Source organism: Bacillus sp. SIMBA_074, assembly GCF_046534555.1.
GTDB lineage: Bacteria > Bacillota > Bacilli > Bacillales > Bacillaceae_G > Bacillus_A > Bacillus_A mycoides.
This window is the reverse complement of record NZ_JAWRYM010000029.1, coordinates 1-57,671: the sequence shown is the minus strand read 5'-3', so window position 1 is coordinate 57,671 and position 57,671 is coordinate 1. Positions and strand designations below refer to the sequence as shown.

The 57,671-nt window shown below is 36.1% G+C and carries 59 protein-coding genes and 1 riboswitch (1 of these 60 running past the window's edge); of the genes, 39 read left to right on the top strand and 20 right to left on the bottom strand.

From position 1 onward, the window contains the following. On the top strand, positions 1–1,923 hold the 3' portion of the coding sequence (gene glgP, locus SB773_RS23705) for a glycogen phosphorylase (protein ID WP_410592542.1). It extends 486 nt beyond the left edge of the window; only the last 1,923 of its 2,409 coding nucleotides appear in the window; the start codon falls outside the window, past its left edge; its stop codon occupies positions 1,921–1,923. Between the two features lie 155 nt (positions 1,924–2,078). Here the strand turns inward: glgP and SB773_RS23700 are convergent, their stop codons facing one another. Together SB773_RS23700 and SB773_RS23695 are read right to left on the bottom strand one after the other, a co-directional pair. After that, on the bottom strand, positions 2,079–2,213 hold the full coding sequence (locus SB773_RS23700) for a hypothetical protein (protein ID WP_088064687.1): 135 nt from the start codon (positions 2,211–2,213) through the stop codon (positions 2,079–2,081). 77 nt (positions 2,214–2,290) lie between these two features. Further along, a complete protein-coding gene (locus SB773_RS23695; protein ID WP_410592539.1) occupies positions 2,291–3,013 on the bottom strand; it encodes a lipase family protein in 723 nt (240 codons plus the stop codon). 140 nt (positions 3,014–3,153) lie between these two features. On the opposite strand from SB773_RS23695, the gene SB773_RS23690 reads away from it, so the two are divergent. Beyond that, a complete protein-coding gene (locus SB773_RS23690) occupies positions 3,154–3,942 on the top strand; it encodes a MerR family transcriptional regulator (protein WP_410592537.1) in 789 nt (262 codons plus the stop codon). Between the two features lie 24 nt (positions 3,943–3,966). Here SB773_RS23690 and SB773_RS23685 read toward each other — a convergent pair whose 3' ends face one another. Beyond that, complete coding sequence (locus SB773_RS23685) at positions 3,967–4,749, bottom strand: TIGR00266 family protein (RefSeq protein ID WP_002145148.1); 783 nt, start codon at positions 4,747–4,749, stop codon at positions 3,967–3,969. A 325-nt stretch (positions 4,750–5,074) separates the two neighbouring features. On the opposite strand from SB773_RS23685, the gene cspD reads away from it, so the two are divergent. Beyond that, a complete protein-coding gene (gene cspD / locus SB773_RS23680) occupies positions 5,075–5,275 on the top strand; it encodes a cold-shock protein CspD (protein ID WP_001193051.1) in 201 nt (66 codons plus the stop codon). 43 nt (positions 5,276–5,318) lie between these two features. Here the strand turns inward: cspD and SB773_RS23675 are convergent, their stop codons facing one another. Together SB773_RS23675 and SB773_RS23670 are read right to left on the bottom strand one after the other, a co-directional pair. Continuing rightward, positions 5,319–6,050: a yteA family sporulation protein gene (locus SB773_RS23675; protein ID WP_410592534.1), complete on the bottom strand. Its 732-nt coding sequence runs from the start codon at positions 6,048–6,050 to the stop codon at positions 5,319–5,321. A 124-nt stretch (positions 6,051–6,174) separates the two neighbouring features. Further along, complete coding sequence (locus SB773_RS23670) at positions 6,175–7,128, bottom strand: 1,4-dihydroxy-2-naphthoate polyprenyltransferase (protein WP_113734304.1); 954 nt, start codon at positions 7,126–7,128, stop codon at positions 6,175–6,177. A 193-nt stretch (positions 7,129–7,321) separates the two neighbouring features. On the opposite strand from SB773_RS23670, the gene SB773_RS23665 reads away from it, so the two are divergent. The 10 genes from SB773_RS23665 to SB773_RS23620 all read left to right on the top strand — a co-directional run bounded on the left by SB773_RS23665 (position 7,322) and on the right by SB773_RS23620 (position 18,131). Beyond that, positions 7,322–8,716 carry an isochorismate synthase gene (locus SB773_RS23665; protein ID WP_410592532.1) on the top strand — a complete coding sequence of 465 codons (1,395 nt, stop codon included), beginning with the start codon at positions 7,322–7,324 and terminating at the stop codon, positions 8,714–8,716. Continuing rightward, entirely contained in the window at positions 8,713–10,467 is a 1,755-nt protein-coding gene (gene menD / locus SB773_RS23660; protein ID WP_410592530.1) for a 2-succinyl-5-enolpyruvyl-6-hydroxy-3-cyclohexene-1-carboxylic-acid synthase, read from the top strand. Before SB773_RS23665 ends, menD begins: the two co-directional genes overlap by 4 nt. Beyond that, entirely contained in the window at positions 10,464–11,276 is an 813-nt protein-coding gene (gene menH / locus SB773_RS23655) for a 2-succinyl-6-hydroxy-2,4-cyclohexadiene-1-carboxylate synthase (RefSeq protein WP_410592528.1), read from the top strand. The genes menD and menH overlap by 4 nt, the downstream gene beginning before the upstream one ends. Before the next feature lie 68 nt (positions 11,277–11,344). Next, positions 11,345–12,163 (top strand): 1,4-dihydroxy-2-naphthoyl-CoA synthase, encoded by an 819-nt coding sequence (gene menB / locus SB773_RS23650; protein WP_305926800.1) that lies wholly within the window; start codon positions 11,345–11,347, stop codon positions 12,161–12,163. 116 nt (positions 12,164–12,279) lie between these two features. After that, the gene (locus tag SB773_RS23645; RefSeq protein ID WP_410592525.1) at positions 12,280–12,429 is read left to right on the top strand and encodes a hypothetical protein; all 150 of its coding nucleotides are present in this window, start codon (positions 12,280–12,282) and stop codon (positions 12,427–12,429) included. Between the two features lie 220 nt (positions 12,430–12,649). After that, positions 12,650–14,095, top strand: coding sequence for an o-succinylbenzoate--CoA ligase (locus tag SB773_RS23640; RefSeq protein ID WP_113734301.1), 1,446 nt, complete (start codon positions 12,650–12,652; stop codon positions 14,093–14,095). Then, positions 14,096–15,202 (top strand): o-succinylbenzoate synthase, encoded by a 1,107-nt coding sequence (menC, locus tag SB773_RS23635; protein WP_410592523.1) that lies wholly within the window; start codon positions 14,096–14,098, stop codon positions 15,200–15,202. A gap of 188 nt (positions 15,203–15,390) precedes the next feature. Beyond that, positions 15,391–16,089 (top strand): response regulator transcription factor, encoded by a 699-nt coding sequence (locus SB773_RS23630; RefSeq protein ID WP_002015820.1) that lies wholly within the window; start codon positions 15,391–15,393, stop codon positions 16,087–16,089. Further along, positions 16,082–17,188: a HAMP domain-containing sensor histidine kinase gene (locus SB773_RS23625; RefSeq protein WP_410592520.1), complete on the top strand. Its 1,107-nt coding sequence runs from the start codon at positions 16,082–16,084 to the stop codon at positions 17,186–17,188. The genes SB773_RS23630 and SB773_RS23625 overlap by 8 nt, the downstream gene beginning before the upstream one ends. An 82-nt stretch (positions 17,189–17,270) precedes the next feature. Next, entirely contained in the window at positions 17,271–18,131 is an 861-nt protein-coding gene (locus SB773_RS23620) for a M15 family metallopeptidase (protein ID WP_410592518.1), read from the top strand. Between the two features lie 159 nt (positions 18,132–18,290). Here SB773_RS23620 and SB773_RS23615 read toward each other — a convergent pair whose 3' ends face one another. After that, entirely contained in the window at positions 18,291–19,511 is a 1,221-nt protein-coding gene (locus SB773_RS23615; protein WP_410592516.1) for a translocation protein TolB, read from the bottom strand. A gap of 333 nt (positions 19,512–19,844) precedes the next feature. Here SB773_RS23615 and SB773_RS23610 point away from each other — a divergent pair, with 333 nt between their 5' ends. The 7 genes from SB773_RS23610 (at position 19,845) to SB773_RS23580 (ending at position 26,273) form a co-directional block, all read left to right on the top strand. Beyond that, the gene (locus tag SB773_RS23610; protein WP_410592514.1) at positions 19,845–20,945 is read left to right on the top strand and encodes an amidohydrolase/deacetylase family metallohydrolase; all 1,101 of its coding nucleotides are present in this window, start codon (positions 19,845–19,847) and stop codon (positions 20,943–20,945) included. After that, positions 20,923–22,026: a DgaE family pyridoxal phosphate-dependent ammonia lyase gene (locus SB773_RS23605; protein ID WP_087962806.1), complete on the top strand. Its 1,104-nt coding sequence runs from the start codon at positions 20,923–20,925 to the stop codon at positions 22,024–22,026. Before SB773_RS23610 ends, SB773_RS23605 begins: the two co-directional genes overlap by 23 nt. A 1-nt stretch (position 22,027) precedes the next feature. Further along, the gene (gene dagF / locus SB773_RS23600) at positions 22,028–22,783 is read left to right on the top strand and encodes a 2-dehydro-3-deoxy-phosphogluconate aldolase (protein ID WP_000181938.1); all 756 of its coding nucleotides are present in this window, start codon (positions 22,028–22,030) and stop codon (positions 22,781–22,783) included. After that, a complete protein-coding gene (locus SB773_RS23595; protein ID WP_002191029.1) occupies positions 22,776–23,792 on the top strand; it encodes a sugar kinase in 1,017 nt (338 codons plus the stop codon). Before dagF ends, SB773_RS23595 begins: the two co-directional genes overlap by 8 nt. Then, positions 23,792–24,517 carry a GntR family transcriptional regulator gene (locus SB773_RS23590; protein ID WP_002015828.1) on the top strand — a complete coding sequence of 242 codons (726 nt, stop codon included), beginning with the start codon at positions 23,792–23,794 and terminating at the stop codon, positions 24,515–24,517. Before SB773_RS23595 ends, SB773_RS23590 begins: the two co-directional genes overlap by 1 nt. Positions 24,518–24,582: 65 nt before the next feature. Next, positions 24,583–25,908 carry a gluconate permease GntP gene (gene gntP / locus SB773_RS23585; protein ID WP_197219513.1) on the top strand — a complete coding sequence of 442 codons (1,326 nt, stop codon included), beginning with the start codon at positions 24,583–24,585 and terminating at the stop codon, positions 25,906–25,908. Positions 25,909–26,087: 179 nt separating this feature from the next. Further along, entirely contained in the window at positions 26,088–26,273 is a 186-nt protein-coding gene (locus SB773_RS23580) for a YjcZ family sporulation protein (protein ID WP_410592510.1), read from the top strand. A 54-nt stretch (positions 26,274–26,327) separates the two neighbouring features. Here SB773_RS23580 and SB773_RS23575 read toward each other — a convergent pair whose 3' ends face one another. The 6 genes from SB773_RS23575 to SB773_RS23550 all read right to left on the bottom strand — a co-directional run bounded on the left by SB773_RS23575 (position 26,328) and on the right by SB773_RS23550 (position 34,897). After that, complete coding sequence (locus tag SB773_RS23575; RefSeq protein ID WP_410592508.1) at positions 26,328–28,307, bottom strand: FtsX-like permease family protein; 1,980 nt, start codon at positions 28,305–28,307, stop codon at positions 26,328–26,330. Beyond that, positions 28,304–29,056 carry an ABC transporter ATP-binding protein gene (locus SB773_RS23570; RefSeq protein ID WP_000393251.1) on the bottom strand — a complete coding sequence of 251 codons (753 nt, stop codon included), beginning with the start codon at positions 29,054–29,056 and terminating at the stop codon, positions 28,304–28,306. Before SB773_RS23570 ends, SB773_RS23575 begins: the two co-directional genes overlap by 4 nt. Positions 29,057–29,075: 19 nt before the next feature. Continuing rightward, positions 29,076–31,034, bottom strand: coding sequence for an FtsX-like permease family protein (locus SB773_RS23565; RefSeq protein ID WP_410592505.1), 1,959 nt, complete (start codon positions 31,032–31,034; stop codon positions 29,076–29,078). Positions 31,035–31,102: 68 nt separating this feature from the next. Next, positions 31,103–33,082 (bottom strand): FtsX-like permease family protein, encoded by a 1,980-nt coding sequence (locus SB773_RS23560; RefSeq protein WP_002184767.1) that lies wholly within the window; start codon positions 33,080–33,082, stop codon positions 31,103–31,105. Positions 33,083–33,176: 94 nt separating this feature from the next. Further along, positions 33,177–34,199 (bottom strand): sensor histidine kinase, encoded by a 1,023-nt coding sequence (locus SB773_RS23555; protein WP_410592502.1) that lies wholly within the window; start codon positions 34,197–34,199, stop codon positions 33,177–33,179. A 2-nt stretch (positions 34,200–34,201) separates the two neighbouring features. Then, entirely contained in the window at positions 34,202–34,897 is a 696-nt protein-coding gene (locus tag SB773_RS23550) for a response regulator transcription factor (protein ID WP_000276730.1), read from the bottom strand. Between the two features lie 414 nt (positions 34,898–35,311). Between SB773_RS23550 and SB773_RS23545 the strand changes: the two genes are divergently transcribed. The 4 genes from SB773_RS23545 to SB773_RS23530 all read left to right on the top strand — a co-directional run bounded on the left by SB773_RS23545 (position 35,312) and on the right by SB773_RS23530 (position 38,656). Further along, the gene (locus tag SB773_RS23545; protein ID WP_002089211.1) at positions 35,312–35,584 is read left to right on the top strand and encodes an autorepressor SdpR family transcription factor; all 273 of its coding nucleotides are present in this window, start codon (positions 35,312–35,314) and stop codon (positions 35,582–35,584) included. Next, positions 35,581–36,216 carry an SdpI family protein gene (locus SB773_RS23540; protein ID WP_410592499.1) on the top strand — a complete coding sequence of 212 codons (636 nt, stop codon included), beginning with the start codon at positions 35,581–35,583 and terminating at the stop codon, positions 36,214–36,216. Before SB773_RS23545 ends, SB773_RS23540 begins: the two co-directional genes overlap by 4 nt. 159 nt (positions 36,217–36,375) lie before the next feature. After that, complete coding sequence (locus tag SB773_RS23535) at positions 36,376–37,092, top strand: ABC transporter ATP-binding protein (RefSeq protein WP_002089208.1); 717 nt, start codon at positions 36,376–36,378, stop codon at positions 37,090–37,092. Further along, complete coding sequence (locus SB773_RS23530) at positions 37,082–38,656, top strand: putative ABC transporter permease subunit (protein ID WP_410592496.1); 1,575 nt, start codon at positions 37,082–37,084, stop codon at positions 38,654–38,656. Before SB773_RS23535 ends, SB773_RS23530 begins: the two co-directional genes overlap by 11 nt. Positions 38,657–38,721: 65 nt before the next feature. On the opposite strand, the gene SB773_RS23525 is transcribed toward SB773_RS23530, so the two are convergent. Continuing rightward, positions 38,722–39,594 (bottom strand): AraC family transcriptional regulator, encoded by an 873-nt coding sequence (locus tag SB773_RS23525; protein WP_131246927.1) that lies wholly within the window; start codon positions 39,592–39,594, stop codon positions 38,722–38,724. Between the two features lie 305 nt (positions 39,595–39,899). Here SB773_RS23525 and SB773_RS23520 point away from each other — a divergent pair, with 305 nt between their 5' ends. Both SB773_RS23520 and SB773_RS23515 read left to right on the top strand, forming a co-directional pair. Next, the gene (locus SB773_RS23520) at positions 39,900–40,670 is read left to right on the top strand and encodes an ABC transporter ATP-binding protein (protein ID WP_410592494.1); all 771 of its coding nucleotides are present in this window, start codon (positions 39,900–39,902) and stop codon (positions 40,668–40,670) included. Then, complete coding sequence (locus SB773_RS23515) at positions 40,657–42,606, top strand: ABC transporter permease (protein ID WP_410592491.1); 1,950 nt, start codon at positions 40,657–40,659, stop codon at positions 42,604–42,606. Before SB773_RS23520 ends, SB773_RS23515 begins: the two co-directional genes overlap by 14 nt. A 152-nt stretch (positions 42,607–42,758) precedes the next feature. Here SB773_RS23515 and SB773_RS23510 read toward each other — a convergent pair whose 3' ends face one another. Genes SB773_RS23510 through SB773_RS23500 form a run of 3 tightly spaced genes read right to left on the bottom strand, consistent with a single transcriptional unit; the run spans position 42,759 to position 44,173 of the window. Continuing rightward, complete coding sequence (locus SB773_RS23510) at positions 42,759–43,142, bottom strand: hypothetical protein (RefSeq protein WP_131246925.1); 384 nt, start codon at positions 43,140–43,142, stop codon at positions 42,759–42,761. A gap of 49 nt (positions 43,143–43,191) precedes the next feature. Then, positions 43,192–43,662 carry a hypothetical protein gene (locus SB773_RS23505; RefSeq protein WP_410592490.1) on the bottom strand — a complete coding sequence of 157 codons (471 nt, stop codon included), beginning with the start codon at positions 43,660–43,662 and terminating at the stop codon, positions 43,192–43,194. A gap of 52 nt (positions 43,663–43,714) precedes the next feature. Continuing rightward, positions 43,715–44,173 carry a helix-turn-helix transcriptional regulator gene (locus SB773_RS23500; protein WP_060750113.1) on the bottom strand — a complete coding sequence of 153 codons (459 nt, stop codon included), beginning with the start codon at positions 44,171–44,173 and terminating at the stop codon, positions 43,715–43,717. A gap of 295 nt (positions 44,174–44,468) precedes the next feature. Between SB773_RS23500 and SB773_RS23495 the strand changes: the two genes are divergently transcribed. Both SB773_RS23495 and SB773_RS23490 read left to right on the top strand, forming a co-directional pair. Continuing rightward, positions 44,469–44,723: a hypothetical protein gene (locus SB773_RS23495; protein WP_060750120.1), complete on the top strand. Its 255-nt coding sequence runs from the start codon at positions 44,469–44,471 to the stop codon at positions 44,721–44,723. Positions 44,724–44,813: 90 nt separating this feature from the next. Then, a complete protein-coding gene (locus tag SB773_RS23490; RefSeq protein WP_131246923.1) occupies positions 44,814–45,578 on the top strand; it encodes a hypothetical protein in 765 nt (254 codons plus the stop codon). Positions 45,579–45,617: 39 nt separating this feature from the next. Here SB773_RS23490 and SB773_RS23485 read toward each other — a convergent pair whose 3' ends face one another. Then, positions 45,618–46,601 carry an Rpn family recombination-promoting nuclease/putative transposase gene (locus tag SB773_RS23485; protein ID WP_410592487.1) on the bottom strand — a complete coding sequence of 328 codons (984 nt, stop codon included), beginning with the start codon at positions 46,599–46,601 and terminating at the stop codon, positions 45,618–45,620. A 123-nt stretch (positions 46,602–46,724) separates the two neighbouring features. On the opposite strand from SB773_RS23485, the gene SB773_RS23480 reads away from it, so the two are divergent. Both SB773_RS23480 and SB773_RS23475 read left to right on the top strand, forming a co-directional pair. After that, positions 46,725–46,862, top strand: coding sequence for a DUF7003 family protein (locus SB773_RS23480; protein WP_002167499.1), 138 nt, complete (start codon positions 46,725–46,727; stop codon positions 46,860–46,862). Positions 46,863–46,891: 29 nt separating this feature from the next. After that, complete coding sequence (locus tag SB773_RS23475; RefSeq protein WP_410592484.1) at positions 46,892–47,401, top strand: DUF2199 domain-containing protein; 510 nt, start codon at positions 46,892–46,894, stop codon at positions 47,399–47,401. A gap of 40 nt (positions 47,402–47,441) precedes the next feature. On the opposite strand, the gene SB773_RS23470 is transcribed toward SB773_RS23475, so the two are convergent. Then, a complete protein-coding gene (locus SB773_RS23470; protein WP_410592481.1) occupies positions 47,442–48,344 on the bottom strand; it encodes a diacylglycerol/lipid kinase family protein in 903 nt (300 codons plus the stop codon). 153 nt (positions 48,345–48,497) lie between these two features. Next, positions 48,498–49,025 carry a hypoxanthine phosphoribosyltransferase gene (gene hpt / locus SB773_RS23465; protein ID WP_060750109.1) on the bottom strand — a complete coding sequence of 176 codons (528 nt, stop codon included), beginning with the start codon at positions 49,023–49,025 and terminating at the stop codon, positions 48,498–48,500. Between the two features lie 162 nt (positions 49,026–49,187). On the opposite strand from hpt, the gene SB773_RS23460 reads away from it, so the two are divergent. The 6 genes from SB773_RS23460 to SB773_RS23435 all read left to right on the top strand — a co-directional run bounded on the left by SB773_RS23460 (position 49,188) and on the right by SB773_RS23435 (position 53,930). Further along, positions 49,188–49,403: a hypothetical protein gene (locus tag SB773_RS23460; protein ID WP_002143519.1), complete on the top strand. Its 216-nt coding sequence runs from the start codon at positions 49,188–49,190 to the stop codon at positions 49,401–49,403. A 184-nt stretch (positions 49,404–49,587) separates the two neighbouring features. After that, the gene (locus SB773_RS23455) at positions 49,588–49,920 is read left to right on the top strand and encodes a hypothetical protein (RefSeq protein ID WP_410592478.1); all 333 of its coding nucleotides are present in this window, start codon (positions 49,588–49,590) and stop codon (positions 49,918–49,920) included. 185 nt (positions 49,921–50,105) lie between these two features. Beyond that, positions 50,106–50,600, top strand: coding sequence for an LPXTG cell wall anchor domain-containing protein (locus SB773_RS23450; RefSeq protein ID WP_410592476.1), 495 nt, complete (start codon positions 50,106–50,108; stop codon positions 50,598–50,600). A 95-nt stretch (positions 50,601–50,695) separates the two neighbouring features. Further along, positions 50,696–51,316: a class D sortase gene (locus SB773_RS23445; protein ID WP_410592474.1), complete on the top strand. Its 621-nt coding sequence runs from the start codon at positions 50,696–50,698 to the stop codon at positions 51,314–51,316. Between the two features lie 53 nt (positions 51,317–51,369). After that, complete coding sequence (locus SB773_RS23440; RefSeq protein WP_060750104.1) at positions 51,370–52,059, top strand: response regulator transcription factor; 690 nt, start codon at positions 51,370–51,372, stop codon at positions 52,057–52,059. Then, positions 52,056–53,930 carry a sensor histidine kinase gene (locus SB773_RS23435; RefSeq protein WP_410592471.1) on the top strand — a complete coding sequence of 625 codons (1,875 nt, stop codon included), beginning with the start codon at positions 52,056–52,058 and terminating at the stop codon, positions 53,928–53,930. The genes SB773_RS23440 and SB773_RS23435 overlap by 4 nt, the downstream gene beginning before the upstream one ends. A 206-nt stretch (positions 53,931–54,136) precedes the next feature. Here the strand turns inward: SB773_RS23435 and thiT are convergent, their stop codons facing one another. Then, positions 54,137–54,796, bottom strand: a complete 660-nt coding sequence (gene thiT / locus SB773_RS23430) for an energy-coupled thiamine transporter ThiT (RefSeq protein ID WP_131246916.1) — start codon at positions 54,794–54,796, stop codon at positions 54,137–54,139. An 86-nt stretch (positions 54,797–54,882) separates the two neighbouring features. After that, positions 54,883–54,984, bottom strand: a riboswitch (TPP riboswitch). A 194-nt stretch (positions 54,985–55,178) separates the two neighbouring features. On the opposite strand from thiT, the gene SB773_RS23425 reads away from it, so the two are divergent. Genes SB773_RS23425 through SB773_RS23415 form a run of 3 tightly spaced genes read left to right on the top strand, consistent with a single transcriptional unit; the run spans position 55,179 to position 57,575 of the window. Next, a complete protein-coding gene (locus tag SB773_RS23425) occupies positions 55,179–55,406 on the top strand; it encodes a FeoA family protein (protein WP_000060510.1) in 228 nt (75 codons plus the stop codon). After that, positions 55,403–57,391 carry a ferrous iron transport protein B gene (feoB, locus tag SB773_RS23420; protein WP_410592468.1) on the top strand — a complete coding sequence of 663 codons (1,989 nt, stop codon included), beginning with the start codon at positions 55,403–55,405 and terminating at the stop codon, positions 57,389–57,391. Before SB773_RS23425 ends, feoB begins: the two co-directional genes overlap by 4 nt. A 16-nt stretch (positions 57,392–57,407) precedes the next feature. Then, a complete protein-coding gene (locus SB773_RS23415) occupies positions 57,408–57,575 on the top strand; it encodes a FeoB-associated Cys-rich membrane protein (RefSeq protein WP_033708410.1) in 168 nt (55 codons plus the stop codon). Positions 57,576–57,671 lie beyond the last annotated feature (96 nt).

Sequence of the window (57,671 nt, the reverse complement as noted above, 5' to 3'; positions counted from 1 at the left end):
TGGCTTCTTCATGAAAACGTATGGGAAGTAAGAAGGCATGATCAAGCTGTAGAAGTAAGTTATTTCGGCAATGTTGAACCGCTATACATTGATGGGCGTTTAGAGTTCAGGCATACGAATGCAGAAGTGATTATGGCAGTACCATATGACGTTCCAGTAGTAGGTTATGAGACGAGTACTGTAAATACACTCAGACTTTGGAATGCTGAACCAGTTCCTTTCCCGCAAAATTGCAAAGATATTTTGAAATATAAGCGTGAAACAGAGGCTGTATCGGAGTTTTTATATCCAGATGATACGCATGAAGAGGGGAAAATACTTCGTTTGAAGCAACAGTATTTCCTCGTATCAGCAAGTTTGCAAAATATCGTTCGTATGCATAGAGAAAGATATGGTGACCTTCGTCAATTGCATGAGAAAATCGCGATTCATATTAATGATACACATCCAGTTTTGGCGATTCCAGAACTAATGCGTATTTTATTAGATGAAGAAAAACTAGCATGGGAAGAAGCTTGGCACATAACATCGCAAACGATTTCTTATACGAATCATACGACGTTATCAGAAGCGCTTGAGAAGTGGCCAATTCACATTTTTAAACCGTTATTACCGAGAATTTATATGATTATTGAAGAGATTAATGAACGTTTCTGTCATGAACTTTGGGAACGTTATCCATATGAATGGCATCGTATTGAAGAGATGGCGATTATTGCGCATGATCTTGTGAAAATGGCTCATTTAGCAATTGTCGGTAGCCATAGCGTAAATGGTGTAGCAAAAATTCATACGGAAATTTTAAAGCAACGTGAAATGCGATTGTTTTATGAGTTTTATCCAGATAAGTTTAATAATAAAACGAATGGAATCGCTCATAGACGTTGGTTAATGAAGGCGAATCCGCAGCTGACAAACCTGATTTCAGAGGCGATTGGAACAGAGTGGAAGAAAGAACCGATTAAGCTTCAAGCGCTGCAAACAGTTCAACACGATGCGAGTTTCCAAGAGAAATTTGCAGAGGTAAAACAAGAGCGTAAAGAGATTTTAGCGGAGCGTATTCATAATAAAATGGGGATTACAATTGATCCTAATTCTATTTTTGATGTGCAAGTAAAAAGACTACATGCTTACAAACGACAACTATTAAACGTTCTTCATATTTTATATTTGTATAACCGTTTGAAAGAGGATGCTAGTTTTACATTTTATCCGCGTACTTTTATCTTTGGAGCGAAAGCATCACCTGGCTATTACTATGCGAAAAAAATTATTAAATTAATCAATGAACTCGCAAGGAAAGTAAATAATGATCCGTACGTAAGCCAATATATGAAAGTTATCTTTCTAGAAAACTATCGAGTGTCTTTAGCGGAAGATATATTCCCAGCTGCGGATGTGAGTGAGCAAATTTCAACTGCGAGTAAAGAAGCATCAGGAACAGGGAATATGAAATTTATGATGAATGGTGCGATTACACTCGGAACGTTAGACGGAGCTAATGTTGAAATAAAAGACCGGGTCGGTGATGATAACTGTTTCATTTTTGGCTTAACAGCGGAAGAGGTTCTTCATTACTATCAAAATGGTGGATATCGTGCAAGTGATTATTATCACCACAATATGCATATTAAAAAAGTAGTAGATCAGTTAACGAATGGTTTCTTTGCACATTCGGGAGCTGAATTTGAAGCGATTTATGATTCTCTCGTAATTCAAAATGATGAATACTTCGTTCTGCGAGATTTTGGTCCATATGCGGAAAGGCAAGAAGCTGTTGGTAGAGCCTATGAGAACCGAACGAAGTGGTTAGAAATGTCGATTTTAAATATTGCACAGTCTGGTCATTTTGCGAGTGATCGAACGATTTTACAGTATAGTAATGAGATTTGGAGTATTGGTAATGCGGTTACACAGTATTAAGTGAAAGTCCCTTCAAAAGGGACTTTTATTCATGGAGACAAAGTGTAAAAATGAATTATACGTATAGGGATGCTAAAGTGTATTCACTTTTAAAAGAGGAATATAATTGCTAAAAAACGAGCTTAATCTCATTAAGCTCGTTTTTCCGTTTTTGCTTAAGAAAGAAATGGGATGGCAGTATACATGATACCTGTTCCACCATATTCTCCAGTCGCAAAGTATGAAAATGTAAAGAAACCCGTAAACGTAAAAATTACAATGAGAAAAAGTACAAAGATAAATTTTAGCATGTAAGGTCCCCTTATCCAAAAAATAATTTCATATATTATTATAGTATAAGGATATTTAATTTCCAATTGTTTACTGGTTAAAAATGAGAAGTCAGACATGTTTTGTATGTTGTCATGGCATGATTATTTGTAATAGATTTTGTGTTTTTTGTAAATGTCATGTTGTGATGAACATGTGCATATTCCCAGTCTTGGTCATTAAAATGGACATTACGCGGAGGGAGAAGAGGAACGACATCAAATAGATTAACGAAGCGAAAGCTACTAGCTACTTGTAGTTTATAATAATTACGAAATGCAATATCGCCCACTTTGGGAGAGGCAAATGTATAAAGACCGTACTGTGCGAAGGCGGTGTTGATACGCGCATCGAGTATATGTAGTGTGGCGAGCGCGCCGCCTAAGCTATGGCCTGTTGCAAGAAGTTTCTTATGGGCTGGTAATGACACGAGCATATCCATAATAGAATCCCGGCAAGATTCATAAATTGAAAGAAAGCCGTTATGAACATTTCCGCTATTTAAAGCGTATGGGTATGGTCTTTGGTTGACGAGTGAATCGATAATCCAATCTGTATCTGTTTGTGTGCCCCTAAAAGCTACAATAATCGTATCTTCAGATTCTAATATGAACCCAAACCATTCCATCGTTTGAATCGCTTTTCCTTGAAAGCCTTGTACATATTGGAATCCATCAGGTATTTCAAAAATCCCATTTTGTTTATATTGTTCATACGTTAAATCACAACAAGATGCTAACAATATGGCAGTATCTTTATCAAAGGATAAAGGAGTACGCATCAAGCAAGCCCTCCTTAAGAAAAGGTATAGTTCAATATATGCAGTGAGGGACTTGATTCATTCTTTTGAAAAAAGGCTTGAACCTACAGTTACGCGAGGGAGTATGATTTTTGTAAACATATTGTTAGGAGGAGTGTAGGATGAGCAAAAAGGAAGGCTATTCAATTGGTGAGTTTTCAAAGAGAACAGGCACATCAATACGGACACTACAGTATTACGATGGAATTGGATTGCTTAAACCTGAAAAAAATATGAGTTCAGGACACCGTGTATATAAAGATAGAGATATGTTAGCGCTCCAAAAAATAGTGAGTCTTAAAGTATTAGGATATAGTTTAGAAGAAATTCGTGTCATGCTCAATGTGAAAAGTTTGAATATAAGCTTAAAAGAAACATTACAAAATCAAAGAGTAGCTTTTGAAGAAAAGAAAAAACAAATTGAAGTTTCGATAACAGCAATTGAAAGAACGATAATATGTCTTGAAGAAGAAGAGCAGGTAGATAGTGACATATTAATGAGTCTAATTAACAGTATTCAAAAAGAAAACGAACAACGCTTAAGGCTGGAAGAATATATACCGAAGGAAATGGTTGATGGATTATATAATAAGCCTGAAGCAGAGATGATAGAACTAGATAAAGAGTTTGTACGCTTATCAAAAGAAGTAAAAAGGCTATTTGGAAAACATGTTGATGATCCAGAAGTACAAAAGCTTGCCAATCAGCATATGAAGGCAACCCTTAAGTATGTCGGAGAAGAAACGATGTATTCTTTAAGTGAAGAAATAGAGGATATAGAAGAACAATATAATAAGATAATGCCCTCTCCTTATACAGTGGAGGAAGAGTTATGGCTTAATGAAGTGATGGAATATTATATGATTAAAAATGATCTATACAGTCCAAAAGAAACAGATAGTTCCCTATGAAGGGGACTATCTGTTTTTAGTGTTTTACTCTTTCCCATCTAAAAGGCGACCAAGTCCACCTAATACACTACCTTCACCAGTACTTTGCGCTGCTGGGCTTGTAAGGCGTGCTGCTAAGCGGCTAAGTGTTAAGGACTGAATCCAAACAGTTCCAGGACCTTCTAACGTTGCGAAGAATAAACCTTCACCGCCAAATAGAGCTGTTTTTACTTTTCCAACGAATTGAACATCGTAGTTAACGTCTTTTGTCATTGCAACGAGACAACCTGTATCAATGCGAAGTTTCTCACCAGGTTTTAATTCACGCTTATATACCGTTCCGCCTGCATGCATGAAAGCTAGACCATCACCTTCAAGTTTCTGCATGATGAAACCTTCACCACCGAAGAAGCCAGTTCCTATTTTTTTAGTAAACTCAATTCCGATAGAAACACCTTTTGCGGCACAAAGAAATGCATCTTTTTGGCAGACTACTTTTCCTTGATATTCTGTTAAATCAACAGGGATAATTTTTCCAGGATAAGGAGCGGCGAATGATACGTGTCGTTTGCCATGACCTGTATTTGTAAATACAGTCATAAACATACTTTCACCTGTAACGAGACGTTTACCTGCGCCCATTAATTTACCGAATAAACCGCTAGATGGTCCAGAACCATCACCGAAGATTGTTTCCATTTCGATATGATCTTCCATCATCATCATTGCACCAGCTTCTGCGATAACGCTCTCTTCTGGGTCTAATTCAATTTCAACGAACTGCATGTCGTCGCCATATAATTTATACTCGATTTCGTGTGCTTGCATTTTTTTCACCTCATAGTATGTAATAATCATATTGTACAGAAATTAAAAGGATTAGAGAACTGTAGTTTTGTTAATTTTCAAATAAAAAAGCGAAATAAGAATCCATTATTATATTAAAATTATAAAAAAGTGATGAGTTGAAAGTGTTCTCATTTGACGTTTTTGATATAGCATGATATAGTGAAAACACTATTGAGCTACATAATGTGGTACGGAAATAAAGCACGTTGTATTAAAGGCTGTAAGCTTGTTATACATTCATGTCCTTTATATCCACCTTTTCATGTGGATTCATAGTTTCATTTTTATTTAGGAGGTACATGACATGCAAACAGGTAAAGTAAAATGGTTTAACGGCGAAAAAGGTTTTGGCTTCATCGAAGTTGAAGGCGGAGAAGACGTATTCGTACATTTCTCAGCTATTCAAGGCGACGGCTTCAAAACTTTAGAAGAAGGTCAAGAAGTTTCTTTCGAAATCGTTGATGGAAACCGCGGACCACAAGCAGCTAACGTTACAAAAAACTAATTAGCTAGCGAAAAAAAGCATTCCGAATTTCGGAATGCTTTTTTTATGCTTTAGAACCAGACTCATCTGAAGATAATTCACCTTTAAAGGTGCGTTCTTCAAAGTCATCAAGCAATTGTTCATATTCTTCATGTTCTTCTGTTGCAAAAACTTGCGGGTTTTTTCCATACATATCAGTTCCAATAAAATTTTCGAAATCCTCTACATACCCAACATTTTCTTCACTATTTACGTACATTCCATTATAGTTTTTTGAATCCTGTCTTTCTAAATCGGATGGTGTTTCTGATGTTCCATAATTTGCGACGTCTTGCCAAGCATCTTCAGCATCGTACTCTACAGAATGATCTTCGTCGTGCTTGTGAAAAGAAGGATTTAGCACTTCTTCCTCAACTGGGCGCGCCTTCATATCTAATTTATTTGTAGTGTGCTGAATACACGTTGTAGCAGTTGGCATTGCTTCTAATCTTTCAAATGGAATTTCCTTACCAGACACTTCGCAAATTCCGTACGTTCCAGCTTCAATTTTTTGCAGGGCATGTTTCGTATCTTCTAGCTGTTTATGCCAAAATTCGATGAGCCCGAAATCTTTCTCACGTTCGTACAATTCTGTTGCCATATCACCTGGATGGTTGTCATAGCTAGATAATTCTCCTACTGAATCACGTTCAGATGCACGGTCTTCATTTTCATGAGTTTGTATCGTTTGTTCAATTTCTTGCTGTTGTTTTTCTAAACTCGATTTAAATTGATTTATTTGTTGTGGAGTTAACATAGTCGTCCACCTTCCTACAATTCAGTTTCTTTACATAGTATGAGCGTTGAGAGTAGGAATTATGAGATGAATTTCAGCCGGGAAGTCGGTATATGAAAAAAGGAGCCGCATAAGCAGCTCCTTTCTATAGGAAGTATCCAAGCAATAATCCGATTCCCATTAGGAAACCGAAAATTGTATTTGTTTTTGCTGTTGAAATCATCGCAGGTACCATTTCCATTGGAATACTTTTGCCGATAAAGCCTTTCGTCGCTTTAAATGCTTTCGGTGCACTTAAGAATACGATAAGCATCCATGGTGATACGATGTTAACGATGATTAAAGCGATTGTCCAAATGTAGGCAACGATAAACATAGAAGCAAGTACACCAACGGCTCTTTCGCGTCCAACGAGAATCGCTAACGTTTTACGACCATTTTCTTTATCACCATCTAAATCACGAATATTGTTAGATAGTAAAATTGCACCAATTAAAATGGCGCTTGGAATAGATAATAAAATCACTTCTGATGTTACTGCCCCTGTTTGGATAAAGAATGAAATACCAATAATAATGACACCCATAAATAATCCTGCTGTCAGCTCTCCAAATGGTGTGTACGCAATTGGAATGGGGCCACCAGTGTAAAGGTAAGCAACGGCCATACAAACAAGACCGATTGCAGCAAGCCACCAGCTAGAGTTCATACAAATATAAACACCTAATAGCGTTGCGATGCCTAAAAATCCGAATGCTAAGTTAAGCACGGTTTTTGGTTTAATGCCATCGCGGACGATAGCACCTCCGATTCCAACTGAACCTTCATGATCGAGTCCTCTTTTATAATCAAAGTATTCATTAAACATGTTCGTTGCTGCTTGAATGAGAAGGCAAGCAAGAAGCATCATAAAGAAAAGAGGAAGATGTATTTGATTTATACCTCCGACCTGCATTGCAAAAGCTGTTCCGATGAAAACAGGAACGAAAGCTGCTGTTAATGTATGGGGACGTAATAAACTCCACCAAATTCGCCAGCCTGTTTGTTTACTTGGCTTTGGCGCCGTAGGAGAGGAATTCGTTTCGACGTTCATTTCCATGTTGAATCCTCCTTGGTCACATATTGTACACAATTAAGTGTAGAAAAAGCATCATTTAGTGTCAACGTTTATTTTCTAGGAAGAGAAGGTGAATTTCTCAGAAATGCTAAACGTTGACAGGCCTTTCCTTTGAGGTGTATCTTAAAATCAAGCGTAATTATGACTATTTTTCGCCCATAGGGGGGAGACAATTGTGATTCAAACGAAACGAAAAGGCTTACAAGAAGTTCTTGTTACAGCTATTAAGCGTGCGACTGATGAAAAAACATTAGTTAGTTTTGTAAAACAAATAGATTGGGTGAATCCACTTCTGTTTTATGCAGCAGGAAAAAGGATCGCATTCGAAAATAGATGTTATTTTGCAGACCCAGCTCAGCATGTAATATTTGCTGGAATTGGCTCTGTTTTCACTATAGCAAATTCTTCTCACAAACGCTTTCAAACTGCTCGTGACGAGTGGGATAAAGTAAAAGAGAAAGCATTCGTACAAAGAGAAGGATACGAATTTGGAACAGGTCCTCTTTTATTTGGTGGATTTTCATTTGACCAAGAAAAAGAAAAAACGAATCTTTGGAAAGAATTTGATGATACCACATTTTCACTACCAGCATTTTTATTAACTGTAAAAAATGAAAAGGCGTGGTTAACGATTAATCAGTTCGTTTCAGCTGAAGATTGTGCAGAAACTCTTTATAACGAAATTATTTCTGTAGAAGAGAGAATTTTACAAGAGAGTAAATGTGCACTAGTAGGATCAAAATTAACAGTTACTTCTAAAGTAGAAGTTGATCCGAGTGGCTGGATGAACGCGATTGGAAAAGTGCAAGATGAAATGAAGCAAGGGAACGTGCAGAAGGTTGTATTAGCAAGGGAGCTAAGATTAACGATGGATCAGCATATTGATTCCGTTCTTGTTTTAGAAGCGCTTCGCATTGGGCAACCGGATTGTTACGTATTTTCTTTTGATTATAAAGGAGCATGCTTCTTAGGGGCGACACCTGAACGATTGATTCGAAAAGAAGGCGAGAAGTTCACATCGATGTGCCTTGCTGGTTCAATTGGTCATGGCAATTCTATAGAAGAAAGTAAACAAAATGGTGAGACGCTTCTTCATGATGAAAAGAATTTGGCTGAACACGGTTATGTAGTTAACATGATTCGAGGTGTGCTAAGTGAGCATTGCGAATCTGTTAATATTCCGGAGAGCCCAGGCTTATTAACGACGAAAAATTTAATCCATTTATATACGCCAGTAGAAGCAAAAGGTGATGCAAGTCTTTTAACGATGGTAGAAGAATTACATCCAACACCAGCTCTTGGTGGTACACCTCGTCATGAGGCGTTGAAATTAATCCGTGATGTAGAGCTTTTAGATAGAGGATTATATGGTGCACCAATTGGCTTTATAGATGATGAAGGAAATGGTGAATTTGCGGTTGCACTTCGCTGCGGATTATTAAATGGCGAGAAGGCATCCTTATTTGCCGGCTGTGGTATCGTAATTGATTCAGTAGCGCAGCTTGAATATGAAGAAACAAGTTTGAAGTTTAGACCGATGCTTGGTGCTTTGGAGGAATTAATGAAATGAACAATCATATAGAAGCATTATCATATTATTTAGGCGCGTTCGTGGACGAACTGACGCGTCTAAATGTATGTGATGTTGTCATTAGTCCTGGCTCACGGTCAACGCCGATTGCCTTACTAATGGAACAACATGAAGGAATGAAAACATATTTACATGTAGACGAAAGATCAGCAGGATTTTTTGCGCTCGGTATTGCGAAAGCAAAAAAACGTCCTGTTGCGCTATTATGTACGTCAGGGACGGCAGCAGCGAACTATTATCCAGCTGTATGTGAAGCGTTTCATTCACGAGTGCCGCTTATCGTATTAACAGCGGATAGACCGCATGAATTAAGAGATGTGGGTGCACCACAGGCGATGAATCAATTTAATTTATACGGTACTTTTGTGAAGCAATTTACAGAGATGGCACTTCCTGAAGCGAGTGAAGCAATGTATCATTACGCTCGAATGACAACGCAGCGTACGATAGCAAGCGCACTTCTAGCGCCGCAAGGACCTGTTCATCTTAATTTTCCAGTTCGCGAGCCGCTTATACCGGATTTCTCATTAGAAAGTTTATGGGATAAAGGGCGTGGTGAATATACAGGAGTAGTTCAGCAAGGGAACGTGACGATGCCGAGTGAATATGTAGATTCTCTTGTAGGGCGCCTTTCACATATGGAAAAGGGGCTTATTATTTGTGGAGACGGCAGTCATCCAGAAATAACAGAAGTTGTTATGAAAGTAGCTGAGAAAACAGGGTATCCAATTTTAGCAGATCCACTTTCTAACCTCCGTAGTGGTAATCATGATAAAACGATGGTTATAGATTGTTACGATACATTTTTACGAAATGAATTGTTAAAAGAAACGTGGAAGCCGAATGTTTTAATTCGTTTCGGCGGAATGCCTGTCTCTAAAGCATTAACGCAGTTTATCAAAAAACAAACGAAAGCTGTTCATATCGTTGTTGATGAATCTGGACAATGGAGAGATCCAGCTCTAGTTGCGACAGAAGTTGTACAAGCTAGTGACATTGAATTTTGCAGAGCATTACTAGAGAAAATGCCAGTTATGAAAAAGAATGATTGGTTTGGAATGTGGAAACATATAAACGAGAAAACGAGAGAAACACTTCATGAGATGGAAACATATGAAACGGCATTTGAAGGAAAAGTAATTACGGATATTGTACGTGTATTACCAGAAGGGGCAACGTTATTTGCGAGTAATAGTATGCCAATTCGCGATACCGATTCATTTTTCTTCACATCGGATAAAAACATTCAAGTAATGGCGAACCGCGGTGTAAATGGTATTGATGGAATCATTTCAACAGCTTTAGGAGCGAGTATTATTTGTGATCCGCTCGTATTAGTAATCGGTGATTTATCATTTTATCACGATTTAAACGGATTGTTAGCTGCAAAATTACATGAATTAAATATAACGATTGTTGTTGTGAATAATGATGGTGGAGGTATTTTCTCATTCTTACCACAATATGAGAAAAAGGAACATTTCGAATCATTATTTGGAACACCAATTGGGCTTGATTACGAGCATGTTGTCAAAATGTATGGTGGTTCATTTAGCCGTGTAAATGGTTGGGAAAACTTCCGAGAAGAAGTACAAACTGGAACGAAAACGAATGGATTACACGTTGTGGAAATTTGTACGAATCGCGAAGAAAACTTGAAATTACATCGTGAACTATGGGCAAAAACAATGGACGTTATTACTACATCTTTGCAAGGTGAATCAAAATGAAAGTAACATTGCAAGGTGTATCGTATGAATATGAAGTAGCCGGAAGCGGGGAACCACTTCTACTTCTTCATGGTTTTACGGGAAGCATGGAAACGTGGGGTTCCTTTATTCCTTCTTGGAGCGAGCAGTTTCAAGTCATTCTAGTAGACATTATTGGACACGGGAAAACGGAAAGTCCTGAAGATGTGACGCATTATGATATTCAAAATGTGGCACTGCAAATGAAAGAACTACTGGATCATCTTCATATTGAAAATGCGCACATACTTGGCTATTCAATGGGTGGTAGACTTGCGATTACGATGGCATGCTTATATCCAGAATATGTGCGTTCGCTTCTTTTAGAAAACTGTACAGCTGGACTTGAGAGTGCAAAGGAGCGAAAAGAACGCAAGGAAAAAGATGAACGACTTGCTGATAAAATTGAGCAAGAAGGCATCCGAAGTTTTGTATCGATGTGGGGAAATATTCCGCTATTTGAAACGCAAAAACGTTTAGCGCAAAACGTAAAAGAAGCGGTGCGAAAAGAACGACTTGCTAATAATCCAAAAGGACTTGCAAATAGTCTTCGCGGCATGGGAACAGGGGCTCAGCCTTCATGGTGGAACGAATTGCAAAACCTAAAAATACCTGTCCTTTTACTGAATGGAGAAAGCGATGAAAAGTTCTTTCGCCTATTAAAAAACATCGAAAAATGCATCCCTCATGCGAAATTTGTCAAAATTGATGGGGCTGGCCATGCAATTCATGTGGAACAACCGGAAAAGTTTGATACAATAGTAAAGGGATTTCTAAAAACTATGCAGTGATACTTTTTTCAGCAAGAAGGAAGTTGCACTTATAGCGGAGATCAGAAATATAAAAGGAGGTAATAGTAATGACTATTGAATGGGTAAAAGAAGGCAATTACGAAGATATTATTTATTCAACATACAATGGCATCGCAAAGATTTCGATTAACCGCCCTGAAGTACATAATGCATTCCGTCCTAAAACGGTAATGGAGTTAATCAATGCTTTTGCACACGCTCGTGATGATGCAAATGTTGGCGTTATCATTTTAACAGGTGAAGGTGGACGTGCATTCTGTTCTGGCGGCGACCAAAAAGTTCGCGGTCATGGTGGCTATGTAGGTGACGACCAAATCCCACGTTTAAACGTATTAGACTTACAACGTCTAATTCGCGCAATCCCTAAACCGGTTATCGCAATGGTAGCAGGTTATGCAATCGGTGGTGGACACGTACTTCATATCGTATGTGACTTAACAATCGCTGCAGACAACGCTGTATTCGGACAAACAGGTCCTAAAGTAGGAAGCTTTGACGGTGGATACGGAGCTGGTTACTTAGCTCGTATGGTAGGCCACAAGAAAGCTCGCGAAATTTGGTACCTATGCCGTCAATACAGCGCACAGGAAGCGCTTGATATGGGCTTAGTAAACACAGTAGTACCATTAGAAGAGCTTGAAGCAGAAACAGTACAATGGGCACAAGAAATCTTAGCAAACAGCCCAATGGCACTTCGTTTCCTAAAAGCTGCATTCAACGCAGACACAGACGGTTTAGCTGGTATTCAACAACTAGCTGGAGACGCAACGTTATTGTACTACACAACTGACGAAGCAAAAGAAGGCCGCGACGCGTTCAAAGAAAAACGCACTCCGGACTTCGGTCAATTCCCTCGTTTCCCGTGATCAAAAGCGTAAGCAGCTCGTTCAGAATGTGAGGGGGATGGAGCTTCTGACAAAGAGGCGCTTTTTGCCTCGTAGGAAGAAGCGAAGCCACCGAACATTCTAGCTGCTGTAGCTGGATGAAACCAAAAGCGGAAGCGGCTCGCTTAGAACAAGAGGGCGTTGGAACTCCTGAAAAAGAGGCGCTTTTTGCCTCGCAGGAAGGCGTGAAACGACCGACTGTTCTAGCCGCTGTAGCTGGATGTTTCAAAGCGGAGCCGACTGTTTAGCCCCGTAGGCTAAGGTTCTTTCGCACAGAAAGTGTTTTTTACTTTCTAGTGCGGAAGGTTCTTAGACGGAAGGGGCTAGGAGGCGCAGCTGGATGTGATGAAAAGCAGAAGCAGCTCGCACACAATGTGAGACGCTCCCAAAAGATCACACCGGAAACAAAACAACTAAGAGACTTGATGTCATATCAGGTCTCTTTCTTTCATGAAAGGAGAATGAGTGATGGAGACGATGCCGAATTGGTTAATGCAACGTGCATTTTTAACACCTGATCGCACTGCAATTGAAATTGAAGAGGAGAAGGTTACTTTCGTGCAGCTGCATGAAAAAGTAGTATCTGTTTGTGAACACCTCACGCATGTAGGAGTGAAGCGGGCGCAAAAGGTGGCTGTTCTGATGAAAAATGGTATGGAGATGATTACAGTTATTCACGCCCTATCTTACATAGGTGCGGTAGCTGTGCTTTTAAATACGCGTCTTTCAAGAGAAGAGCTACTTTGGCAAATGGATGATGCGGAAGTTGTTTGTTTAGTGACGGATCAAGAGTTTGAGACGGAAAATGTTCCAGTATGTTCATTTGCTGAAGTGATGCAAGGACCGAAGGCGGAAGCATTTATACAAGAAGAATTCTCTTTAGAAGAAGCGATGACAATTATTTATACGTCAGGGACGACAGGGAAACCGAAAGGCGTTATTTTAACATATGGTAACCACTGGGCAAGTGCAGTCGGTTCTTCGCTTAATTTAGGGCTTCGTGATGATGATTGTTGGTTAGCTTGTATGCCAATGTTCCACGTTGGCGGGTTATCTCTTTTAATGAAAAATATTATGTACGGTATGCGCATTTTACTCGTTCCAAAATATGATGCTAATTTTATTCATAAAGCACTTCAAACGAGAGGTGTTACGATTATTTCTGTCGTTTCTAAAATGCTAACAGATTTATTAGAACGACTTGGAGAAGAGATATATCCATCTTCTTTACGATGCATGTTACTTGGGGGAGGACCAGCACCGAAGCCGTTATTAGAAACATGTGTGGAAAAAGGAATTCCTGTGTATCAAACGTACGGTATGACAGAAACATCATCGCAAATTTGTACGTTAACAGCAGATTACATGTTAACGAAAGTAGGATCAGCCGGAAAACCACTATTTCAGTGCCAGCTTCGTATTGAAAAAGACGGCGTAGTTGTGCCGCCCCGTGCTGAAGGAGAAATTGTAGTAAAAGGACCGAATGTAACAGGTGGCTACTTTAACCGTGAAGATGCGACGCATGAGGCGATCAGAAATGGATGGCTTCATACTGGTGACCTCGGTTATTTAGATGAAGAAGGATTTTTATACGTATTAGATCGCCGCAGTGATTTAATTATTTCTGGCGGAGAAAATATATATCCAGCTCAAATTGAAGAAGTATTGCTCTCTCATCCGGCGGTAGCAGAAGCGGGTGTTGTCGGTATGGCTGACGAAAGTTGGGGACAAGTACCAGCTGCTTTTGTTGTAAAAAGTGGAGAGGTAACAGAAGAAGAAATTCTTCGTTTTTGCGAAGAGAAATTAGCGAAATATAAAGTGCCGAAGAAAGCATGTTTCTTAGAGGAATTACCACGAAATGCTTCGAAGAAATTGTTAAGACGAGAGTTAAGACAATTAGTGGAGGAGATGTAGGTGGAAATAAAAAAAGTGACACTTTATATAACGGAAATGCCGCTCATTATCCCGTTTGCCGCGAGTTACGGAACTTACGAAAAGCGTGAAAGTATCGTCATTGAATTAGAAGATACGGATGGATACATTGGTTTTGGTGAAGTCGTTGCATTTTCTGAACCGTGGTATACGGAAGAAACGGTGAAGACAGCGCTGCATGTACTTCAGGATTTTTTATTACCAGATTTATTGAAAGCTGAAATCTCTCATCCGAATGAAGTACCGTCTTTGTTCAAACATATAAAGAGAAACCGAATGGCAAAGGCCGGAATTGAAGGTGCTGTCTGGGATTTATATGCGAAGCGTCAAAAGCAGTCGTTAGCGATATCGCTTGGCGGAAATAGGTCTGAAATTGAAGTCGGCGTTGTGATTGGGATCAATACAATTCCCGTTATGTTAAAACAAATCGAGAAGTACGCGGAAGAAGGATACGAGCGCTTTAAAGTGAAAATAAAGCCAGAACATGATTACGAATTGCTGAAAGAAATTCGTAAAGAGTTTCCGAATATCCCGTTAATGGCTGATGCAAATTCTGCTTATACATTAGCGGATACGGAGAAGTTGAAAAGGCTAGATGAATTCCAACTTATGATGATTGAACAACCGTTAGCGGATTACGATTTTCTGGATCATGCACAGTTGCAAAAGAAAATTGAAACACCGATTTGTTTAGATGAAAGCATCCATAGTTTAGAAGACGCACGTGTTGCGATTACGCTTGGCAGTTGCCGCGTCGTTAATATTAAACCAGGGCGAGTGGGCGGATTAACAGAGTCCGTTCAAATCCATAATTATTGTATGGAGCATAACATACCAGTTTGGTGCGGTGGCATGGTAGAAATGGGGATTTCACGAGCTCAAAATGTTGCACTCGCTTCATTGCCAAACTTTACGATTCCTGGAGATATATCTGCTTCTAGTAGACATTGGGAGAAGGATATTATTTCACCGGAAGTGATGCTTGAAAGCGGAAAAGTAAGGGTACCGCAAAGTATTGAACGTGAGTATGAAGTAGATCGAGGCAGGTTGGAAGAAATAACAAAGCAGCGGATTATTTTTGAGCGATGAATGGGAGCTTTTATTAGTACTGACTACCTGCAAATAGCGGGATGATTTTCTCGTTAATTTTCGGTAAGTCGATATATTTAAAAAATCGCCGATATAATTTCATTTATCAAGGTTACTCTTACGGGTAGCCTTTGATAGACTAGTTTAAAATCGAGCGTATGAAAACAGAATAAAGTAGGGGGACTAAAATGAAGCGCATTTCAATTTTAATAGCTGATGATGAAGCGGAAATTGCTGATTTAATTGAGATACATTTAGAAAAAGAGGGTTACCACGTCGTTAAAGCAGCTGATGGAGAAGAAGCCATGCATATTATTCAAACGCAGCCAATTGACTTAGTGGTTTTAGATATTATGATGCCGAAAATGGATGGGTATGAAGTGACGAGGCAGATTCGCGGCAAGCACCACATGCCAATCATTTTCTTAAGTGCGAAAACATCTGATTTTGATAAAGTGACAGGTCTTGTATTAGGTGCAGATGATTATATGACAAAGCCTTTCACACCGATTGAATTAGTCGCACGTGTAAATGCACAACTGCGTAGATTTCTTACGTTAAATCAGCCGAAAGTAGCGGAGAATAAATCTGCTTTAGAAATAGGCGGAGTCGCTATTGATCCTGAGCGAAGAACAGTAAATGTGTACGGAGAGCCGATTGAATTAACACCAAAAGAATTTGATATTTTATATGTATTAGCAAGTCATCCGAAGAAAGTGTACAGTGTGGAAAATATTTTTCAGCAAGTATGGGCTGAAGGGTATTACGAAAGTGGAAATACAGTTATGGTACATATCCGTACTTTGCGAAAAAAGCTTGGGGAAGATAAAAGAAAGGATAAGTTAATAAAAACAGTGTGGGGGGTAGGTTATACTTTCAATGGCTAAAACGATGAGAAGCTTTCGCTCGAAGATGATTATGCTATTTGCGTTAAGTATGATATTAGCTGGTGGCGTAACGTATTTAATTTATGAGGGGCTACGTCTCTATTATAAATTAGTAGTTCGTTATGAGGATCCTTTAGCCCAATTTCGTTCAATGGTAAGACAAATTGGGGACATTAATTTCTTTTTAATTGTATTTATTCCTCTGTCCATTATGTTTTTCTTCTTCCTTACTAGACCGTATTTAAAATATTTTGATGAGATTTCGAACGGGATTCATCATCTTGCGAACGGAGATTTTTCAAATCAAGTTCGTGTTTCATCAAATGATGAGTTTGGATATATCGCACGCGAAATTAATGTAGCAAGTGAAAAATTAAAAGAAGCGGTTGAACGAGGAGACTTTGCGGAAAGTAGTAAAGATCAGCTCATTGTCAACTTAGCTCATGATTTAAGAACGCCGCTAACATCTGTTTTAGGGTATTTAGATTTAATTCTTAAAGATGAGAATTTGACGAAGGAACAAATTAAACATTTTTCTACAATTGCTTTTACGAAATCCGAAAGGCTTGAAATCTTAATTGATGAATTATTTGAAATAACGAGAATGAATTATGGCATGTTGCAAATTGAAAAAAGACCAATTGATATAAGTGAATTACTTATACAGTTAGATGAAGAATTATATCCGTTATTAGAAAAAAAAGGTTTAGAAGCGAGATTGAATATGGATTCGCATTTACCTATTAACGGTGACGGGAAATTGTTAGCTCGAGTATTTGAAAATCTTTTAACGAATGCGATTCGCTATGGATACGATGGAAAGTTTGTTGATGTGAACGGATATATTGATCATGAAGAGGTAGTTGTACAAATTATTAATTACGGCGATAGCATTCCAGAAGAAGATTTACCATATTTATTTGATATGTTTTATACAGGTGATAAGGCGAGGTCAGAGCAACAGGGCGGAACAGGCCTTGGGCTATTTATCGCAAAAAATATTATCGAACAGCATGATGGGACAATCTCTGCTGAAAGTAACGTAATTAGAACGATATTTGAAGTGAGATTACCAAAAGAAGAGAGCAAAGCAATTTAATAAAAATTTAAACTTTACCCCACTTTTTATTTTAATAGTTTTTTCTATTCTATACGTAAGTTACGTTAAGGAGGAACTAGAAATGAAAAAGTGGGTATTTATTTCTCTTTTTATAGTATGTACAGCATGTGTAGGCTTTTATATATCACCAGTATTTCAAAAGGAGATCGATGTTAAAATTGCAGAAAAAGATTACAAAGTAAAAGCCGCGAACACTGAAAAGATAGAGGTCACAAAGGAACAAATTTATAAAGGGGATCTACTATTAGTTAATAAAGATTACCCGGTTAAAAAAGATAGTGTTAGGTCCGATATTATAAATGTAAATCACAATAGTGAATTAGTAAGAGGCTATGTAATATTTGATAGAAATCTTCGCTTATCAAAGGGTGTTGTAAAAAAGTTTTTGAACGTTGTCAATGCAGCTGGGAAAGATGGAGTACAGCATTTCTTAATGAGTAGCGGTTACCGAGATTTTCAAGAACAAAGTAAATTATATAAAGAAATGGGATCTGATTATGCACTTCCAGCAGGATATAGTGAACATAATTTAGGGTTATCACTCGACGTTGGGTCTACTCAAAAGAAAATGGAGAAAGCTCCTGAAGGAAAATGGATTGAAGAGAACGTATGGAAGCACGGATTTGTTTTACGTTATCCGAAAAATAAAAGTGATATTACGGGCATTCAATATGAGCCGTGGCACATACGTTATGTCGGCTTACCACATAGCGCAATTATGCAAAAAAAGAAGATTACGTTAGAGGAATATTTGGACTTCTTAAAAGAGGAAAAAGAAGTTTCAACTGAGGTTGAAGGTAAGAAATATACGGTTTCTTATTATAAAGTTTCAGATCGTATGAACGTGAATGTTCCGGTGAATAAGCAGTATGAAATTTCGGGGAACAATATGGACGGGGTTATTGTGACGGTTCAGGAATAGGTGTTTCTTCACCAATCGGGATTTTGCGGGATGAAATTTGATTCTCCCATAATAGCGCTCTATAGTGGGAGAATCAAAATAGAGGAACAGGTACAATTCTTAATAATAGAAACGATGTTCATATGAAGAAGATTGTAATTAAAACATTCTCAACGGCTTTCATTCAGAGTAAAAAAAGATTGGAGTTTCATCGACATTCTTAAGCCACATATACTCTTGACCATTTAAACTCCCCTTCACCCAGACATCACCTTTATATACATTTGTCTTCTTACGAAACCAAGTAAGATAAGATCCAACAACTTGAGGATCTTCATCAATTTCATTCTTTTTTGGGAAGGAGATTTGTTTCTGTTCTTCTGTTTTTATATTAATAATATAAAGCGTTGTGATCATCGGTGGAACAGGTCCTTCCTTCCATTCTTTGTTCTCTTTTGCACGAGCCACAATCACTTTGTCTGGTGAGAACCATTCCAAATCAAGGTCTACATAACCTACAGGTGTGTATTCCTTTTGTTGTTTAGATGTTATCATGTCTGCAACTGTGAATTTTTTATTTTCTACCAAAAACCTTCCTTCTCCTGAAATATAGGCCAGTTGATTAGCTGATGGAGCCCACTTCATCCAGTCTTTGAACCCTAGTAGTTTACCTATCGCTTGAAAGTGTTCCCCTTTTGATGAGATAACACATAACGTATTGCTATCCATTGACAGGGAAGCAGTAGGAGTGGCTAAAAAACTAACCCATTTTCCATCAGAACTCCACTTAAAATAGTTAGTACCAATCGCAAATAAATCAGTTTCATTTGTTCGAATCGTATAAAAAGGCTTTATTGTATCTTTAGCAAGATTTGCATCTACTGGAATTTTATAAAGTGGGATTGGGCCCCATCCAATAGGACGCAAGCAGGAGTGTGAGGAAACGATAAATTCCTTTCCGTTCGGGAACCATTCGAAATCACTAACCCCAAGTGATACATTTTCAAAACCTTGCGGGCGACCATTTTTTATTTTTGTAACGTTTAATAAACCTTGATCAGTGTATGCCAATTGATTTTTGTTTGGTGACCACTTAAAGTCAGATGTTACGACTCTTACATAAGGCTGATAGTTTATTTTCTCCTTAGTATCATAAATGAATAGGTTAGATTTTTTACCCGTTTCATCACTATCAATATAGCCAATAAACCTACCATCATAAGACCATTTTGGAGAATACACATATCGATTCTTTGTGATTTGTATTTCTTGATTACCCTTTTTTATCCATAGCTGATGGTCGCGGAGAAATGCAGCTGTGAGTGGTGGGGTCTCTGCGCTAACCATCGTTGATAGATAAAAGCTGATTAAGATTGTACATAATAAAATCCGAAATTCCAAGAACATCCCTCCTACTTATAGGCTGTCCTAATATTTAATGGAAACTCGCATCCAAATGTGCATTTTCATTCATAATCTTCTTTGGCTATTTTGCTCTGTCACCTAAAAAATATCTGATTTTTTTATTAAGTATTTTCCATAAAATGACGCTTTAGCAGAACGACTTTATTTCAAATTTACATTAGAGGAGGAAATAATGTGGGATTAAACATTATAACGTTATATTTACTTTTCTTTTTTTTCGTGATACTCTAAATATGTGAAAGAGATATAAAATGAAACTTTAATGTAAGCGTATTCTTATGGCTTCTTATAGAAAAGGGTGGAAATACAATGACAGAACGATTCGTGCTACGTAATGTGAAGCGTGTGAACGGGGAAGAGATTGACATTGTAGTTGAAAATAATAAAATCGCACAGGTGATGAAAGCTGGTGCTGGCGAGGGTGGAAAGGTTCTTGATTACTCAGGTACTTACGTATCGAGTGGCTGGATTGATTTGCACGTTCATGCTTTTCCAGAGTTTGATCCGTATGGCGATGAGGTAGATGAAATTGGCGTTAAGCAAGGGGTAACGACAATTGTTGATGCGGGAAGCTGCGGAGCTGATCGCATTGCAGATTTAGTACAAAGTAGAGAGCAGGCAAAAACGAATTTATTTGCCTTTTTAAATATTTCTCGCATCGGTTTGAAACGAATTGATGAATTATCCAATATGGAATGGATAGATAAAGAGAAAGTAATAGAAGCAGTAGAAAAGTATAAAGATGTAATCGTTGGGTTAAAGGCGAGAATGAGTAAAAGTGTCGTTTGTGATAGCGGAATTGAACCGCTGCACGTAGCGCGCTCTTTATCTCGTGAAACATCATTACCGATTATGGTACATATCGGTTCAGCGCCTCCTCGCATTGAGGAAGTTGTACCTCTTTTAGAAAAAGATGATGTCATTACACATTACTTAAACGGGAAAGAAAATAATTTATTTGATGAAGAAGGCAAACCGCTACCTGTGTTACTAGATGCAGTGAAGCGCGGTGTTCATTTAGATGTTGGTCACGGTAATGCTAGTTTTTCTTTTAAAGTAGCAGAAGCGGCGAAGCGTCACGGTATTGCCTTTAATACAATTAGTACAGATATTTACCGGAAGAATCGTGTATATGGTCCAGTGTATAGTATGGCTCACGTTCTTTCGAAATTCCTTTACTTAGGTTACACACTTGAAGAAGTGATTGATGCGGTTACGAAAAATGCGGCAGAGTGGCTGAAAAAACCAGAGATTGGTCGTATTCAAGTAGGAGATATTGCAAACTTAACTTTATTTACGGTGAAAGATGAACCGATTACGTTAATTGATTCAGAAGGGGATCAGCGCATTGCTGAAAGAAGAATTGATACGAAAGGGGTTGTAATCAATGGGTCATTCATTGAATGCTAAGTACGGATTAAAAAGAGTGATTAATGCGAGCGGTAGAATGAGTATTTTAGGTGTATCCGCTCCTACAGATACAGTTATGGATGCGATGAAACATGGTGGACAAAATTATGTGGAAATTGCCGATTTAGTAGATAAAGCGGGAGATCATATTGCGAGAATTTTAGATTCAGAGGCAGCGGTCGTTGTGAACTCAGCATCGAGTGGAATTGCGCTTTCTATCGCTGGTATCGTTACAGAAGGAAATCGCCGTAAAAGTGAAAGACTTCATCAAGAAGTAATCCTGAAAAACGAAGTGATTATGTTAAAAGGTCATAACGTTCAATACGGTGCTCCTGTTGAAACGATGATTTATTTAGGCGGAGGTAAGCTCGTTGAAGTAGGTTACGCAAATGAAGGGAAAGCGGAGCATATTGAAGATGCAATTGGCGAAAATACAGCAGCTATTCTTTATGTGAAATCGCATCATGCAGTGCAAAAAAATATGATTTCTGTTGAAGAAGCGTGGGAAGTAGCACAGCGAAATAATGTACCACTTATCGTTGATGCGGCAGCTGAAGAAGACATTCAAAAATACGTGAAGTATTCAGACCTAGCCATTTATAGCGGTTCAAAGGCGATTGAAGGACCTACTTCTGGTATTGTCGGCGGTAAACGAAAATATATTGAATGGCTAAAAGTGCAATTACATTGCAGCGGTAGAAGTATGAAAGTTGGGAAAGAAACAACTTTCGGTTTACTTCAAGCGCTTGATGAGTACGGAGTAAAAGAAGATAAGAGTGAACAAGAAAAAGAGTTGTTACAAGTACTTATGCCGCTGAAAGAGTTAAACGGTGTAAATGTAACAATCGTTCAAGATGAAGCTGGAAGAGCAATTTTTAGAGCGCGTATTCATATTAACGAGAACGAATTAAATAAAACTGCAAAAGATGTTGTGACCGCGTTACGCGAAGGGGAAATCGCAATTTACACACGTGATTACGGAGTAAGACAAGGGTTCTTTGATATTGATCCACGTCCACTTCAAGGCGATGACATACATGTGATTGAAGAAAAAATGAGAGAAATTGTAGGGGGAAACTAAGATGACAAACATTCAAAAACGTTTTTATAAAGGCCGCGTAGCATTAAATGTATTAGCGAACAATACCCGAAATGCGAAAGATATTTTTGAAGCCGCAGAAGGTTATGTAGTAGTCGGTGTGTTATCAAAAGACTATCCGACAGTAGAAGAAGCAGTAACTGCGATGAAAGCATACGGAAAAGAAATTGATGACGCTGTATCAATCGGACTAGGAGCAGGAGATAATCGTCAAGCGGCAGTTGTGGCTGAAATTGCGAAACATTATCCAGGTAGTCATATTAACCAAGTGTTCCCTTCAGTTGGAGCAACGCGCGCAAATCTTGGCGGAAAAGATAGCTGGATTAATAGTTTAGTATCACCTACAGGAAAAGTAGGGTACGTAAATATTTCTACTGGTCCAATTAGTGCAGCTGGAGAAGAGAAAGCAATCGTTCCAATTAAAACAGCGATCGCACTTGTACGTGATATGGGCGGGAATTCATTGAAATACTTCCCAATGAAAGGCTTGGCTCATGAAGAAGAATATCGCGCTGTTGCGAAAGCATGTGCGGAAGAAGGATTTGCATTAGAGCCAACAGGCGGAATTGATAAAGAAAACTTTGAAACAATTGTACGTATTGCGTTAGAGGCAAATGTAGAGCAAGTTATCCCGCACGTGTACTCTTCTATTATTGATAAAGAGACTGGCAATACGAAGGTAGAAGATGTACGCGAACTATTAGCGGTTGTGAAGAAGTTAGTTGATCAATATGCGTAAGAAAATTGCAGCGTTCGGTGAAGTAATGATGCGCCTGCAAGTGCCAGGATATGAATTGCTATCGCAAGCAAACTCCTTAAATTACTCATTTTCTGGTACAGGTGTGAACGTTGCAGCAGCACTTTCTCATCTAGGGCATGAAGGTTTTCTTATTTCAACTTTACCGGAAAACTCTGTTGGGGATGCTGCGGTATCACATATTCAAAAGTTAGGCATTCAGGCACCGTTTGTTTCAAGAGGCGGTAAATATGTTGGTATGTACTTTTTAGAAAATGGATTTGGAGCACGCGCAAGCCGCGTTACATATTCGAACCGATTAGAAAGTAGTTTCAATACGGCATGTGAAGAGATGTACCAATTTGAAGAAATCGCAAAAGAAATTGATATCGTTCATTTTTGCGGGATTACCCTTGCGATGAATGATACTGTGCGCCATCATATGAAATCTTTGGCGAAGGCAGTTAAAGAAAATGGAGGCACTGTCGTTTTCGATTGCAACTATCGTCCATCGCTTTGGGGAGAAGATGGGTATGAACAGGCGAAACCTCATTATGAAGAAATGCTAGGCCTTGCCGATATTGTAATGATGAATGAAAAAGATGCGATGTTTGTTCTCGGAATGAAAACGGAAGAGACGGAGCGAGAAGCACAGCTTGTTGATCTTATTCCAAAAGTCGCTGAAATATATAATATCGCTACAATTGCTGGGACACATCGTTCTATTAATAGCGATAATACACACTCACTTCGCGGATTCATATGTAAAGATGGGACGTTCACTTTTGCCAAAACACTTACGTTTTCTGTATATGATAGAATAGGTGCTGGAGATGCTTATACGAGCGGAATTATTCATGGCGAGATAGAAGAGTTTGCACCAGAGAAAGCTGTTTCATTTGCGTCAGCAGCTGGAATGCTTGCACATACAATCGTCGGTGATACGCCAATGTCATCAGAGAAAGATATACTTCGGGCAATGACGGCATCAGTAGGTGATGTAGAAAGGTAGTGGGTGTAACGGTGAACGTAACGAGAAAAAGAGGTCCATTATATTTACAAATTAAAAATATTATTCGTGATCGAATATTACATGGTGTTTATGCCATTCATACAAATATTCCTTCTGAACCACAATTAGAAGAAGAGTTCAAAGTGAGTAAAATTACAGTGCGAAACGCAATTAAAGAACTCGTTCAAGAAGGATATTTAGAAAAGAAAAGTGGTAAAGGAACGAAAGTCATTCGAAATACTTCTGCGACAAAGCTTTCAAAGGGAAAGAAATTTACAGAAGTGTTAGTGGAAGAAGGCTATAAAGTACAAAAGAAATTGCTAAAGGCAGAAGTGGTTCATAATGAAGAAGGAACAGTACCATTTCGTTTGTTTGGTAAAGAGAGTTTTCGTATTGAGCGTCTATATGCTTTAAATGATACTCCGTACATTCATTATACGCACTATTTCTCAGCACAAATGGCAAGTACAGACTTAGCGGACTTTGACTTACAATCGCTTTATGATCTAGTCGAGGACCGTGGTATACATTTAGAAAACTTCAGAGATGAATTCGCTGTTGGATTTGCGCCTAATTTCGTTGCAGAAGCGTTAGGAGAAAAAGAGGGAACAGCGTTATTAAAACGTATGCGCTATTCTTACGATGAAGTTGGAGAAGTAATTGAATATAGTGAAGGCTACTACAATACGGAAATGCAGCATTACGTTGTAAATTATGATGTGTAAAAAATGAAGAGGGACTAATTCCCTCTTTTTCTGTAAAAAATTTTCATATCGAAGGGGAATGGGATATGGATATATACTTATTAATCGTCACGTTAATTGCGATCGCAATTGTTATTTTAGGGGTATCGTGGTGGAAGTGGCATGCATTTATTAGTTTAACAGTTGCTAGTCTATTTTTAGCTATTATGTCTGGGTTGAACTTGACCAAAATTGTTACTGCCTATGAAACTGGTGTTGGTAGTGTACTAGGGCATTTAGTTGGTATTTTGGCTCTCGGAACAATTTTAGGGAAAATGATGTCCGATTCAGGGGCTGGCATGCAAGTAGCAGATTTCTTCATTCGATTCTTCGGGGTGAAAAAATTACCTTGGGCAATGTTATTCGCCGGATTTGTTATAGGTATTCCAGTGTTTTTTGAAGTGGGAATCGTCATTTTATTACCACTTGTTATTTCAATTCGAAAAACAACGAAACAAAATATATTGTTAATTGCGTTACCTGTTATTGCTGGATTATCGATTGTACATGGGCTAGTGCCGCCGCATCCAGGTGCGATGACAGCAATCGGTATTTATAATGCGAATTTAGGAAAGGTACTATTGTATTCATTAATTATCGCGTTACCAACAGCAATTATCGCAGGACCGGTATTTGCAAAGTGGGTACATAAGAGGGTTATACCTGAAAATGAACCGGAGCTTGTTCGAGTTACGACAGTATCAACTGATTTACCGAGTCGTAAAGTTTCATTTTTTATTATTTTACTGCCAGTAGTTTTAATGATTTTATCAGTAGTCGCACCATATATTTCATTACCGGAAAAAATAACTGAATTTTTAGTATTTGTGGGAAGTCCGGTAATCGCTTTACTTATTTCATGTTTCGCAGCGTTTTATTTGCTTGGTATAAAACAAGGAATTAATAAAAAGATGATTAAAAAATTAACAGATGAAAGTTTACTACCTGTCGGTTCCATTATTTTAATAATTGGTGCAGGCGGTGGATTTAAACAAATATTAATTGAAAGCGGCGTTGGAACAGCCATCGCTCAAATGGCAGAACACATTTCATTATCACCAATCGTCTTAGCGTTCATGGTAGCGGGATTAATCCGAATTGCAACAGGTTCAGCTACTGTAGCATTAACGACAGCAGCTGGAATTGTTTCACCGGTTATTCAGCACATGTCTGGTGTAAATTTAGAATTACTCGTTATTGCAACCGGTGCAGGTTCATTAATGTTTTCTCACGTAAATGATGCAGGATTCTGGCTTGTAAAAGAGTATTTAGGTTTGACAGTAAAAGAAACGTTTAAAACGTGGACGGTGCTGGAGACATTGTTATCATTTATTGCATTCGGCTTTGCGCTTTTACTTAATATGTTTGTTTAGAAGAAGGGGGTGCCTATTTAAAGGTATCCTCTTTTTGTGTTGGGGCTCTTTTCATGAAACAAGCCCGTTTTTAGGAGTGCCAAGCTTCCTATTTGCCCTGAAAACATAATATAAATGGAATCCCCTCATTTAGAGCAAGACGATCTTGTTATGAATGATACTAAAGGAGGAATAGAGTAATGAGCGAAAAGTGTGAACACAGACATGATGATTGCGACCGCAGACGTGGGTGCGGAGGCGGTTTTGCGCTTCTAATCGTATTGTTTATTTTATTAATCATTATCGGTGCTAGCTGCTTCGGCGGAGGCGGCGGTTATGGCGGTTATGGTGGTTACGGCGGCGGCTATGGTGGATATTGCTGCTAATTATTTAAAAACTATTGAAAATAGCCTTGTGCAATATGCACAAGGCTATTTTATTCATATTTTTATATGCTGTGATAATTTATTAATGTACAGAGAGCGGATTAAGAAAAAGAAAATAATCTCGATAATCCCGAAAAAGGTGAGTACAATCAGTAACTCTTTTAGTAACGAGAAAGAAAACATGCTTTGTAAAAACTTAACCGCAAATAACGTGTGAACACCAGCAACGATGTAAGGAACGAAAAATAAAATTCCTAATTGAATCGTTGCGGAGCGAAACATTTCTGATTCAGTTAAGCCCAGTTTTGTAATCGTAATGTACTTTTGTTTTTCATTCGTTAAGTCGTTATACATACGGAAGTATAAAACGCTAGCCGCACCGATAAAGAAGATAAAGCCAAGAAATGCCCAAATAAAGAATTGAGCAACTGCATTTCCTTTATTATGGAGTAACTCATCAGTAGCTGTATAAATATTAAAAGGGACGGGAGATGCATGCTTATCGTCTTTATGTGCCTCATAATATTTTTCGGTGTCATTACTAATACTTTTTAATATATTTTTCGTTGGAATAATTGCATTTTCCCAATTATCCACGAAGTAATTATAAACTGTAATGGTTTCAATATGAGGAATCATAGTATCGATTGCATAATCTTGCATAATAACTAAATTTGCTAATGCAAATGGTGGTGCTATTCCTTTGTTAATAAATCCCTTTATATAAAACTCCTTTTTATTGGATTCAAGCGTAATTGTATTTTGTTTTACAAATGGATTTGATACAAGGTTTAATAGCTCTGGTGAATAGCCAGAAATAATGTAAACTTCTTTTGAATCAAGGGTGATTGTAGGTCTCTTTAACTGCTTAGCAATTTCGTTATAATCACTCATTTTCATAATTACAATCTCTTCTTTTGAAGCATTATCTTTTAAAAGCGTAAATTTATATTTTTTATATTGAAAATGAGCATTGGAAAGTTCGGATTCAATAGTATTAACGTGCTTTCGTTCAAGGGAATGATCCCCTTCTAATTTGTATGTGAAGGGAATAGGATATCGCTCTAGTATCGACGCTTTTGTATTATTATTCGCAGCAAATAGTCCGATAATAATCGTAAATGCAAGCGCAGATAGCATAGAAACGATAAAGAGTACATTAATATTACTACGGGTACGAGCAACTAAGTCTGAAATCCATAACATGTTTATTTGTTTCAAATAAAACTTTCTACGCTTCTTTAAAATATAGATAAAAAGAAGAAATGTTTGTGAAAAGAAAAAATATGTTCCGATTACTACGAGTGGCAAAATAGATAATATAATAAAGAAGACAGATCCGTTTTGCACATTTTTTTCGGTTACGTAGCCTTGTGGATAACCAGCAATATAATAACATAACCCTAAACAAGTTAAAGCAAATATCGAAATGAGTATAGACGGCCTTTTTTCGGCTGTCACTTTCTTGTTCCCTTTAATAAGATGGACTGTTTTACGAGTCCGAATAAACATAGGTGTAAATGTAGAAACGATTAAAAATAAAATGATAAACGTTACGGTTGTCACGATAATCGCTTCTGTTGGCCAATATAAATAGAGACCTTTCGCACTTGTTAATTTTGAAGTGACTAATAAGAAAAAATTAGAGAACACTAGGCCACCTTGTATACCGATAAAGATGGACAATATCCCGATTATCATGTTTTCAGTAAATAACAGTCTTTTTAATTGTTTCTGTGAGATACCGAGAATCGTGAGTATCCCGAATTGCTGCTTCCGTACATTTAAAAATGTTCCAATTGAATATAAGAGAAAGAAGAACGAGAACATAACAATCACAAGCTGTGCTGTACTCGCTAAGTTCATTAGAGGATCTCGATCTTGAAAGCTTTGTACATTTTGTAAGCGTGGATGATACGCGTATACAGTAAATGAAAAGAAAACCATAATAGAAAAAGCACTACTTACAAAATAAGCAAAATATGCTTTAGAATTACGCGAGACATTTTTAAATGCAAATTGCCAAAACGTCATCCACGCCTTCCTCCTAATAATGCTAAAACATCTAATATTTCTTGATAAAATTTCTCGCGATATAGTCCGCGGTGTAATTCATTGTAAAGCCCACCATCTTTAATGAAAATAACGCGGTTACAATAACTTGCTGCAAACGGATCATGAGTAACCATTAAAATTGTGGCATCCTCTTCTTTATTTAATTTCGTAAATAGCTCCATTACATCAATTGCTGCTTTCGAATCTAAGTTTCCTGTCGGTTCATCCGCAAGTAGAAGTGACGGATGATGAATAACAGCGCGTGCTACCGCGGTACGCTGTGCTTGTCCTCCAGAAACTTCAAAAATACGCTTGTCCAAAATATGATCAATTCCAAGTTTCTTTGAAATGTTATCGAGTTTTTCGTCCATCTCTTTTAAAGGAACATTATCTAAAGTTAAAGGCAGTACGATATTTTCACCGATTGTTAGTGTATCTAATAGGTTAAAGTTTTGGAAAACAAACCCTAACTCTTGGCGGCGGAAAATAGCTAGTTTCTCTCTACGAAATGTGTGCGGTTTTTTTCCATTAATCACGACATCACCAGAAGTAGGGGAGTCAATTGTAGAGATAACGTTTAAAAATGTAGATTTACCGCTACCAGATGGTCCCATGATAGCAACAAATTCTCCTTTATCTACATGTAAATTTATATTTTTTAAAGCAGTATGAGGGACCTTTCCTTCATACACTTTTGAGACGTTTTTTATGTGTAATACTTCTTCCATAATAATCACCTTTCTATTTTTAAAACTTAATATGTTGTGATAATTTTTGCATATAAAAGGAACGAATTAAAAGGAAAAAGATAATTTCAACCGTTCCAAAGATTACAAGTACAACTGTAATCTCAGCGAATAATGATAGATGTAATATCTCTTGTAACATCTTTGTCGCAAACATCGTATGGATCGATGCCATAATGTAAGGAACAAAGAAAAGAATCGCAAGTTGAATTGTAGCGGATTGCTTCATTTCGACTTCTGTTAAACCAATTTTTGTAATCGTTATATACTTTTCTTGCTCATTTGTTAAATCTGTATACATACGGAAGTAAAGAACACTGCCAGCTCCGATAAAGAAAATAACACCTAGGAAAGTACCAATTAAGAAAAACGAAGCAACATTTAATTTTGTTTTGTATAGAGAGTCGCTTGCTTCACTTGCATGAAACGGTGGATGTTCTGCCTGAATAGCTGCATTGTCATTATCAATTTTTGTTATAAATGCTGAACCGATATTATGTGCCTTTTCCCAATCTGGAACTTTGAAGCTATATACACTCATCTGTTTTGAAGCGGTTGATAAGGCTTCTACATTTTCATCAGATAGTACGAGTAATTGGTATATTAAGCTGTTTGGGAAGGGGTTATAACTTTTATATTCTTTCACTTGTAGTTGTAAATTGTTTTGAGTAAGTGGAAGAATATTTTTCTTTTCTTTAGTATGAATTGTTCCAATAACTTGATCGTCTAAGTCTTTCATAAGAATATAAGATTCATTCTTATTCACCGTGAGAGTTTCCCAGCTTAATGCTTTAGCAAGTACATTATAGTCACTTTGTTTAATGGCATAATAGAGCTGTGTGTTATCCTCAGCTGAAGATACTTCATATATGTCTGTTTTAAATTTTGTATAAGTAAAGTGCTCTTCATTAAATTTTTGTTCTAACCAATTTAAATGTTCATCGGCAAGCGTATTTTCAGTATGTGATAAATAAGTAAACGGGAAAGGATTTTGCCTTATTTCATCAAACTTTGTGAATTTCCCAAACCCATATAAGAATGTAATCATTGTGAAAGCGAGTGTCGATAACATCGTCACGATAAAGAGCATGTTAATATTTGTCCGAATCCGAGTTGCTAAATCAGAAACCCAAAGCATATTAATACGTTTCATATAAAATTTTCTTCTCGTCTTTAATATGCGAATGAGTAAGAAGCTAATTTGTGAGAAGAAAAAATATGTCCCAGCTGCAGCAAGTGATGGGATGACAAATATACAGGAGGCAGCGTACAAAAGCCCAGCGATATCTCCTAGTGACATAAAATATAGTGGGTTTGCTGCTAAAACATATCCAGATATTAAACATATCGCACCAAAGAGAGAGATGAGTACAGATGCTTTTCTTTCTTTTTGTTTTGTTCCTTCTTTTAAAAGACGTACAGCTTTTCTCGTACGGATTAGCATCGGTGTAAAAGATGATACGAGAATGAAGAGTCCAAGAAAGATAATTATAGTTAAAACGATAGCAGCTGTAGGCCACCAATATAAATATAAACCAGGCACATGCGTAATTTTGGCGGTAACTAATAAAAAGAACTGTGAAAAGACAAGGCCAAATTGAATGCCGAAAAATATGGATAGGCCACCAATTAGCATGTTTTCTAGAAATACGAGCCTCTTTAATTGCTTTGGAGATATGCCAAGTACTGTTAAAATCCCGAACTGTTTTTTTCGTACTTTTAAGAAAGTACCGATTGAATATAGTAAAAAGAAAAATGAAAAGAATACAATGACAACTTCTGAGATTGTCATTAATATGTTCAGAGCAGCATTCACGCCTGTCATATGCAATTTAGGATGAAATAAATAAACTGCAAACGAGAAGAAAATTGCAATGGAAAACGCACTGCTTATAAAATAGGCGAAATAAGCTCTAGCGTTCCGCGTCACGTTTTTAAATGCAAACTGCCAAAATGTCATTCACCTAAACCTCCTAATAGAGCGAAGATGAAAAGAGTATGAGAGATACTCTTTTCATAAAGTTTGTTTTAAATATTTTGCCCATTCGTATACTGTGATAATTTTTGCATATAAAGCGAACGAATGAATAAGAAAAATAGGATTTCAACGACTCCAAAAATAATAAGAACAGCTGAAATTTCTTTGAACAAAGATAAACCAATTACATCTTGAAGCATTTTTGTTGCGAACATTGTATGAATGGACGCCATAACGTACGGAACGAAAAATAAAATGCTAAGTTGAATGGTTGCAGATTTTTTCATCTCTGCATCTGTTACACCAATTTTTGAAATTGCTACATATTTTTCTTGTTCGTTCGTTAAATCTGTATACATTCTGAAGTAAAGAACGCTACCTGCTCCAATAAAGAAAATGACACCTAAGAATGTCCCGATTAGGAAGTATGCGGCACTTCCTGATGTTATTCTATATAGTGACCCTGCCGATTCAAAGGAGCGAATAAGAGGTCCTTTGTACTGGGATTTATCTCGATCTTTTTGCACCTTTTCTATAAAATCATCTGCAATTTTATACGTTTTTTCCCAGTTTTGTACTTTATAATTGTACGCTGATACATGTTTAGTTGTATTGGGGAAATTTTCTACAACAGCATCAGGTAAAACTAACGTTTGATATGAAAAGGTAGATGGAATTGCATTCACATATTCATAGCCTTTTACTCGTAATTTCGTATTTGTGCTAGAGAGTGTAATGTAGTCTCTGTTGTAGCTTTGCTCAAACTCATTAAATATGGTGATATAAGATGTCCCTGTTAAAACATAAGCTTCATTATCATCCATGAATAGTTGTTTTAATTGTAAAGAATCCGCAAGTTTGTTATAGTCACTTTGCTTAATTGCATATACGTCATTATAAATGGCTATATCTTGATCTTCTTTTAATGGTGCTTCATATAAATCAGCGTTTATTTTCTCATAAGAGAAATTTTCCCTTTGTAATTGCTGCTCAAGCCAATTCAAGTGTTCTGCAACAAAAGGATTCGCATCATAAGAAAAATAAGAAATTGGAAAAGGTGAAGTTTTAGTAACCTCTAGTTTAATAAATTTCCCGAATCCATATAAAAACGTAATCATTGTAAAAGCGACGGTAGATAGCATGGCCACAATAAAAAGCATATTAATATTTGTTCGAATACGGTTTGCTAAATCAGATATCCAAAGCATATTTATCCGTTTCATATAAAATTTTCTTCTTTTTTTCAAAATATAAATAAGTGAAAAACTAATTTGCGAAAAGAAAAAATACGTTCCCATCGTAACAAACGTTGGGATTACGAAGATACTTGAAACCATGTATATAACACCTATTTGCGGGCTTACTGAGACAAAATATTTAGGATTTCCAGCTAAAGCATAGCCGCCTAATAAACAGATAGCACCAAATAAAGAAATAAATATGGATGGTTTTCTTTCTTTTTGTTTTCCACCATTTGTTTTTAAAAGGTGTACCGCTTTTTTTGTACGAATAAGCATTGGTGTGAATGCAGATACAATGATAAAAAGACTAAGAAAAACGATGGTCGTTAAAATGATTGCGTTAGTAGGCCCGTATAAATATATACCTGGTACGTGCGTAATTTTCGCTGTCACTAATAAGAAAAATTGCGAAAAAACAAACCCAAACTGTATGCCGAAAAAGATAGATAAAATACCAATTAACATATTTTCCGTAAAAACGAGACGATGTAATTGCTTTTTCGATATACCTAAAATGGTTAAAATCCCAAATTGTTTTTTACGAACTTTTAAAAATGATCCAATCGAATATAGTAAAAAGAAGAAAGAGAAGAAAACAATTACTACTTCTGAAAATATCATTAACCCTGAAATTTCAGAGATCATATTGAAGTTTTGTAATTTCGGATGAAATAAATAAACAGCAAAAGAAAAGAAAACAGCAATAGAGAAGGCACTGCTTATAAAGTAGGCAAAATAAGCTCTTGAGTTGCGCGTTACATTTTTAAATGCAAATTGCCAAAATGTCATAATATATGCCTCCCGTTAGCAGGCCGATATGTAGTTTTATTGCAAAAAATGTATGAGAGTATATTCTCATACATTTTGCTAGCATATGTTACGATCATGCTTTGGTCACCTTCTCCGTGCTTTCTGCTTGATTGTTTGCAGCGTTGTGGAAGATGATTTTAATCGTCGTTCCTTTCCCAACTTCAGAGTCTAGTTTCACAGTATGACCTAAATAATCACAAATTTTACTTACGATATAAAGTCCCATACCAGTAGATTCTCCAAATGCACGACCATTTTTCCCAGTGTAAAATGGTTCAAATACTCTTCGAACATCTTCTTGTGGAATACCGACGCCTTCATCACGAACTTCTAAAATAATATCTTTTCCATTTCGATAAGCTGATAAGAAAACTTTCGTTCCGCGTTCACCAGAATACCGAACAGCATTTGTCATTAACTGATAAATGATGAACTTTAGCCATTTCGCATCAGAAGCAACTTTTAAATCTGAATGAACTTCTAAAACAGGGAAGACCCCGTTTCGAATGAATAATTCTTTCAATCCGTTAATATTTTTTGTTACAGCATCTTTTAATGAAATCGTCTCAACATGGAAATCTTCATGGAAATTATTCAACCTTGCCATGTATAAAGCCATATCGAGTCCTTGATTTAGTCGCTCTAACTCTTTTTTGAATTTCGGGATTAAATGTTCATCTTCCATTTCTAGCACCATAAGTTGCATGATAGAAACGGGTGTTTTCATTTGATGTACCCAATGGTTAATAAATAATTGGTGTTCTTGCTGTTTTACTTCAAATGTTTGTAGGTCTTTTTGGAATAGACGATATTGCGTACGAACGAGCTCGTTTACACCGTGAGGCATAGGAGCGGTCGCTCTTTCAATAAACGCGTCTTCCATTTTCTCTGGTGGTTCACTTAATCTGTGATACATTCTACGGTTACGAACGTAACGATAAGCGAGGAAGCAGATGAATAAGTACAAACTTAAAACGATGAAGTAAAACTTATTATTTTGAAATCCATCTACTGCATCATAGAGAACGAAAATGATTCCGAAGTTTAATACATATAGTAGAAAAAATGCAAAATGATCACGTAAAAATAGCTTCATGCTTATTCACTCCAAGTTGCGTTAAAACGATACCCAAGTCCACGAACTGTTTCAATAGCATTTTCAATACCAAGCTCATTGAACTTTTTACGAAGACGCGTAATGTTTACGTTTAATGTATTTTCCTCAACGAAGCTTTCGTCGTCCCAAAGAGCTGCTAGTAAATCTTCACGACTTGCTGTACGTGGGAATTTAGATAATAGCATTTCTGCTAAAATTGCCTCTTTCTTCGTTAAAAGAACTTGCTCAGCTCCAAAATGAATTTCTGGACGCTCAGGGAATAGTTTTAGTCCTTCAACTTCAACGATACGCTCAGAAATATTTGGTGCATAATCACCGTAAATACGACGTAATTGACCTTTAATTTTTGCCATTACAACGTCGTAGTGGAACGGTTTCGTAATATAATCATCCGCACCGCTTTCAATCGCCATAATTTGCTCCATTTCACCTGCACGCGCTGAAATGAAAATAATTGGACAAGTAGATTCATGACGGATTTGACGGCACCAGTAGAAGCCATCGAATTTTGGTAAGTTTACATCAAGTAAAACAAGATGTGGTTTCACGGCGTTAAACGATTCCATAATATCATCGAAGTTCTCCGCAACAACAGCATCATAGCCATATTTTTGAATGTGAGATTGTAATAATGATGAAATATTTGGATCGTCTTCAACGATTAAAATTTTATACATATGTATATTCCTCCTAAAAAAACAATTGTAGCTATAGTGTATCATGTGTTTCAAGTCTTTTCATTATGTTGAAATGAGAGCTATATAAATATAAAAGTTTAAAAGACGACATAGAACTTGTCTTTTTAGGGGAGAGAGAGGATCCAGCCATGCATAGAAGCGGTCAGAGCCTTTTTTGCCCCGTACGAAGTAAAAACAAAGAAATCAAATGAATAGGCTTTCCTTTTTTGTTATACATAGCATAGTTGTGGCGTATTTATATGATGAAAGATTAAACAGGATTTATATAGTAAACAGTATGGGTCAAAAGTGGAAAAAGTAAAAAGGTCCTTATATATAATTGACAATTGACTGAAATCATTTTAACATTTAGATAAATATCTAAATGTCTAATTATCGAAAGGAAGAAAGACATTGAATCAAGCATTTAAAGCATTAGCAGACCCAACAAGGCGAAAAATTTTAGATTTATTAAAAGAAGGTGATTTAACAGCTGGCGAAATTGCTGAACAGTTCAATATGACAAAGCCAAGTATTTCTCATCACCTAAATGCGCTTAAAAATGCTGAACTTATCCAAGATGAAAAAAGAGGACAATTCGTTATGTACTCTTTAAACACAACTGTATTTCAAGATTTATTGACTTGGGTGTTTACGTTTACGAATAAGGGGGAAGAGGGGAAATGAAAAAACATCTTTTTGCAATTCTATTAATTGTTATAACTTGTTTGGCATGGGCATTTGCTTGGCCACATTTACCGGATACAATTGCTACACATTGGAGTGGCGGTAAGGTAGATGGTTATTCTTCTAAACTTTCCGGAATGATTTCTATGGTTGGAATTATGATTGCGTTATATGTATTTCTAAATGTGATACCAAAGATTGATCCAAGGAAAGCAAATTACGAGAAATTTTCTAAAGCTTTTATGATGATGAATAACGGGATACTATTGCTACTATTTGTAGGAAATATAGATATTATTACAAGTGGACTAGGATATAATTTATTCATTAATCGAGTTCCAGAATTATTAGTGGGTGTTTTATTTTTAGTGATGGGTAATTATTTACCGCAGTGTAAGCCTAACTTTTTCGTTGGGATGCGTAATCCTTGGACGTTAAGTAATGAAGAAGTATGGCGGAAAACACATCGATTTAGTGGAAAAGTATTTGTAGCTTTAGGACTCATTATGATTATAAGTGTTTTCGCTCCAGCTGATTGGAGATCTTATATGATGCTAGGGATCATAGTAGTTGCTGTCCTCATAACAAATTTATATTCTTACGTTTTATATAAAAAAGAAATGCAATTGTGAGCAATAAGGGATTGAACTGTACTAGTCAAATTTTATATTTATAGTTTCTATGTGTTAAGAAATTTTAATACTCAGTGGGATAACGAAAAAGCTCGCTGAGTAAATTTTTTGCTTTCGGGTCTGAAAATTCAGTTAAAAAGATAGTTTGGGGGAAATCACATGTTAGAAATTATAAATTTTAGCAAGACATACAAAGGTGGCAAAAAAGCAGTAGATCAGTTAAATATTACTGTTCAAGCAGGAGATATCTTTGGATTTATTGGGCATAACGGTGCGGGGAAAAGTACAACAATTAAGTCGTTAGTTGGAGTTATAGATTTTGAAGAGGGTGAAATTTTTGTTGATGGATATTCAGTAAAAAAGGATCCGATTGCATGTAAGAGAGTAATGGCGTATATTCCCGATAATCCAGATTTATATGAGCAATTAACAGGAATTCAATATTTAAACTTTGTTGCGGATGTGTTTAAAGTGTCTGCAAAAGATCGGGAAAAGGAGATACAAAAGTATGGAGATGCTTTTGAGATTACACCGTACCTAGGTGATTTAATATCTTCTTATTCACATGGTATGAAACAAAAAGTGGCGATTATATCAGCGGTTTTGCATAAACCGAAATTATTAGTTTTAGATGAACCCTTCGTCGGTCTTGATCCAAAGGCTGCTGTAGTGTTGAAAGGTATTATGAAGGAGCTTTGTGAAAAGGGAAGCGCGATTTTCTTTTCTACGCATGTTTTAGATGTGGCGGAGAAGTTATGTAATAAAATAGCGATGATTAATAGAGGGAAATTAGCACTTTCAGGGGAAGTGAATTCTTTAATAAAGGAAGGATCATTGGAAGAGCTCTTTATGAAGGAGCTTGCTAATGAATATTAGTAGTCTAGGTCTTTTAAAAATCCGCTTGATAACGCAGCTTGGTTTAAATACTTTTAAATACGAAAAAGATAAAAAGAAGAAGCAGAATAAGATTTTACTGTCAGCATCTATTGCCTTAGTTGGTGTCATGTTAATGCTATATTGTGGGGCCTCGGCATATGGGTTGGTGAACCTAGGAATAAGTGAAATTATCCCAGTTTATGCACTAGTTATTAGCAGTGTATTGACGTTGTTTTTCACTATATTTAAGGCAAATGGAGAGATTTTTGCTTTTAAGGATTACGATCTTTTAATGTCATTACCGATTCGTGTAAGTACGGTTATTACAAGTAGGTTTTTGTATTTATATTTGCTGAATACGGTCTTTTCAATCATAATCATGCTACCAATGGGAGTTGTTTATGGCATACATGAGAGGCCATCAGTTTCTTTTTACTTTATGTGGTTCATCAGTATGTTTATAGCATCTTTAATTCCAACAACAATAGCAGCGATTTTTGGAGCTGCTATTACGGCAATCGCTTCTAAATTTAAAAATACGAATAAAATAACTACGACTTTAAGTTTTATAGTAATTATTACATTCGGTTTCTTTATGCTAAAAAGCGGAAATGCTCAATATAGTCTTAATGATATGAACGGACTAGGTGCAATTATTTCAGAGCAACTAACTAAAGTGTATCCATTAGCTAACATGTTTCAAAAAGCAATTGTTCATGCTGATATTGTAGCTTTCATCCTGTTTGTTGGGATATCGGTTATTTGGTATTATCTTTTTGTAAAAATCCTTTCGTTAAAATATAAGCAAATAAATACAGAGATTACCACTTATCATATGCTTTCAAATTATGAGATTCATAGCATGAGAAAAGAAAGTGTATTGGCCGCATTGTATAAAAAAGAACTGAAGCGTTTCTTTTCTTCTACAGTGTATGTGGTAAATAGCGGAATGGGAGTTGTGATGGCGCTAGCTTTCGCACTAGCTATAGTTGTAGTAGGGCCAAGTCAATTAATAGCGTATCCTGGAATTGAGCCTCTGTTGCAAAAGATTGCTCCATTTGCTATTTCAGCAGCGATTTCGATGACGTGTACAACATGTGTGTCATTGTCTTTAGAAGGAAAAAATGTATGGATTATTAAGTCGTTGCCTATAGCGCCAAAGATGATTTATGACAGTAAAATTCTTATGAATCTTTCATTAAGTATACCTGCAGCACTTATTAGTGCTGTATTACTGATAATAGGGTTAAAACTAGATGTTTGGAGTTCTCTTTTCATCGTAATAACACCGATAACATATTCATTATTTTCGGCAGTATGGGGGATTTTTATTAATAATCGATTTGGTTATTATGATTGGGTATCAGAAACTCAAGTAGTAAAACAAAGTATAGGATCGTTTGTCGGTATGTTCGGTGGCTTAATTATGGCTGTTATACCTGCCTTGTTAATCGGTACTGCTACTATCTCGAACTACAGAGTATTTACTTTTGGAGTTGTTATAGTGCTTACGATTATTACTATTTTCTTGTATAAGAACGAGTCGAGAAGAAGTATAAAATAAAAAGCTGCTTTTCCTTTAAAGAGGAAGAGCAGCTTCTTTATTTTGAAACAGTTTAGACCTTTATATTACTTTTTCAAAACAGGTACCCATATCTCGCTTCTGAAATTCGGCGAGGATATCTCTTTACTTTCATTCCACAATATTTCCGGTCCTTCTGCTAGTTCATAGTTCGAAGAAGGGAACCATTCGGAATAAATACGTCCCCACACATTTTGTAATGCATCAGGAAATGGACCGACAGCTTCAAATATAGCCCATGTTGAAGCAGCGACTTCAAGTTGCACAAATTGCTCTGGGCAATCTTTCGTTGTGGCTACTCCAATATAGTGATCGAGTTCGCCTTTTTCTTCCATTCTTCCTTCAGAAAAGTTAGTAGAGGCACTAATGATTCCATTTGGGTTCACATTTGAAAGCATCTTTAATGTTTGAATGGACTGTGGGGTTAAACTTTTCCACATAGAAGCAATTTCTTTGTTTACACCGTTAAAAACAATCGGTACTCGTTTTTGTATGCCAATGATTTGAAATGGCTCTTTTTCTTCAATTCGATAGTTCATTTCATTTCCTCCTTGAATGGATAGTTGGAAGGTCATTGGTGAATAAGCCTTCAAAGAACGAATTGTACTTCGAGCTTCTGAAGGCGTTATTCCGTGCAAATTTTGAAATGCACGTGTAAATGAATCTGGTGAGTTGTATCCATATTTTATAGCGACATCAATGACTTTTGCATTGCTATCTTTTAGTTCAAAGGCAGCAAGGGTAAGACGTCTACAGCGAATATATTCTGATAGTGATATGCCAGCTAGAAAAGAAAACATTCTTTTGAAATGATATTCGGAGCAGAAAGCTATTTTTGCGACTTCTTTAAAATCAATTTCGTGTGTAAGGTTGTCTTCAATATATCGCATTGCCGCATTCATATTTTTAAGTGAATCCATACTATGACCTCCTTTGTATATAGAATAGCAAGAATGAAATAGCTCCATCCGACATTTCATGCACAACTTTGTGGGGGCATTTTTAACCTTACAAAATTGTAATGTTCCTGTAAGGAGAATGAATGGATGGTATGATATCCCAATGTTATAGTAACAAAGTACTTTAGTTCATTAGATTAAATTCTGATTCCTTTGCTTATGTGCCTTACGTAACTGTCATGTTTGTGTAAGAAACATCGATAGTGGCAAGAGTAGAGAGTGTATATAGTTGAAAATAGAGAATAGAAGAAATGAGGGATGTCGAGATGAAAACAGTGTTAGAAGCAAAAAATATTGAAAAAGTGTATGACACAGGTGGTAATAAATTTGCAGCTTTAAAAGGTATTAACTTACAAGTAAAAGAAGGAGAGTTCGTTGGAATTATGGGACCTTCTGGTTCTGGCAAGACGACTCTTTTAAATGTCCTTTCCACAATCGATAATGCGACGGACGGTGAAATTTTAATTGATGGAAAAGATATCGTGAAGATGAACGATGATAAGCTGGCTTTATTCCGACGCGATCATTTAGGTTTTATCTTCCAAGATTATAACTTATTAGATACGTTAACGGTGAAAGAGAATATTGCTTTACCACTTGCGTTATCAAAGGTGAAGGCAAGTGAAATTGATCGCCGTGTTCTTGAAATCTCGAAGAAATTCGGTATTGATCGTATTTTAAGCCAGTTCCCATATCAAGTGTCTGGTGGACAGAAGCAGCGGTGCGCGGCATCGCGTGCGATCGTTACAAATCCTAGTATGATTTTCGGAGACGAGCCAACAGGAGCACTTGATTCAAAATCGGCAACAGATTTACTAGAAAGTATGAAGTCGTTAAATGAGTATGATAATTCTACAATTTTAATGGTAACGCATGATGCGTTCGCGGCGAGTTATTGTAAACGAGTTATTTTCATTAAAGATGGTGAGTTATATAAAGAATTGCACCGCGGTGAATTAACACGTAAACAGTTCTTCCAAAAGGTCGTTGATGTGATGTCTTCCATTTCTGGAGGTATGGCTGATGACCTTATCTAGCATTGCCCTCCGCAACATACAGCGGAATTTTAAAGACTACTTTGTATATTTTGCATCTATGATATTTAGCATCGTCATTTATTTTACATTTAAGGCGTTGCAGTACAATTCACAAATGGAAAAAGCAGCGGAAGCTTCTAAAAAAATTAGCGGAGCGTTCCAAGTTTCAAGTGTCATGCTAATTATTTTCGTAGCGGTGTTCATTATATATTCGAACGGTTTCTTTACGCGAAAGCGTAAAAAAGAAGTTGGACTATATTCCTTATTAGGTATTCGTAAAAGACAGATTGGTAAAATGCTCTTTTATGAAAATATGTTAATGGGATTAATGTCATTAGTAATCGGTATTGCGATCGGTAGCGTTCTTTCAAAACTATTCCTTGAACTACTAATAAATATGATGGGAATAAACTTAAACGTTCATTTTGAAGTACCGATGGCTGCAGTTATTGATACAGCAATTATTTTCTTTGTAATTATTTTGTATACATCACTTCAAGGATATCGTTTAATTTATCGCTTTAAGCTAATTGAACTTTTCCGAGCAGAACGTGAAGGAGAAACAATGCCAAAAGGATCAGTTATTATGGCATTAATTTCAGTTTTCTTAATCGGTTCAGGTTATTTCTTAGCGTTAATGTATATGAAAGCAGTTATGTATGCAGACTTTATGGTCGTTGCATTATACATTTTATTAGCGACAGTAGCAGGAACTTATTTATTGTTTATGTTCTTCACAGTATTTGTATTGAAGCGTGCAAGAAATAATAAGTCAGCGTTTTATAACGGTATGAATATGGTAACGACATCGCAACTACTATATCGCATTAAAGGAAACGCAAAATCACTAGCGACAATTGCTATTTTAAGTGCAGTGACATTAACAGCGGTTGGTACGTCAGTTACGATGTATTACAACACATTTACACAATCAAAAGTTGCTGCGCCGTATAGTTATTCTTATGAGAAAAAAGATGAAGCGCTAGATAAAAAGGTAAAAGAAATACTTGCTGGAGAGAAGAGCAATCATCCAGTGACATATGAATCAGAAGTTGAAATGATTCCTGTGAAGGGAACATTTAAAGGTGAAAGAGCAGATCAAGTGCTGAACACGCACTATAATGTTACGAATCAGTATCAGCTTATTTCTCAATCAAGCTTTAATACATTTGCGAAACGTTTAGATGTAGAACCTGTAAACTTAAGCGCGAATGAAGCTTTTGTATATGATAGCCTTTATATTGAAAAACTTGATTTTGGTCCTCTTTATACAGGAAATAAAGCTGTATTTCCTGTTGGAAATGAATCAGAAGAGCTAAACATTAAAGGTGTAAATAGTAGAAGTCTTACAAACTTAAATGAACTATTTGTAATCGTTCCGGATCAAACATATGAGCAGGCGAAACAAGTACATGAAACACGTACTGTAAAAAATATTGATGTAAAAGGTGAGCGAAATAGTAAAGAGTTAACAGCGAAATTAACAAGCATTATGCCAGCAGGTGAATCGGAAGTTTTAAAACCATTTAACGATTTCTATACAGGATTCCAAATGGGAATTGAAACGACAGGTTTAATGATGTTCATTGGGCTATTCTTAGGATTAGTTTTCCTATTAGCAACAGGCTCAATCATTTACTTTAAGCAACTTACAGAAGCAAGTGCTGACCGTGATCGTTACGTTGTTCTTCATAAGATTGGTGTAACGAAGCAAGAGATGAAGAAAGCTATCGCAAAACAAGTGAGCTTTATCTTTGCTATCCCGTTAATTATCGGTATTTTACACAGTTTGTTTGCACTAAAAGGTTTGTCGAATATATTACCATTCGAAATTATGATCCCGCTCCTAATTAGTATTGGAGTATATGGCGTCATTTATATCGGATATTACTTCTTAACAGTTCGCTCTTATTATAAGATTGTGAGCGCGAAGTAATAGATGGTAGCTGTAAGGAAATAAGAACTATAAAATAGCCATTCACCTGATTTTTTTAGTCAGGTGAATGGCTATTTTTGTTTTGATTAGCCCTCACCAATCGGGCGTTTACGGGCAGTAAAGCTTCCACCTAACTTCTTTGCTCCTTCTTTTTAATGTAATGGTTTTTCCGTAGATAAATCAGGCTTTGTTTGAAAAACGATTATATAAATAGTTAATATAATTGTATTGATCAGATTGGCTAATATAGTCATTAAATCACTTGATGGAATGAGGAGAACAAAGATTGAAAGTACGGCAGAAGCAAGTGGAATGAACTTTTGTAGAGTAGTTAACTCTCCATCGTTATGAAGCTTCGAAGACTTAAAGAAGCTAATTAAGAAAATAAAGGATGTAAATAATAATCCTAAATAGCCCCAACCATCTTCAATATACCAAGGTAAAAAGCTCATTCGTGATGTGAAAATAAAAAGATTTAATATTAACATGCTAATCATTAATATATTTAATATAGTGATATTTGTCTGTTTTTTCACTTGAATTACACTCCGATGTTTATTTGTTTTTTATAGATTATAGTATGAATTAATGCTTAATGAATTGATTTAATTCTTGTAATTCCTTTTCTTTAAAGGAATTAAAGTTGCTCTTTTCAACTTTATAAATCTCTTCTTTTATAAGATTTGCTTTATATTGAGCATCTAAAAATTGAATTTCTTTATCCCAAGTTTTGATACTTAGCCGAATGCATTTCTCTCGCTGAGCCGTTGGTAAATCATCACGGTGTTTCGGTTCTTTATGAGGATCTTTTGTATTATCAACACGAACTCCATAAATTAGTTCTAATTGATCTAATTGATTATATAATTCATCCAATTCTTCTCTTTGCTTCATTATTGAATTGACTTCTGAGCTTGTGATAGTAGGATTAGTTAATTTGAAATGAGCTAGTTCCGCTGCATAAGCCTCAGTTTTTGTACCTGTATTTGCAAACACAACAGTGGATACTCCCATTAGTAGGCCAAGGGATAACGTTGTAATAATTATTTTTTTCATATCATTTTATTCCTTCCATTGTTTAGTATAAATAAAATATTTTTCGATCTCTTTATTGAGACGTTTTTGTCATTTCCATAAACCTTTCTTCAATTTCATCCAATTCGAATGAATGACATATTCTACGGTCTTCTTTATCTAAAATTCTATAGTGTTGAGATAGAACATTTTGTTGTATTTTATAACCGTTTACTTCTTTTATTTGTCGCCACCACAGCTTTCCTCCTAAAGTCTTCGGGAAGTTAGTATTGTAATGTGTAAAAGCAATCGTTTTTATAATTTCATTCACATCATCTCCGAATGTCATCTGGACTGTATCACTCTGTTCAAAGAGTGTTACGACACAAACTGCGCCTGTCCATGTTAGAGTGCGTCTCCCTTTTTCGATTTCCACTAATGTTTTCTTCGATAAACCGATAATTTCTGACATTTTATCCTGTGATAAATCGCTCTCAACACGAATGAGTTTTAATTTTGAATTGACGAGTTCAATAAATTCTTGCTTATCCATAATGTATCTCCTTCTTTCTTATAGTGTAAATTTACACTAAAGATGTAATTTTGTCAATAATAGTGTAAAGAGTTACTTTTTGCTTTTTTGATCATGCTAATTAATATTTCATTTTTAGTTTAAGAAAATGTTAAGAAACCATACGAGTTTTTATTTTCGAATCGTGAGTAAATGAAAATAGTGATAAAATTTTTCAGGAAACGAAAGAGAACATAATGAAAATTATGTTCTCTTTCGCTTTTTTTAGTTAAAAGGGGGTGTACATAACAAGGATATTTTAAGTGGAGTGTTATATTTGGGAATTCTTATCATAGTAGGATGTCTATTAATAGGCATCTTTTTTATTGGTCTAAGTATTTATAGGTTTGTAAAAGAATTAAAAGAAAAAGATTCAAAAAAAGATAAATGGACAGTATTGGCACAAAATATTTTAGAGCTATTTTGTGATCCGCTGCACGGAGCACCGTTCTACTTTTTAATTGGTGCGCTCTTTTTTGTAGTTGGGCTTTTATTTCTCTCTATGGGAATGGGCTGGGTTGAAATTGATTAGTTGGCGCTAGAGCATTAATTATATACAAGTATGTAAGAGGTATATTAGTAAAAGTATTTCATAGTGGTAGTGTTAAGAAGGAGAGAGTAAATGCCAATTATAAGAGATATCCGATTAAGTTTTCTAAAAAGAAAAGAGCATATAAGTAGTTTAGAGACATTAAAATTAACATCCTCAAGCAACTATGATGAGGAGCTATCTTTTTTTAAAGAAACGAGCTGTATTACTTCTTTATACGAGCGACATATGTCAAAGTTAAGAACAGACTATGAAAAAGTTATTTTGATTTACTGTGTGGATGATATTTCATTATTAAATCAGTGGGAGAAGAAATATCGAATTTTTCCTGGATATATGAATGTGTTTGTAGAGTATGGGAGTGTAAATGATTTTCCATATTTATCAGATAGAGAGAAAAAAGAATTAGCCCTTCAAATCGTTCATACTGAAATGAAGAGTTTAGCTGTGGAATGTGATTGGGATATAGAGATGTTAGAAAAAGCATACAATAAGGTACTGGATTTGGATTATAAAAATGAACTTGTATATATAAAGAAGAGTAGTCCGAATAAAAAATATGTATGTAGTATAATTTGGCAGTATGAAGTGGCTTATGCTGATATGTACTTAGAAATAAGGGAGTATAGAACGAGACGGTTAATCAAAAAGGAAAAGCTTATGAGAGAAGAAGATATGTATAAAATGTTTAATCATATTAGTGACGTGGCTTGGAAGTTAAACCATAAAGTGATGTTGATGAACGACAAAGGAAAAACTATGTGGATATTAACCTTTTTAGAGAAAAACAATCCAGCTAGTTTAGTTTGGAAGATTGAAAGAATTGAGGAAAGTTGATAAAAAAGAGCTTGAAACCATTCAAGCTCTTTTTTATTACTATTTATGTCCTAAAATATGCTCAACCTCATGCACACTTAATTTACTTGCCTTAGCAATCGTTTCAAGTGGTATACCAAGATCATACATATTTTTAATCATTTGAATTTTTCCCTGCTGAACCCCTTCTTTTCGACCCTTTTTAATGCCTTGTTCAATGCCTTGTTCAATGCCTTTTTCAATGCCTTTTTCAATCCCTTTTTTTATTCCTTGTTCCATTCCTCTTTTTATTCCTTCTGTCTCTGCGTGGGCGAATTTTGCTGCTTCATCCATTAAAACTTTCTCCCTTGCGTCATAGGCTTGTCGGAAAGAAGAATCTTGACTCATACGTTCCCATTTATTTATCGCTTTTTGTAAAATAGGATCTTGGTTCATAGCAATATCCTCCAATGTTTTAGTTAAGTGCTCATCCTCATTTGCTGAAAGTAATAAAAGCCAACGAACAAATGGATCTTTCCACGGATTTACTTTTTCTTCATGCCATTGTTCTGTTAACTTTGGGATTTCTACAATGTGAATTTCTATGTCGTCACTTAGGAGTTTCTGTTGTTGTGCATTCCATAATATACTCGTTGAATGGAAGGCGTTTTGTTCTGAAAACATTATGAAGTTTAATAAATTTATGGTGATGGTTTTATGCAGTGAGCTATATGGCATGCCCTTTTGTAATTGGGATGTGTATAATTTTCCCCAATAATATAAACTACGTTTTATCATATCGTGATTATTATTGAGCTGTATTTCTACATTTACTTTTGTTCCTGTGTTTAATGTCGCTGAAATGTCTAAAATAGATAACTTATCCTCTTCATATTCCCGATGTAAATGTGGATCTTCTAGTTGTAGAGAAGCAATGGGCGACTCTAAAGACTCTTGTAACATAGCGTTTAAAAATGCAATTAGAATATCTTCACTCTCATTCGTACCAAACAATTGTTTAAATGCAAAATCAATGCGTAAATTAACTAACTGTTGGTTGAACACAGCTTTTCCTCTCCCTTGTATCAGGTTGTTTCTTTCTTTCATTGTACCTAAAAAGAACTAGGCCATGCAAACAGGCCCTTCTGCTATTTTGTTAGTAGTATTATTAGAAAATGAATGGCAAGTATGTCTATGTTATACTCTAGTGAAATTGAATTTTTTCAATCAGTAGCTGCTACAATAGAGAAGAAAGATCCAAGTGTTATTGTGAATAAGGATTCTAATACACATTGGAAAAATTGGATGGATTTTGAGTGTGAATGAAATTTAAAGGATAGGAGAACTCATAATAGATGAAAAGAAGAAGAAAGTCCGGAGAAAAGATACAAATGAACCGATTTACATTCCCTTTATGTTACGGAAGTGAAGCACCATTTTATTACTACGAGGTAGCGGCTCATGAAAGAGAGGGACGCTTCCATTTAACATCAGATCTTTGTGTAATGGACGATGAACATTATTTTATTAGAGGCTGTTTAGAGATTCCTATAATTGATTACCACGAAAATTTCATCTGGACTGTGTGGGTATCACTTAGTAAAGAAAGTTATGATAAAGTACTAGAAGAGTGGGATGAGAGAGGACGAGAGAATAGTGATCCTCATTTTGGCTGGTTATCTGTAGAAATACCAGTTTATCCAGAAACACTAAATTTAAAGACAAATGTACATATAAGAGAAGTTGGAATGGCACCGTATGTTGAATTAGAGCCAACCGATCACCCTTTAGCGATAGAACAAAGAAATGGAATTACTTTAGAGAGAGTTAAAGAAATACAAGAAATTATACAACGATATAATTAGATTAGAAGAAAAAAACGAGTGATATCACTCGTTTTTTTCATTACACAACATTAGGATTATAAATCATCGTAAAGTGCGCTTGTAACAACTCAATATGACACGGTGTATGAAGAGAGCTTTCACCATCCGTATCTACTTCTTTTTCTTCTTCTGTTTCAATATGAATGGATTTAGCTTTGACGTGGAAGATGTCATTTTCATTTGAGTCTTCAAATAGTTTCTTTCCGATATAATCTTTAAACGCTTGAATGCCTGTTGATTTGACTACGAAAATATCAAGTGTTCCGTCATCACATTTTACGTTCGGAATAAAGGATGGGATACCCCCAAGATATTCACCGTTTCCAACCATAACAAGGACAGCTTCATCTTCATACACTTGTCCGTCGTAAGTAATTTTTACTGGGAATGGTTCAGCATTTTTTACAGTTCGAATGGTGCTTAAATAGTAACCAATTTTACCAAGCTTTGCTTTCTCTTCTGCATCAATATTGTTTGATACTTCAGATACGAGTCCAATGCCCCAGAAGTTTAAGAAGTGTTGTCCGTTTGCTTTTGCAACATCAATTGGTTTTACATGTCCTTTTGTAATGAGTTTCGCTGCTTCTGCAATATTTTGCGGAACACCAAGTGTGCGAGAGAAGTCGTTGCAAGTTCCACCTGGAATGATTGCAAGTGTAGGTCTAGTTTCAAGAGGGGCTAAGCCGTTTGTGCATTCAAATACAGTTCCATCACCACCAAAGACGATAATTAAATCTACTTTACTAGCAAACTCCTGACAATATTTTGTTGCATCACCTTGTTTTTTCGTATGAAGGATATGTAGGTCAGGAAAAGCTGCGGCAAGAGGTGGTACGATTTTCGTTAAGTTCGTATGTAAATCGCCTTGTCCTGCTTTCGGATTTACGATGAGGAGTACTTTTTTAAATTTTGTCTTTGTCATTCTTCATCTCTCCCTTTGTTTTTATAAATTACGATAGAAATAAAACTTCCACCAATAATGCATGGAAGCTTATTTGATCCCGCTATTTGTGGGCCAATAATCATTGGGGATGGACAAAATCCAATAAATGATTATTGTTTCACTTTATTGTAATTAGTCTGTTACAACTGAAGCGATAAATGGTAAGTTACGATATTTTTCTGCGCAGTCGATACCGTAGCCAACGATAAATTCGTCTGGAATTTGGAAGCCAACATATTCAGCTTTTAAGTCCACTTTACGACGCTCAGGTTTATCAAGTAACGTACAGAATTTCAATGCTTTTGGTTTATGCATGAAGAAGTGATCTTTTAAGAAGTGAAGTGTTAAACCAGAATCGATAATGTCTTCTACGACAATTACGTTTTTTCCAGTAATGTTTACATCGATATCTTTTAATAGTTTTACTTTTCCAGTTGTTTCTGTTTGATTTCCGTAGCTAGATGCAGAGATAAAGTCGATAGTTACTTCGTTTTTAATATGACGAATTAAATCAGCAGCGAATACGAAAGATCCTTTTAATACAGCGATTACTACGATTTCTTCTCCTTCAAAATCACGTTCGATTTGAAGCGCTAGTTCTTTTACTTTTTCTTGTAATTGTTCTTCAGAAATTAAAGTGTCTTTTATTTCAATTTTCATTTGAATCCTCCTACAGTGCAAAACTTGTGAACATTTCGACTGTAAAGGATAGAAAGGAAAAAGTCAAAGAAGATATAAGGTTTTTACAGAAATCCCCACAAAATAATCAGATGATATGATATACTGATTATATTAAGAAAACGCTTCCAAAAAAGGGTGATTATGATGAAAAAGAAACAGTATACAAGTGTAACATTTATAAAAGCATTGTTTTTAACAATTGTTCTTGGTATGTTGGCTTACATAATTGATGTACCTGCAATTCGCATTTCACTAATTGGAATGACTTTAGTATTAGGCGCAATTTCCCACGGTATGATGTCGCAGCTGCAAGAGGCTGGACTTGATGATATGAAAGATTCTATAGATAAGAAATGAAAAACCTTCACGTATATAGAGTGAAGGTTTTTCGTTTCTTACAAAAATGTAAGGTGATTTGTAAGACAAATCGATAGTTGCATAGTAGTGTTTTGGATAAACTATAAGTGTAAGGTAAGAGGCAAGCATATTTTAGGTAAATTAAGTTTTAGGCACTCTATATGTGAAAAAGGAGTAGGAGGGCATGGAGAAACATTGGACGACCTTTTCTTTTTTAGCAACTAGTAACACCGTAATGCTAGCTGGAGAAATGGATTTTTTGCATACGTTTGATCGAGAAGACGATCATTCTTCTTCTAAATTTACAATGAAATGGAGTAAGTGGAGCGATAGTTGTAAATTGGAAGAAGAGGCCCCTAACGAAAGGCAAAAAATTATTTTAACAAATCCTATTAAAGCATGGGTCGTTCAATGTCGTAAGTGTAACGTCAAAAATCACTTCAAGAAAACTGAGCCGAGACAATTAGTTATCACTCCGGCCCTTTCTACTTCTCACTCACGCGAAAGTAACAAATAAATATCGAGACACACACCCGAAAAAACATCGTATATATTACGGTGTTTTTTTATTTTCTAAAATGAAATCTTTAAATGAAATATATTTCATCTGCATCTTATATTTACATCTCTTGTTTATTCTAGTAATACATCCGGTGCGACGTAATGTATTACTAGAATAAAGTATAAAAGGGGAGAAATAAAATGAAAAAAAAACTATTACCAATTTGTGCGATGGCACTTTTAACAGTAGGATATTCTTCAGTAGCGAGTGCGGATACTGGAACATTAACAAAGGAAGAAGCGGCGCAAGTGCAGCAAGATGCAGCTAAAAAAGAAGAAGCAATTAAGGTACAGCAAAAAAATGATGTAGAGAAAAAGGAAGCGGCACAAGTACAAGAAAAAAGTGATATGGCTAAAAAGGAGGAAGCAATAAAAGCCGGACAAAAGAATGATACGGCTAAAAAAGAAGTAGCGCCACAAGTGCAAGAAAAGGAAGCTATTGCAAAAAAAGAAGCAGCAATTCAGGCCGGGCAAAAGAATGATGTAGCGAAAAAGGAAATAGAAAAACCAACTGTAAAAGGAGAGAAATTACCAAATACAGCATCAAGTAATGTAGCAATGATGGCATTAAGTGCATGTCTTGTAGCAATAGGCACATTATTTGGATTGAATCGTCGTAATAAAGTGAAGGCATAAAAATAAAATCTTTATTAGCCTATAAAGAATGGGATAATTTCATATATTAAAAATGGTAGGATGTCCCTACCATTTTTTGCATGGAGGGATTAAAAGTGACGATTCTAAATCGTATTGGGTTTACGTTAATGATAGTAGGTGTATTAATGGGAGCTTATTATTCTTTTGAATGGTATAAAGGAAAAAGTTCTGCACAAGATTTGACGACGGAAGAGATTAAAAATTTTGAGCAGCAAACAGCCAAGCAGCATTCTAGCGAAGTACCAGTAAACGCGCAAATACCTTCTTCTCAAATACAACATAAAGAAGGAGAAAAGGTAGCAATGTTAAATATACCGAAAATAAAGAAGAAGTTTTCTATATATTGGGGAGCGAATGATGCAACTTTGAAAAAAGGAGTGGGTATGTTCGTTAGTGATTTAACGACAACGCCATCTGGAGGAGGACATACTGTACTGAGTGGGCATCGAGATACTGTATTTACAGATTTAGGGGAGTTAAAAGAAAAGGATAACCTTATTTTGGAGTATGATAATAAAACTTACACATACGAAATTCAAAAGAAATGGATTACACATGCGGATGATCGCACTGTTATTGTGAAAAAAGAAGAACCGACATTAACATTGACGACTTGTTATCCATTTGATTATATAGGGGATGCACCGGATCGATATATTATCGAGGCAAAGTTAATTACGAGTAATTCAAAATAAATTATAGAGCTTTGAATAGTAATTTCTTAAAGCGAGAGGGGGAGACATAGATTATGTCAAAAAACATTTTAATTGTTGAAGATGAAGATATTTTACGCGAAATATTAAAGGATTACTTTTTGAGTGAACAATATAAAGTACTTGAAGCGAGAGATGGAAAAGAAGCTTTAGTCTTATTTGAAGAAGAAGAGGTCGATTTAGTTATACTTGATATTATGTTACCAGAACTAGATGGATGGTCTGTTTGCCGAAGAATTCGTAAGACGTCCGGGGTTCCAATTATTATGTTGACGGCACGTGTTGATGAAGATGATACGTTACTTGGGTTTGAGCTTGGGGCAGATGATTATGTTGCGAAACCATATAGTCCGCCTATTTTATTAGCGAGAGCGAAAAGGTTGTTGGAAAGTAGAAAAGCAACAAAGAAACCTTTAGAGAATGAAGATGATACGTTATCAATTCATGGCATTCATGTCCATTTTCCGTCACGTACTGTTACTGTTGATGAGGCAGACATTAGTTTAACACATACAGAATTTGAAATATTAGTGTATTTCATGAAAAACCAAGGAATTGTACTAACAAGAGAGCAATTAATTTCAAGAATTTGGGGATATGAGTTTGCTGGTGATGATCGAACGGTTAATAGCCATATTCGTAATTTACGAAATAAATTAGGAGAGAAATCAAAGCACATTACAACTGTAGTGCGAACCGGTTATAAATTCGAGGGGAACATATGAGAAATGGGATTGTACTTAAATTATTTACACTTACAACAGCCCTATGTATGTTGATTTTAGCGACGATATTTATTGGGCAAACAATATTTTTCAAACAATATTATGCGAATCGAAAAGTGGAAGATATTGAAGTGAACTTAAATTCCTTTGCAAAGAACTATTTAAATTATGCAGGAAGTGCAGATGGAATTCAGAAGCTGGAGCAAGACTTTTTAAGAGAAAATAATACGTGGATTACAACATTAGATCAGAATGGGAATTTAAAACATGCGGATGATTTTTATGTGGAGATTACTTTAGAGCGTTTGGCAGAGAAACAATTTGGACAAAAAACAATCACTATTCCTCTGTATAACCTCATGAATATAGATGAGATTGAAAGTAGGATACTACCTAGTTTGGTAGGAAAAAAGGTTTATTTTAGTGGTTTGCTAAGAAATGACAGTTTCATCACATCATATTTACAGTCAGCAGAGGGGAGTTTGAGTTGGGCTAATAAACCACTAAGTAAGAAGTTAGCTGAAAGGGAACTTAAGGCAAGTGAGGAAAAGCCAAAAGTAGCACAAGATTTAATCGGTGAGGAAAGAAAAAAGGTTGCTGGGAATTTGAGTGATTTGGAGAAGAAGAGGGTTGCTCAAAATTCCGATTTCAATATAAATGGGACAATTACGAAAGTGCAGCCTTCTGATGGAACAGTTCCCGTAAATTCAATTTATAAAAACAATTTATTTTTGGATAATATAAAAGAATTTCAAGCTGATTTATTATTAAAAGAAAGCAATCAAATAAAATATGCAACACAAACAATGGACTATGAAAAAAATGATATAAAATATAAATTATTAATCAAACCAATAAAAGAAAAAGACGGATCGGTAACATATATATATGCGATGGCTTCTTTACAGCCTGTAGATGAGGCTGTACAAATGGTGCAAGATTATTACATCTATATTGTTGCATTTGTAGTCGTTCTAATTTTTCTAGCTTCGTTTTATTACTCAAAACAAATTGCAAAACCGCTACTAAAAATAAATGATACAACGAAGAAAATAGCTCATTTGGATTTCACAGAAAAAATTCCGATTACTTCAAAAGATGAAATTGGTGATTTATCGCAAAATATTAATACATTATCTAATAAACTACATTCACATATTGGACAGTTAGAACAAGATATTGAAAAAGAAAGAAAGTTAGAAAACACAAGGAAAGAATTTATTGCGGGTGTATCGCATGAACTAAAAACGCCGCTGAGTATTATGAAAAGCTGTATTTCTATTTTAAAAGATGGGGTAGCTGAACATAAAAAAGATTACTATTTTCAGGCAATGGAAAAAGAAGTAGACAAGATGGATATACTAATTTTGGATATGCTTGAATTAGCTAAATTTGAGTCTGGCACATACAACATGAAGATGGATTCTTTCTATATCGATGGAGTGATTGAAGAAATATGTGAACAGCTTTCATCAGAGATAGAGAAAAAAGAACTGAGTGTGCACAAGCATATATGTCCAGCTGAAGTGGTTGGGAATCAAAATAGAATTGAACAAGTCATCGTGAACTTCATTACGAATGCAATACGTTATACACCACATAAAGAAGATATTATTATTTCCGTAATAGATGAGAAGAATCATATAAAAGTGTGTATTGAAAATAAAGGTGCTCACATTGAAGAAGAACAATTAGATAAAATTTGGGATCGTTTTTATCGTGTGGATGCGGCACGGAAACGTTCACAAGGTGGAACAGGGCTTGGCCTTGCAATTTCAAAAAATATTTTAGAACTACACAATGCTGAATATGGGGTGAAGAATACCGAAGATGGTGTGTTATTTTACTTCTATTTACCGAAAAAAGCGTAGACAATCATGTTACGCTTTTTTAATTTGTTTTCATATTATCTTTACCTAATCTTTATTTTGGAGCAGTATAATTTGGATAGAAAATGAGGTTATGTAAGGAGTAGATTAGCCGTGAATAGCAATTTACTAGGTGTGATGGTATTTATTTTCTTGTGTGCATTTATTGTATTTATTATTGATATTACGATATGAAAAAAGAGCGCTAATTAAGCGCCCTTTTTTTGTGTATTCATTTGATAAGCACCGATGCTTTTGAATAAGCGTGGTGAAGTTGTAAATAAAAGAATTAGTAATACAGTACATAGTATGAAAGAACCGATCATGGTACTGCCGTTTACAATTAATGAATATAGCACAGCTGATTGTCCTTTCGGTGCATATTGTCCCCAGAAAATAATACCAGCGATAAAATGACAGAAATAGCGTGCAAAGCTACCGACAAATGTTGCAATGATAATGTAAACAAGTGCTTTTTTTCCTTTGTTTTGTTTTGGTTTATCTTTGCGACTACCAAAACTTGAATGCTCTGCATTACTGATGTCTGAGGCAAGTGCTTTTTGAATTGGACGATAGAATAAACCAGCAAAGCCGATAAAGGCAAAGGCAATGAAGTACTCAATGAATGCTTGAACTGGTGTTAGAATGTAAGCATCGCCTACGACAATTTGTAAAAGCCCCCAAATTAAGCCTCCTAAGAAAGCCCTTTTGAAGCCCCAGCGGTATGCGATAATAAAAATAGGAATCATAGCAAATGAGATGGAACCGCCTGTTGGAAGTTTAATTGATAATGGTAGAATGTCGATAATCAAGGCGAAGGCTGCAAGAATAGCAGATTCGATCATCGCTTGTAAATTGGTGTTACGCATGTTGTCTCCCCCTAAATCCAAGTTGCACAAAAAAGAACATTATCATAGGAGGATACGAAATACGTAAATAAAAAAAGAGGTGTGTATTTCGGACGTTTGCACAATTCCTGCGTTAGCATTAACTAACAGGTTCGAAGGGTCGGAACGAAATGTTCCCTCTCAGCGGCAAGGCTCCCCCTGTGATAACGAGATTCTTTATTTGTTATTATTTATTGTAAGTGAAATGGATGAGAATGGCAAATATACTTTGTATGACAATTATTGAAATAGAATTGTATTGAAATGTTAATAAATATGAAGCAAAAAGATATAGTCCAAGTGAAATAGAGTATGATATAATTTCTTTGAAAATAATTATCATTCTCTTCTGAGGGGGAAGGTTATGAGCTTAGTAGATATTAAAATTGGTGAGAAAGTGTTAGTAAAAAGTATTCAGTCGTTAGATCAGTTATTAAAGCGTAGATTAGCTGCTTTTGGTCTGGCGGAAGGAAGCGAGCTTCGCATAAAACAGAAAGCGATGTTTAAAGGTCCTTGTACATTGGAGTGTCGTGGGCAGTTAATTAGTATTCGTCATTGTGACGCGAAAATGATAAAGGTGGAATTAGCGTGAATAAGGTTGCTTTGCTAGGGAATCCGAATACAGGGAAAACATCATTATTTAATGCACTTACTGGTTCTTATGAGTATGTAGGAAACTGGAGCGGTGTAACAGTAGAAAAGAAGGTTGGTAAATTAAAAGATAAGCAAGGAACATTAATTGATTTACCAGGCGTGTATGATTTGAATCCAGTTTCACGTGATGAAGGTGTCGTTACGAATTTTCTACTAACAGATGAATTTCATCATATGTTAAATATAGTGGATTCTTCTCAATTTGAGCGAAATATGCATTTAACATTGCAATTACTTGAATTTGGTAAGCCCGTTTCAATTGGTTTAAATATGGTTGATGTGGCAAAGCAAAGAGGAATTGTGATTAATGTAAAAAGGTTATCAGAAATATTAGGTGTAACAGTCGTTCCTGTCATCGCAAGGACCGGAAAAGGCTGTGAAGAATTACTTACTACTCTTCATGAAGAGAAACAAAAAGAGAAAAAGCCATTCATTATTTCATATGGTGTACAAATGGATGAAGGAATTGGAGAGGTAATCGCTCTTTTAGAGACAGCGAATTATGAGCATCCGAGATGGCTAGCCCTTCAATTTCTAAGCAATAACGGAGTAGTAGAAAAAGAAATGAAAGCATTACCAATTTATAAGGAACTTATGGCCATTCGATCTCGTTTAGATGGAAAACTTGATTGTACGTTGGAGGAGCACATTTACAAGACTCGTGAAGCGTATATTGAAAAGTTAAAAACAAATGTTATGCAGCATGAGAAAGAAGGAAACATTCCTTTTTCGGAAAAAATTGATAGGTTAATTACACATAAAATTTTAGGACTTCCAATCTTTTTAGCAGTTATGTTTTTTATTTTTCAGGTTACGTTTACGTGGATTGGTACACCTTTATCGGATATGCTTGATGGTTTTTTTGGCGGACAACTTACTGATTGGGTTACAGCTGGGCTCACAAGTGTTGGTGCTTCTGATTTTATTCAAGCGCTCGTTACAGAAGGTATTATTGCCGGCGTTGGTGCGGTATTAGTATTCGTTCCACAAATCTTTGCACTATTCTTCTTCATTTCATTATTAGAAGACTCAGGATATATGGCACGAATTGCAGTTGTTATGGATAGAATTATGGAGTTTTTCGGTTTAAACGGAAAAGCATTTATTCCGATGATTATCGGCTTTGGATGTAACGTTCCAGGTATTATGGCAGCGAGAACGATTGAACAAGAAAAAGAAAGGTTACTTACAGTTCTTGTAACACCGTTTATGTCTTGTTCGGCACGTTTACCTGTATATGCACTATTTGCGGGAGTTTTCTTCCCTCATAGTCAGGCGACTGTTGTGTTCTCTTTATATATCGCAGGGATCGTTCTTGCATTACTCGTTACAAAAATTATGTCTCTTACTATTTTAAAAGCAGAAAAATCTATTTTTGTAATTGAGCTACCACCTTACCGTGTGCCGCAAGCGAAAACGTTATGGCTCAGCACGTGGGAGAAAGGTAAAGGATTTGTTCGTAAAGCGGGTACATTCATCTTCGGTGGTTCTGTTGTCATTTGGTTATTAAACTATGCAGGTCCATCAGGATTTGGTGTTGATATGGGAGACAGTTTCTTAGCGATGATTGGTGGATTTATTGCACCACTTTTTGCACCGCTCGGTTTTGGAACGTGGCAAGCTGCGGCATCCCTTTTAACAGGATTTTTAGCGAAAGAAGTTGTCGTTTCTACGATGGCAATTATTTATGCGGTTAAAGAAGATGTGCTAGGAAATGTAATGGGAGCGCATTATACGGCGCTATCAGCCTATGCATTTATGTTCTTTATTTTATTATATGTTCCGTGTTTAGCGACAGTAGCTGTTATTAAACGTGAAACAGGATCGATGAAATGGACAATTTTCTCTGTCGTTTATCCATTAGTTGTTGCTTATGTATTAACGCTCATTATATACCAAGTTGGGTCCTTACTCGGATTCTAGAAGGAGATGTATCGCGGTGATGGTCAATATTATAATTGGAGCTATCATTTTTGGTTATGCAGCATATACGTTAGTTAATTTTGTAAAGAGAAGTAAAAAGGGAAAATGCGCAGCATGCTCTTTAAGTAAGTCATGTCAGTCGCAAACTTGTAGTCCAGATATGGAGCAAATTGCTCAGAAATAGAAAAAAGCTTTGCGAATTTTAATCTGTACCCTTTGTAAAGGACATTTTGAAAAAAGTTAGGCAACATCAAGGAGATGATTTCTGTATCCTGGTCTT

Coding starts and splice junctions, on each gene's coding strand:
- SB773_RS23700 (WP_088064687.1), bottom strand. CDS start 2,213: ATGCTAAAATTTATCTTTGTACTTTTTCTCATTGTAATTTTTACGTTT.
- SB773_RS23695 (WP_410592539.1), bottom strand. CDS start 3,013: ATGCGTACTCCTTTATCCTTTGATAAAGATACTGCCATATTGTTAGCA.
- SB773_RS23690 (WP_410592537.1), top strand. CDS start 3,154: ATGAGCAAAAAGGAAGGCTATTCAATTGGTGAGTTTTCAAAGAGAACA.
- SB773_RS23685 (WP_002145148.1), bottom strand. CDS start 4,749: ATGCAAGCACACGAAATCGAGTATAAATTATATGGCGACGACATGCAG.
- cspD (WP_001193051.1), top strand. CDS start 5,075: ATGCAAACAGGTAAAGTAAAATGGTTTAACGGCGAAAAAGGTTTTGGC.
- SB773_RS23675 (WP_410592534.1), bottom strand. CDS start 6,050: ATGTTAACTCCACAACAAATAAATCAATTTAAATCGAGTTTAGAAAAA.
- SB773_RS23670 (WP_113734304.1), bottom strand. CDS start 7,128: ATGGAAATGAACGTCGAAACGAATTCCTCTCCTACGGCGCCAAAGCCA.
- menD (WP_410592530.1), top strand. CDS start 8,713: ATGAACAATCATATAGAAGCATTATCATATTATTTAGGCGCGTTCGTG.
- menH (WP_410592528.1), top strand. CDS start 10,464: ATGAAAGTAACATTGCAAGGTGTATCGTATGAATATGAAGTAGCCGGA.
- menB (WP_305926800.1), top strand. CDS start 11,345: ATGACTATTGAATGGGTAAAAGAAGGCAATTACGAAGATATTATTTAT.
- SB773_RS23645 (WP_410592525.1), top strand. CDS start 12,280: ATGAAACCAAAAGCGGAAGCGGCTCGCTTAGAACAAGAGGGCGTTGGA.
- SB773_RS23640 (WP_113734301.1), top strand. CDS start 12,650: ATGGAGACGATGCCGAATTGGTTAATGCAACGTGCATTTTTAACACCT.
- SB773_RS23630 (WP_002015820.1), top strand. CDS start 15,391: ATGAAGCGCATTTCAATTTTAATAGCTGATGATGAAGCGGAAATTGCT.
- SB773_RS23625 (WP_410592520.1), top strand. CDS start 16,082: ATGGCTAAAACGATGAGAAGCTTTCGCTCGAAGATGATTATGCTATTT.
- SB773_RS23620 (WP_410592518.1), top strand. CDS start 17,271: ATGAAAAAGTGGGTATTTATTTCTCTTTTTATAGTATGTACAGCATGT.
- SB773_RS23610 (WP_410592514.1), top strand. CDS start 19,845: ATGACAGAACGATTCGTGCTACGTAATGTGAAGCGTGTGAACGGGGAA.
- SB773_RS23605 (WP_087962806.1), top strand. CDS start 20,923: ATGGGTCATTCATTGAATGCTAAGTACGGATTAAAAAGAGTGATTAAT.
- dagF (WP_000181938.1), top strand. CDS start 22,028: ATGACAAACATTCAAAAACGTTTTTATAAAGGCCGCGTAGCATTAAAT.
- SB773_RS23595 (WP_002191029.1), top strand. CDS start 22,776: ATGCGTAAGAAAATTGCAGCGTTCGGTGAAGTAATGATGCGCCTGCAA.
- gntP (WP_197219513.1), top strand. CDS start 24,583: ATGGATATATACTTATTAATCGTCACGTTAATTGCGATCGCAATTGTT.
- SB773_RS23580 (WP_410592510.1), top strand. CDS start 26,088: ATGAGCGAAAAGTGTGAACACAGACATGATGATTGCGACCGCAGACGT.
- SB773_RS23575 (WP_410592508.1), bottom strand. CDS start 28,307: ATGACGTTTTGGCAATTTGCATTTAAAAATGTCTCGCGTAATTCTAAA.
- SB773_RS23570 (WP_000393251.1), bottom strand. CDS start 29,056: ATGGAAGAAGTATTACACATAAAAAACGTCTCAAAAGTGTATGAAGGA.
- SB773_RS23565 (WP_410592505.1), bottom strand. CDS start 31,034: ATGACATTTTGGCAGTTTGCATTTAAAAACGTGACGCGGAACGCTAGA.
- SB773_RS23560 (WP_002184767.1), bottom strand. CDS start 33,082: ATGACATTTTGGCAATTTGCATTTAAAAATGTAACGCGCAACTCAAGA.
- SB773_RS23555 (WP_410592502.1), bottom strand. CDS start 34,199: ATGAAGCTATTTTTACGTGATCATTTTGCATTTTTTCTACTATATGTA.
- SB773_RS23550 (WP_000276730.1), bottom strand. CDS start 34,897: ATGTATAAAATTTTAATCGTTGAAGACGATCCAAATATTTCATCATTA.
- SB773_RS23540 (WP_410592499.1), top strand. CDS start 35,581: ATGAAAAAACATCTTTTTGCAATTCTATTAATTGTTATAACTTGTTTG.
- SB773_RS23535 (WP_002089208.1), top strand. CDS start 36,376: ATGTTAGAAATTATAAATTTTAGCAAGACATACAAAGGTGGCAAAAAA.
- SB773_RS23530 (WP_410592496.1), top strand. CDS start 37,082: ATGAATATTAGTAGTCTAGGTCTTTTAAAAATCCGCTTGATAACGCAG.
- SB773_RS23525 (WP_131246927.1), bottom strand. CDS start 39,594: ATGGATTCACTTAAAAATATGAATGCGGCAATGCGATATATTGAAGAC.
- SB773_RS23520 (WP_410592494.1), top strand. CDS start 39,900: ATGAAAACAGTGTTAGAAGCAAAAAATATTGAAAAAGTGTATGACACA.
- SB773_RS23515 (WP_410592491.1), top strand. CDS start 40,657: ATGACCTTATCTAGCATTGCCCTCCGCAACATACAGCGGAATTTTAAA.
- SB773_RS23505 (WP_410592490.1), bottom strand. CDS start 43,662: ATGAAAAAAATAATTATTACAACGTTATCCCTTGGCCTACTAATGGGA.
- SB773_RS23500 (WP_060750113.1), bottom strand. CDS start 44,173: ATGGATAAGCAAGAATTTATTGAACTCGTCAATTCAAAATTAAAACTC.
- SB773_RS23490 (WP_131246923.1), top strand. CDS start 44,814: ATGCCAATTATAAGAGATATCCGATTAAGTTTTCTAAAAAGAAAAGAG.
- SB773_RS23480 (WP_002167499.1), top strand. CDS start 46,725: ATGTCTATGTTATACTCTAGTGAAATTGAATTTTTTCAATCAGTAGCT.
- SB773_RS23475 (WP_410592484.1), top strand. CDS start 46,892: ATGAAAAGAAGAAGAAAGTCCGGAGAAAAGATACAAATGAACCGATTT.
- SB773_RS23470 (WP_410592481.1), bottom strand. CDS start 48,344: ATGACAAAGACAAAATTTAAAAAAGTACTCCTCATCGTAAATCCGAAA.
- hpt (WP_060750109.1), bottom strand. CDS start 49,025: ATGAAAATTGAAATAAAAGACACTTTAATTTCTGAAGAACAATTACAA.
- SB773_RS23460 (WP_002143519.1), top strand. CDS start 49,188: ATGATGAAAAAGAAACAGTATACAAGTGTAACATTTATAAAAGCATTG.
- SB773_RS23455 (WP_410592478.1), top strand. CDS start 49,588: ATGGAGAAACATTGGACGACCTTTTCTTTTTTAGCAACTAGTAACACC.
- SB773_RS23450 (WP_410592476.1), top strand. CDS start 50,106: ATGAAAAAAAAACTATTACCAATTTGTGCGATGGCACTTTTAACAGTA.
- SB773_RS23440 (WP_060750104.1), top strand. CDS start 51,370: ATGTCAAAAAACATTTTAATTGTTGAAGATGAAGATATTTTACGCGAA.
- SB773_RS23435 (WP_410592471.1), top strand. CDS start 52,056: ATGAGAAATGGGATTGTACTTAAATTATTTACACTTACAACAGCCCTA.
- thiT (WP_131246916.1), bottom strand. CDS start 54,796: ATGCGTAACACCAATTTACAAGCGATGATCGAATCTGCTATTCTTGCA.
- SB773_RS23425 (WP_000060510.1), top strand. CDS start 55,179: ATGAGCTTAGTAGATATTAAAATTGGTGAGAAAGTGTTAGTAAAAAGT.